This window comes from Vagococcus martis, assembly GCF_002026305.1.
In the GTDB taxonomy this organism is placed as follows: Bacteria; Bacillota; Bacilli; order Lactobacillales; family Vagococcaceae; genus Vagococcus; species Vagococcus martis.
The window spans coordinates 2,060,001-2,117,671 of record NZ_MVAB01000001.1; the positions used below are offsets into that span (position 1 = coordinate 2,060,001).

Consider the following 57,671-nt stretch of genomic DNA (forward strand, 5'->3'; position numbering starts at 1 on the left):
ACAAAAAACTATCGGTAACTTGTGTTACCAACAGTAGAAATTATAGAGCCAAAAGAATCTGCCTTTCCATCACCAAAAAAGATCTAGAAAACTAAATGCTTTCTAGATCTTAAATTCTAACGTATTAATCCTTACAAACAGTAGTTGACAAAAAGTCTTTATTTTTCGCGAATAACTTCTATTTTGTATCCATCTGGATCAATAATAAAGTAGTAAGAAGGTGGAACGTTAGGTAAATGTTTTAATTCAGTAACATTAAATCCTTCAGTTTTATGCTGAGCATGTAGTCCTTCTAAATCATCAGTTGAGATGGCAATATGTCCGTATCCATTTCCTAAATCATATGCTTCAGAGTCATAATTATAAGTTAATTCTAACTCATAAGCATCTCCTGGTAATGTTAAGTAAACTAATGTAAATTTGTTTTCTGGGAAGTCTCTTCTGCGAGATTCTTCAAAGTTAAATGCTTTTTTATAGAAATCTAAAGAAGCATCTAAATCTTTTACTCGTACACATGTATGAGCCATTTTCATAATATTCATCCATCCTTTTCTAGTAGATTATCTTAATACTAACATGTAAGATAGGTCTTTTCTAGTTTTTTGAACCGTTAAATATTATAGAAAGCTAGTGATACGGTGAGTTCGTATGGTGTAAAGTCCGTTTTTACACGAATATTATTCTCATCATCTTTATATACTTCTTTGTAGGTTCCACCTAAAATAGTAGGAATAACTTGAATATTTGTGTATTTATTGATTAAAATATCTGATTTATAGCTGTCCTCAATTGAAATAAAACCTAAATTAAAATCAGAGTCTTGATTTGTTTTATTCGGGATAAATATGCTCAGTCTATTAGTATGTGATTTTGGATCATAGAGCATCTTGGCATAAGTATTAGGAATAATGTTATCGTAAAGCTCATAAATTTTACGATAACGGTACTCATTGTAGTTATTGATTAAATCGTCTTCTGTTAGTCCAGCATATAAGCTAGAGAAGAATCGATCTTCTTTTAATTTTAAAATTGTTTCAAATAGTATTTGTTGCTTTTCTGGCTTTATTATTTCTGGAATAGTTGTGTGTAAATATTCTTTGTGTCTGATATTGGCAGAAGATGTATTAATAATCATAAAATCTGAATGCGTATCTTTTCTTTGCCTTAAAGAGGTAACATCATAATGTTTTTTCTTTTTACGTTTCTTTCTTTTTTTTCTTTTACTAGGAACAATGTAATAGTCATCTTCGTTATCATCATCATTGTCATTGATATAATCAGTAACTGATTGACGAAATATATTTGAAAAAAACTTTGTAATGTCATAATAAATATCTGGATTTAAGTAGATAATAAGAGTACACGCTAAGAGCATTGCTAGCGCTGAAATAAAAAGATAGGCAAACCAAAAGAAGCTAGGTGTATAGGTTATAAATAATGCAATAATCCAAATGACAATAATACTAAATCCAATTGTTTTCAAATGCTTCATATGCCTTAGATACCTTTCTATATACAAAGTGATAAACTAACATAATTATATTTAACCATAGTTTGATATTTAAAACAAACCTATCTGATAATTTTTTATAGTGTTTTTATCTGATGACTTATTAATAGAATATAGTATAATACATAGGTAAGTAAAAAAGGAAAGGAATTGGGGTAATGGAAGCATCCAATTTATTTGCCATTGTTGATATTGAAACAACTGGCACGAATCAACAAACAGATAAAATTATTCAATTTGCCTGTGTAATTATAGAGAATCAGCAAATTGTAAATCAACTGTCGATTGATATTAATCCACTACGCTCAATACCTAAGCATATAACGGAATTAACAGGTATTTCAAATAAAGATGTGGCAAATTCGCCATACTTTGAAGATGTTGCTTTTACGATTAAACAATTACTTGATGGCTGTGCATTTGTGGCACACAATGTCTTTTTCGATTTTAATTTTTTAAATAGTGAGCTAGTTCGTGCTGGAGTTTCACCACTTACTAGTCCTTGTATTGATACAGTGGAGTTGTTTCAAGTTTTATTTCCAACTTCTAATGGCTTTAGAGTGAGCGATATGGCGTCGGAAATGTCCATAGAACATACTAATCCTCATCAAGCATTAAGTGATGCTTATGTCACAGCACAAGGTTTTATTAAGATGCTTGATAAATTAAGGACATTGCCTTTAGTAACGAAGGAGACACTTCAATTGCTGTCAGTTAATTTAGGGGTTAATAATCAAGAAGTCTTTAGTATGATCTTAAATGAAGGCTACGAGACTAAACAGAATAACTTAGAAGGGGTCGTTGTAATAGATGGCATTGCTATTAAGAAAAAAGATAGAGCGTATCGCTATCAGGATAGAAAAGTAGGGAAGTCATTTTCAAGTGAACTTGGTATTTTAAGAAATACGCAACGAGAGATGGCTGAGGATATCCACCAGTTTTTGACTGAAGACAATGAAAGTAAAAACTTATTTATCGAAGCTGAAACTGGCACGGGAAAAACAATGGGTTACTTATATCCTTTAACGTTTGAAACGAAACCTGAACAAAAGCTTATCTCGACTTCCACGATTTTATTGCAAAATCAGATAGAACATCAGGATATTCCTTTATTAAATGATTTAGTTAAGACTTCAAAACAAGGTGTCGTGGTAAAAAGTACCTCTCATTATTTAAGTTTACATGCCTTTAGGCAGACATTGGATTTACCATTAGGACAAAAAAGTTATGCAATCTGTCAGATGGCTGTATTAGTTTGGCTGTTAGAGACAAATACAGGAGATTTGGATGAAGTAAATGTCATTAAGAACAATGTGTTTTACCAACAAGTTCAACATACTGGGCAAAAAGAATTAATTGAATCCTCTATCTTTTTTGAAGAAGACTTTTATCATTACTTAACAGATAGATGTCAATTTGCTGATTTTATTATCGTCAATCATTCGTTTTTATTTTCTGATAGTCAGAAGAAGGAACGCTTTTTGCCAGATTTAGAGACGGTGATCATAGACGAAGCACATCAACTCCCTAGTTTAATTGAAACAATATCAACTAAACAACTGTCGTTATCTTCCTTTGTATTTGAATTGAATCACTTGATTGAAGTCTCAATGCTTATGGGGGAGACACATGATAAACGTCTAAAAAATGCCTTGATGATGAGTGACATCTGCAAGGAGTTAAGGGAATCACTTGATTGGCTTGAAGAAAGCATGGTGACGTATTTTGATTTGTTTCATAAAAAAGAGGAGCAATTGATTGATGTACTGGCTTTTTTTAAGCAAGTTCCAGTTGTTAAACGATATATCCAGCAGATTAATGTGATGTTACGAGAGCTTAGTGAGTTATCGCAAAACTTAAAACTAGAGAAAAAGAAAGAGTTATCTCTAAATGAAAAAGAATTCTTTCATACAATGGAACATGTGATTGAGATGTATCAACTGTTTAAATCATTCTTTTATGATTATGATGAAGCATTAGTTAAATGGATTAGTACGAAAAAAAAGCATGTGATATTGTCTATGATTAATTTCTCGGATTTATCTATTGGTCAATATAATTGGTACACTCAAGCTAAAAAAATCATTTATACAAGTGGTAGTCTTCAATTAGATAATGACTCGAACTTTTTAGAGCGTAAACTTGGCTTAGAAGATGTGCAGAAGAAAACATTGCCATCAGTATTTGACTATAAAAATCAAGCCTGTTTGTTTTTATTAAATGATGTAAACTATCATTCGATTAAATCGACAAATGATTTCTCAAAACGCATTAGTCAGTCGGTTAAAAACTTATTTGAAACACATGAACAAACGATGCTCGTTTTATTTACATCTCATCAATTACTTGAAGCAGTACATAAGCAGTTAACAGATTATTTTAATCAACGAGATGTGTTAGTATTAGCTCAAGGGATATCAGGAACAAAAGAAAAAATACTAAAAAAGATTAATCAAGGAAATAAATGCATTATTTTAGGGGCAAATAGTTTTTGGGAAGGCATGGATTTTAGTCAGCGGTCGATTAATATTGTTGTGATGACGAAGTTGCCATTTGACCCACCAAATCGTCCAATTGTTCAAGCAAGGTATCAATACATTGAACAACAAGGAGGAAATCCGTTTTATGAGGATGCATTGCCTCAAGCAGGGATTAAACTAAGACAAGGAATTGGCAGATTGTTGCGCAGTCCACAAGATCGAGGGATTTTAGTTTTATTAGATAATCGTTTGGTCAATAGTCGTTACAGCGACATTCTCTGTTCTTATTTGCCGCAAGCATTATCAATTCATACGGTAACATTGCCAGAGTTATTGAAAGAAAGTAAACTATTTTTAGAAAAAGAGAGTTAGGCGTAAAAATGAGACATAGGAGATAGAAGCATGCGTGAAAACAGAGTCATAAAATATTTGACGATAACGTTAATTGCGATTATTGTCATTATAAGTGTAGTAATGTATCAGTCAACTGCAACATACCGTTCAACTAAGCGCCAAGCAGTAGAGATTGCCAAAAATTTAGGTCATATCAATAAAGTTGAGGAGTTTTATTGGTTTACTAGACAGGAAAATACATATAGCGTAATTGGTAAAGACGACAAGAACGAAGAAAAAATAGTCATGATTCCTGAAAATGGTAAAGAGGCTCTTGTTGTTTATGCTAATAAAGGGATTAACCAAGATGATGCTATCCAAGCGGTTCTTGATACCAAGGAGACAAAGAAAATTAAAAAAGCATCTTTAGGATTGTTTAAAGATGAACCTGTATGGGAAATTACGGCCGAAAGTAAAGATGACCATTTGGTTTATTACTTAGTTGATTTCTATTCTGGAAAGATTGAAGAAGGAGCATTAAAAATTTAAGGGGATGAAAAAATGGGGTTTTCAAAAAAAGTAAGCAGTCTAAAAGAATCAGCAACATTGCAAGCAGCAGCAAAAGCCAAAGCACTAAAAGACCAAGGTGTAAATGTTCTTAATTTAACGATTGGGGAACCGGATTTTTCAACACCCAAATCAATACAAAACGCAGCGATAAAATCAATCGATAATGGATCATCAAGTTTTTATACGCCAGCAACAGGTTTACCTGACTTAAAACAAGCTATCATAGATAGAACACGTGAAGATTATGGCATTACTTATCAGATGAATGAAGTATTTGTCGGGTCCGGTGCAAAGTTTGTTCTTTATGCGTTATTTCAAACGTTATTAGATCCAGGGGATGAAGTGATTATTCCTACACCATATTGGGTGAGTTATAGTGCCCAAGTGGAATTAGCAGATGGAACACCAGTATTTGTCGAGACAACACAGGATAACCATTACCGTTTGACAGTAGAAGAATTAGAACAAGCTAGAACACCCAAAACACAAGCAATCATTCTCAATTCACCATCAAACCCGACTGGATCGATTTATACAGCAGAAGAGTTGCAAAAAATCGGGGAGTGGGCAGTTTCAAATAACATTTATATAATTGCCGATGATATTTATGCGAAACTAGTTTATAATGGTAATGTATTTACATCAATTGTGAGTTTGTCTGATGAAATTAAGCAACAAACAATTGTCGTTAATGGTGTTTCTAAAGCTTATGCAATGACTGGCTGGCGAATAGGTTATGCGTTATGTGATAAAGAAATTGCAGCACAAGTGTCAAAAGTAATTTCACAATCAACAGGAAATCCTGCAGCTGTGAGTCAATATGCAGCAATTGAAGCATTAAGTGGAAGTCAAGCTATCGTGGAAGAAATGAGACAAACATTTGAAACACGATTAAATGACATTTTCCCATTAGTTCAAGAAATACCAGGGGTTCGTGTAGAAAAACCTCAAGGGGCTTTTTATCTATATTTAGATATCAAAGAAACACTCGATATGTGTGGGTATGATAATGTAACGAATTGGGTGAACGACTTACTTGAAGAAGCACATGTTGCAGTTGTCACTGGTGAAGCGTTTGGAACAAGTCATCATGTCAGAATTAGTTATGCAACAGACATGGATACATTAACTCAAGCCATTAGACAAATAAACGAATTCATTGATAGTAAACGAATTTAATAGAAAAATTAGTGGGGTGCCAAAGTGGAGACAATAAACATTATTGATTCAAAAAAACATGTTGGGGAAGTTGTTAAAATTGGTGCATGGGTTGCCAATAAACGCTCAAGCGGAAAAATAGCTTTCTTACAATTAAGAGATGGTTCAGCATACTTCCAAGGTGTTGTGGTAAAAAATGAAGTAGGCGAAGAAGTCTTTGAATTAGCAAAAAGTTTAAACCAAGAAACATCAGTTATCGTAACGGGTGAAATTAGAGAAGACACACGTTCAAAATTTGGGTATGAAATTGGTATCCAAGGTATTGAAGTAGTCGGAGAAAGTCATGATTACCCAATCACACCAAAAGAACACGGAACAGACTTTTTAATGGATCACCGTCATTTATGGTTACGTTCATCAAAGCAACATGCCATTATGCAAGTAAGAAATGAGTTAATTCGTGCAACATACGAATTTTTCAATGATCGTGGTTTTATCAAGATTGATCCACCAATCTTAACAAGTAGCGCGCCAGAAGGAACAACTGAATTGTTTGAAACAGACTATTTTGGTTCTCCAGCATACTTGTCACAAACAGGTCAATTATATCTTGAAGCAGCAGCAATGGCTTTTGGAAAAGTATTTTCTTTTGGGCCAACATTCCGTGCTGAAAAATCAAAAACTCGTCGTCATTTAACTGAGTTTTGGATGATGGAACCTGAAATGGCCTTTGTTGATCAAGAAGGAAGTTTAGAAATTCAAGAGCAATATGTGGCATTTATGATTGAAAAAGTATTAGAAAACTGTGACTATGCTTTAGACGTTTTAAAACGTGATAAAGACTTATTAAGAAAATACACAGAATTACCATTTCCACGTATTTCTTATGATGAAGCAGTGGAATTATTACAACAAAATGGATTTGAAGATATTACTTGGGGTGATGATTTTGGTTCACCACATGAAACATTTATCGCTAACCATTTTGAAAAACCAGTATTCATCTTGAACTATCCAAAATCAATGAGTCCATTCTACATGAAACCACATCCAACAAGAGATGATGTTGTGATTCGTGCCGACTTAATCGCTCCAGAAGGATATGGCGAAATTATTGGTGGTAGTGAACGTGCCATTGGTTATGAGTATTTATTATCTGAAATCGAAAAAGATGGTTTAGATCGTAAAGACTATGAATGGTATTTAGATTTACAAAAATATGGTGCTGTTCCTCATTCTGGCTTTGGTCTAGGATTAGAAAGAACTGTAACATGGGTATGTGGAATCGAACATGTTCGTGAAGCAAGTCCATTCCCACGTTTATTACACCGTATTTACCCATAAAACAAAACAAGCCTCCTTTTAAAGGGGCTTTTTTGTTTGACAACAGGTAAAAAAAGACATACGCTTACACTAACTAATTAGAAGAGGTGAGTAACATGAAACAGAAAATAGCAATTGAAGGCATGAACTGTGGTCATTGTTCTGCTCGTATTGAAAAAGGTTTGTCAGAAATAAATGGCGTGAGTAATGTGGATGTGTCATTAGAAAACAAAGAAGCTGACGTTGCATTTGACGAATCAAAAGTGGCAATTAATGACTTAGTTAATAGAATTGAAGACTTAGGTTTTACGGCTACTATCTAAATAAAAATTCGGCTGAATTATCAGTCGAATTTTTTTGGCTCTATGTCAAATCGTGTTGATGGACAATAATATTGATGAAAAAGTCTCAAAAATAAAATAGAATTAATTGAAGTGAGGGAAGAAATTCTCTCGCTTTTTTATTTAACCTGAAAAACTTGATTTTGAATCAAAAAGATACGTCGTTTGAATAGTAGAAAGTTTCGATAGCCATAGGCAACACGTTTAATCACTTTAATTTTATTGTTAATGCCTTCTAAGAAACCATTTGAATAGGAGTATTTAAAGGCATTCATAACTCCTTGGGAAAACTTACCAAATATCTTGAATTTATCTTTAAAATACTTTGGTAATTCAACAGGTATCTTTGAACATAACTCTAAAAATAAGACATAATCGTTGGTTCTATAAGCATACTTTAATTCTTGGATAAAATGATACGCTTTTTTTAATAGAGAACTATAAGAAAGTAACTCATCTACCAATTCGGTAGATGACATATTTCTCTTGAATAAAGGACGATAATAAAAGTGTTTATAGTTTAATTCAAAACTGTCCTTTAAAAGGAGTTTCCAATAACGCTTTAATCTTCGATACTGCTTTCCTTCCTCTTGATTGTGGCGTTTTAGTTGATTCATTTCTTTTATTCTTAAGGTGTTGAAAGATCGGTTAATATGTTGAATAATATGAAATCGATCTGTGACGATTTCGGCGTTTGGAAAGACTGTTTTTAATAGTTGACCGTAACTTGCATTCATGTCCATGACCAAAAATCTTACTTTTAAACGTGATTTTCTGGAATACTTCATAAAGTAAGAAACCAACTTATGTAATCTTTTATCAGGTAAGATATCGATTATTTTTTTAGATGTCGCATCAGCACAAATAAAGCTCATTCCAGCATGACAATCAGAAGTAGAGCTAAACTCATCTACACAAAGAGCCGTGGGCAAGAAGTTAAAATTCGGTTGCTGGTTATTGGTAAATGATACTAACACACGTTTAACAGTGTTTTCAGAGACACTGTGACATTCTGCAATTTCTTTACGTGATCGATTATCTTTTAAGTCAAAAGCAATTTGGTATTTAAGCTGTTTAGAAATTTGACAATAGTCATCTACTAGAGAAGTAGAAGCACTGAAAGTTGATCCACAGTTTCTACAAAGGTAACGCTCTCTGTGAAGTTTCAGATAAGTTGGACGACGTTCAACTTCAGGCAATTGACTAATGGTTTGATACGTTCCGTTTTTAACGGATTGATCAAATCCACATTTCTTACATTGCTTATCTTTATTCACTAATCTTCCTATAATCATATTAACTGAGCGGTTATTTCTCGCTTCGCGAGACAACCAATCCTCATTAAAAATAAGAGAATCATCTGTTAAATTGAGTAGTTTTCTTGTATTATTATCCATAGGGGTATTCTCCTTTGTAATGTTAGTTATAGACGACTTAATTTTACCAATAAGAATGCCCCTTTTTCTATGCCTAAAACAAAAAATCGCATTGATAGAATTTAATCTATCAACACGATTTAGTGTACAGCCGTTTTTTTGTATTAAACTAAATGAAAGAGATGTGCTATAGCAGTTGTTAACATCGTAATACCAACACCAATGATAGTTGGAATAATAAATGAAGCGAACGTCCATTTTTTACTTTTTGTTTCTTTATAAATTGTAAGAAGAGTAGTAGAACATGGCCAATGATAAAGAGTAAATAAAATGACATTCATAGCTGTTAACCAAGTCCAACCATTACTTAATAAAAGTTGTCTGAATTGATCTAGTGAGCTAAAGTCTGTAATAGTACCAGTTGCCATGTAACCCATAATCATAATCGGAATAACAATTTCATTAGCAGGTAGTCCCAAGATAAAGGCCATTAAAATAGTACCATCTAATCCCATAAGTCGAGCAAAAGGATCAATAAACCCTGTGACACTTTGTAAAATAGATTGATCTCCGATTGATACATTGGCTAATACCCAAATAATTAAACCAGCCGGTGCTGCAACAATAATAGCACGCCATAAAACAAATAATGTTCTGTCAAAAATTGAGCGAACAATAACTTGTCCCACTTGCGGTTTTCTATAAGGTGGTAATTCTAAAGTGAAAGAAGAGGGTATACCTTCTAAGATAGTTTTTGATAATAAACGTGAGACAAAAATAGTGGTAAACACACCAAGTAAAATAACTCCAGTTAAAAATGCTGCTGATTTGATTGAGCCAAGGAGTCCAACCGCTCCTCCTGTAAAGAAGACGGTGATAACGGTAATCAAAATAGGAAATCGACCGTTACATGGTACAAAATTATTTGTAATAATGGCAATAAGTCTTTCTCTAGGAGAATCAATGATTCTAGCCCCAACAACACCGGCAGCGTTACAACCGAATCCCATACACATGGTTAATGCTTGTTTTCCACATGCTCCGGCTTTTTGGAAATGCTTATCTAAGTTAAATGCAACACGAGGTAAGTAACCAAAGTCTTCTAATAATGTGAACAATGGAAAGAAAATAGCCATAGGTGGCAACATCACTGCAACAACAGTTGATAAAACTTTATACACGCCATTAATCAACACATCACGTATAATATGTGGGATACCCCAACTCGTTGTAATCACCATAAGCCAATTGCCAAATTTGTCAAAATTATCAGCTAGAAAATCTGAAGGACCATCCGCTCCTTCAATCGTAAACCAAAAGATAAGCATTAATAATAAAATCATAATAGGAATACCAGTGCTTTTTTGTGTGAGAAGCTTATCCAATTTTTGGTCTTTTAAATCGAAGTTTTTATCTTCAAATATCGTGACTTCTTTTGCAATGACACTTGCTCTATCAACAATCGCTAGTGTTTCAGTTTCTTTATCAGCATGAATTTGTTGCAAAGCTTCCATCATAAATGGATTTGATGTAATGTCACCATCAATGACTCCTTTTGTTTTTTCCATTAATGTATCAAGACCTTGTTTTTTTACAGCAGATGTTCCAACGACTGGTACACCAAGTAATTCTTGTAGTTTTTCTAAATTAATATGGATTTTTTTCTTTTTGGCTTCATCTAGTAAGTTGACACACACAATAACGTTTGGTGTCAGTTGCATGATTTGTAACACTAGATTTAGATTTCGCTCTAGACTTGTTGCATCACAGACAACGATAGTTGCTTGGGATTCATTTGATTGAATGAAATCTCGTGCGATTTCTTCTTCAGCTGAGTGAGCTGATAGGGAATAGGTACCAGGTAAATCGACCAAAATAAATCCTTGTCCCTCAAATTCAGTTCGTCCTTGAGCTAAATCAACGGTTTTTCCAGGCCAATTTCCAGTATGTTGTCTTAGTCCAGTTAGTTCGTTAAAAACTGAGCTTTTACCCACGTTAGGGTTTCCAGCTAATGTAATCACAACATCAGATTCTTTTTTGTGATCAATAACAAAGATTTCTTTTTCTTCAGTTGTCATCGCTATATACCTCCACATATTGTGCATCAGAATTTCTTAATGCAATAGTTGTTCCTCTCAAACGGTAAGCAATCGGATCACTTTTTGGACTGATTAGTGATTTTTTGACAGTTGTTCCAGGATAGAAACCTAAGTCATATAGTCGTTGTTTCATATCTGCATCTGGATGAGAGATGTGAGAAATAGTTGCTTGGTCATTAAGGTTTAAATTTAATAAAGTTTTCATAATCTCGCTTCCTTTTTTAGGTTTACCTAATTTAACTTTATTTTAAACCTAATTTATAGTTTAATCAACCCTTTCTGTTATGGTATAAAAATAACTACTTTTTTATTGATTGTGATATATGATAGAATGAGATATTACCTAAAAAAGGAGTGCAAAAAAGACATGACAAATTTTTATGATAAGTATTATGTTGATCGTCATCAAACAGACTCATTAAAATGGGATGGGGTTACAGAACGTTTTGGAAGTGAAGGACTACTTCCTTTGTGGGTAGCAGATATGGATTTTAAAATTCCTGAAGAGGTTCAAAATAAAATGATGGACAGAATCAATCATGGTGTGTTTGGTTATTCTGTCGTACCTAATTCATATTACCAAGCAGTGAAATCTTGGCAAAAAAACCAGCACAATGTTGAAGTTGAAAAAGATTGGTTACGTTTTACGACAGGTGTAGTCAATTCACTGCATTACTTAATTCAATGTTTTACAAAAGAACAAGAAGCTGTCATGATTTTTTCACCAGTATATTACCCGTTCTATGACGTGGTTAATGATAATAAACGCAAACTAGTGACATCTGATTTGGTGATTAATCAAGGTAGATATGAGATTAATTATGAAGAGATGGAAGAAAAAATAAAAAAAGAAAACGTCAAAGCGTTAATTTTTTGTTCGCCACATAATCCAGTTGGACGTGTGTGGACAGTTGAAGAATTAAATATTGTATCTGACATTTGTCAAAAATATGATGTCTTATTGATTTCAGATGAGATTCATCAAGATTTTATAGCAAAAGGTCATACGTTTACTAGTTATTTAGGGGTAGAGGGTGTTAATTTTGATAAATTGATTGTGGTGAATGCTGCATCAAAATCATTTAACTTAGCGAGTTTACTTCATTCGCATATTTTTATTCCATCAACTGATTTAAGAGCAAGATATGATGAATTTATCAAGACGATAATTAGTAATCCAACAAGTTTGATGGGAGTTATTGCTACACAAACAAGTTACGAGTACGGAAAACAGTGGTTAAATGAACTGAATAAGACAATCGATGGAAATTTTGAGTTGATGAAAACACGGTTAAATGAATTATTACCAGAAGCGACTGTTTATGAAAAACAAGGAACTTATTTAACTTGGATTGATTTGTCCGCGTATATTACACAAGACAAAATGAAAGAAGTTATGCAAGAAAAGGCTAAAATAGCGATAGATTACGGTGAATGGTTTGGTGAAAATACTGGAACATTTATTAGAATTAATCTTGCAACTCATCCAAAAAATATTGAATTAGCCGTGACGGGTTTAGAAAAAGCGCTAAAAAATTAGTAATTTTTAAAATTTATTTAAGGTTTCCCTAAAACACCAAGAATTATATTAGTCAATATGGTAGAATTAGTGTTATAAATCTGGTAAGTTTGGGAGATGCGTAATGGATAATAATTCAAGAAGACATAAAAAAGTAAAAAAGAAATCAAGTGGATTAAAAAAAACGGTAATTGCCTTATTGACAATTTTACTTGTGATTTTGGCAGGAACAGGCATTTTCTTAGCTAAAACTTATTTTGATGTAAAAGATGTTGCAAACAAAGTAAGTGCACCAGTCGAAGGACGACCTGATGATAAAAATATTCAAGAAGGTCAACCGTTTTCAGTATTACTTTTAGGAATAGATACAGGTGATTTTGGACGTAATGATGTGGGACGTTCTGATACAATGCTTGTGGCAACAGTTAATCCTAAAGAAAAGAAAACGACATTGATTAGTATTCCGCGTGATACAAGAACAGAGATTGTCGGACATGATACGGTTGAAAAAGTGGCTCATGCTTATGCGTATGGTCAAGCCAAAATGGCGATGGATACAGTAGACAATTTGTTAGATATGAAATTAAATCATTATGTCTGGATCAATATGATGGGATTTGAAGACTTGGTCAATGCAGTTGATGGAGTAGAGGTCACAAACAAATTTGAATTTAAGCAAGATGGTATGACATTTAAAAAAGGTCCAATCAAATTAAACGGTGAAGAAGCACTTGCCTATACTCGTATGCGATATGAAGATCCTAATGGTGATTATGGACGTCAAGCGCGTCAACAGCAAGTCATCGAAGCCATTGCCAATAAAGTATTAGGTTTTACAGGGGTTAAACGGTACAAAGATATTTTAAAAGCAATTGAAAATAATATGAAGACAGATTTAGAACCAGAAGAAATGTTTGATATAGCCATGAAGTATCGTGACAGTTTTAAAAATGTTCAGAGTGAAACACTTCAAGGGGAAGGCGTTATGATTGATGGCATTTCTTATCAAGAAATTCCTCAAACAGAATTAGTGCGTGTTCAAAACTTGATTAAATCACAACTTCAGTAAGTACAAGGGTAGTTCTAGTTCTTGTCATTTAATTATTATGAAGTAAATTGAAAATTTGACTTTTTGTCAAATTGTATCGATTAGTTAAATTTATAAGATGATGAGTATGAGAGTAATCTCAGATTTATCATCTTTTTTAGTTGTTTTATTTTTCAAATTAAGCTAGACAAAATATCATTGTCTACATAACTCAAAAATACTTCCAATGGTGTTTTATAGTTTAATGATTTTCTAGGAATATTATGTCTTTTAGATGCGATAGATTGGATAAAAGATTCCTTAACTTTGTTGAAGTCCATTTGTTTAGGCAATCCATCTTTACGTAATAACCCATTAGACCGTTCATTTAAGAATCGTTTTGAGGGTGTTCCTGAATCGTCAAAATAAATATCAATATCATTTAGATTGCTGATTGATTTCCAATTAGAAAATTCTTTACCACAATCGAATGTGATTGATTTAAATGGATGGCATGGAAACTTTTTAAACCAATTCTTTAAACTATTTTCGATATCTATTGCTCGTTTGCCTATTGGTTTTAACATAATAATCACTTTCTATAGTCTTTATTACGTTGGTAGATGGTTCTTTTAAAGGCTTTTTTGCCTCTTTTTTCTTTATAACCATTTCATTATCAGATAAAGAAATAGGACGTCTGCCACAATTTTTTTTATTATTTTTGTATCTTTTATAGTAATCTAGTGCAGATAGCCCCTCGTCAAAAGCTTTGTAAACATTATATATAGTCTATTTTACTCGTTTCAATTGTTTTATAACGTATGTTTATATGTTTTGAAAACCACCTGCTGTGCGGGTGGTTCTAAAGAGTTTTTAGCGTGGTATTAAAAAATCCTCCTAAAATGATAAGAAAGATTAGGTTTCCCGACCACAACATATCAATCATATAGGAGGTTCCTTATGAAAAAGGACAATCAAAGTTTATCACACACAACATGGAAATGTAAGTATCATATCATTTTTGCACCTAAATACAGACGACAAATTATTTATGGAAAATACAAACAGAGTATCGGAGAAATTCTAAGACTGCTATGTGAGAGAAAAGGCGTTGAAATAATTCGTTGATTTTTTAAAAGGAATTTCCAATTTGATTTCAGTTTATTAGCCTCTGATTTTTTCTTTTGGCGAATCAATACTTTCATTTCCCGTACCCTAAATTCATTAAAAGCAGTATTTAAATGCTTTATAACATGGAATCGATCGATGATGATATTGGCAGATGGAAAGACTTTTTTAGTCAATTGAAAACAGGCAGCGTTCATATCAGTGACTAGAAATTTTACTTTCTGTCGTTCTTCTAAGGGCGTACGATTAAAATAAACAGTGAGTTTGTTTAATTTCCGACTAGGTAGTATATAAACTAATTCTCCTGTTTTTCCATCGGCACAAATAAAGCTCATCTTGTCTTCTCTACTAGCATGTGATCTAAATTCATCTATCTTTAAAACTTCAGGAAACTACAGGGGGATAAGTTGGTGAGGGAGTTGTGTTTCAACGGACTTAAGTACCCTTAAAACAGTGGTTAACGAGACTTGACACATTTTAGCGATTAACGTCATAGACATTTTTTCAGTTAGAAGTTCTAATATCTTCAAGGTGATAAGCCTACTAATATGACAATTTTTTTCAACAATTGAGCATTGGGCAGTCCAATTGTGGTTACAATTTTTACAATGGAAATGTTGTTTCTTTAACTTTAAAATGATAGGTAGGTTTTGATAGGGTAATAGGAGAATAAGTCCTTTTGATAATTAAAGTATTCTTTCAGTTACTGTTAATATCTACTATACTAGTTAAATCTAAATTATCATTTATTATTCTCAGCATTTTTTTGATATGATTAATCTTGATATGTTATCTTTTAGATTATAGAGCCAAAATTTTTAGGGAATTGACTAGTCAATTCCCTTTTTTTCGGCTACAATAGATAAGAATAAAATTTAAAGGAGAATCGCATTATGGGAAAATTTCAAGTGATAGATCATCCGTTAATTCAACACAAATTAACAATTATCAGAGAGAAAAATTGTGGAACAAAGGTTTTTAGAGAAGTTGTTGATGAGATTGCTATGCTAATGGCTTACGAGGTATCTCGCGATATGCCTTTAGAAGATATTGAAATTGAAACACCAATGGGAACGTCAGTGCAAAAAACGTTAACAGGTAAGAAAGTAGCGATTATCCCAATATTAAGAGCTGGAATTGGTATGGTTGATGGTATGTTAGAATTAATACCAGCAGCAAAAGTTGGACACGTTGGTTTGTATCGTGATCATGACACACTAGAACCAGTTGAATATTTTGTAAAATTACCAGCAGATATTGCTGATAGACAATTATTTGTAGTTGATCCAATGTTAGCAACAGGTGGTTCAGCAATCATGGCAATCGACTTATTAAAACGTCGTGGTGCAACAAATATTAAATTTGTTTGTTTAGTAGCAGCTCCTGAAGGGGTAAAAGCTTTACAAGAAGCTCATCCTGATGTAGATATCTACACAGCAGGTTTAGATGAAAAATTAAATGACGAAGGTTACATCGTACCAGGGTTAGGTGATGCTGGTGACCGTTTATTTGGAACAAAATAATAAGATTTAAAAGAGATCAGACTACATATTCTGGTCTCTTTTTTGTGAAAAAAAATCTTTTTTCTATTGTCAATAGGACAAACCTATTAAAATAACTATTAGATTCCATAATATTCTATAACTTGTAATCGGTTGCAAATCATTATAAATTAAACTTATATTTTGCGCAAATATATACAAATGATTGTAATCAAAATAAACTCAAGGGAGAAGGTTATGGAAAATATTGTCATTGAGAAAAGGATTAAAAATCCTTTATTAAGTGGTGTTGTATCAGTTATATTTTTAATCGTATTTGCGTCAGCGGGATGGATTATTTGGTCTAACTTTTGGCAGTTGATTATTGGATTAGTAGGTGGAGAAGCAGTTAGCAGCTTACCAACAGAAATTCAGGGACATTTCTTTAAAGAATCTGTGGAAGGAACATTTTTTTGGATGGTTATTTCTACATGGGTTTGGTTTAGTTTGAACCTTGGTAATTATGGAAAATACTCACGAAATCTAAGTAACTTAAAAACAGGTATTAGATATACATTATTAGCATTTTTAGTAGGAATTATTGGATTTAGTTTATTTGTTACATTTTTAGGATTATGGTGGGAACCATTTAGTTGGCAAGTGTTGTTTAGACCCAGAAGTGAACAACAAGCACTTCTAGCTATTAAGGGATGGTCAGCAATCAATTTCTTTGCCTTATCAGTGATATTGACACAAATTCCTTTAGTTAGTTTATTTGGTAAATACCCATTTAGCCAATATAGTAAATCTAATTGGTCAATGTCGTTTGGAACACTATTTTTAGGATTATTCCTAGCTTTATTTAACTGGGTAGTTTTCATTGTGCCAAGTTTTTTCCAATTACAAGTTGATGGAGTTGCGATTACTCAAGTGCCATTTGGATCATGGTCAACAGCCATTGCTTGGTGTCAATTATTTATCTTCTTCTTTTTATTACCAGAAGAAGGAATGGAAGGATACCCTCAAAAACTGATTACAACTCGTCAACCATTTTCAGGATTGATTGGTTTAGCCATTGCAGTTGGTGGAGCTTTTATCATGTTACCTATTCTAAGCAATCTATTAACTCCAATTGCAACAGAAGTTGGTATTGACCCAGATTTAGCAGTAGCATCATTTGTACTGACAATTATTAATGTGTTGCTAACATGGCATCATCATTTTGATGATTACCCAAATAAAGAATTAGTACCTTCAACTTGGAAACGTATCTTAATTCAATTAGTTATCGTTATAGCAGTCGGGTCTGTACTTGGAATACTATGGCTTAAAACATTGCATTTATGGCCATTTGGTGGCAATCATTTAGGACTAGAACATCCAATGTTAGGCGTTTTAGGTGGACAATTTGTTTATATGATGCCAATGTTATTTATGAATACATTCTTTGATAAATGGCCGATGTCATTTTACAAGGAAAAATAATCAAAATAAAAACCGTCTTTATGGCGGTTTTTTTCTTTTGCTAAAAATTACTTGATTAGTCGTAGTAAAAATGATAGACTGTGTTTACTACGATAGATAAAGTAATTTATGAGGTGATTGAATGATTAGTAGTGACATCATCCGTGGGTATAACGATCCATTAATACTATCACTTTTAATAGATGAAGATTCTTATGGTTATGAGATTTCAAAAAAAATAAAAGAGCAAAGTAATCAAAAATATATCATAAAAGAAACCACCCTTTACTCTGCTTTTAATCGATTAAAAAAGAATGGCTACATCACCTCTTATCCAGGAAATGAAACATTTGGAAAAAAGCGAACGTATTACAAAATTACACCTGAAGGAAAGCAGTATTATTTAGAAAAAAAAGAAGAGTGGGCTTTAACAAAAGAAGTCATTGATAACTTTTTAGGAGGGGATTTATTATGAAAGTCATTGAAAATTATGTGGATGCGATGTTTGTAAATTTACCACGAACAGCTGAATTACAAACAATTAAAGAAGATATTTTATTGAATATGAAGGAAAAATACATAGAACTTATTGATGAAGGAAAACCAGAAAATGAAGCACTTGGAACTGTTATTGCTGAGTTTGGTACGATAGATGAATTGTTAGAGTCTTTGGAAATCTCTGTGGAAGAAAATGACGATAGAGGTAATCAAGAATTTTTTACACCTAATTTACCAGTGTTATCTGAGTCAGTAATCACAAAATATCTTGCAACGAAAAGATTATCAGGGATGTTGATTGGAAGTGGGATCATTTCATTAGGTATTGGTTTAAGTACTTTTTTCTTTCTAATTAATCGATTATCATCTTCTATACCTTTTTTTATTTTTGTATTAAGTATCACAGCAGCAGTGATTCTTTTTACTATAGGGGGAATGAAATTATCTGTCTTTAATAATTTGAAAAATGGTTTTATTTTAACGTCAGAAGATCGGTTGTTATTAGAAAATGCTAAAGAGGAGTATCATCGTTCATTTATATTATCAATCATTTTAGGAATTGGACTATCTATGCTATCTATTCTTTCAGTTATATTTAGCTCTTTCTCAGGATTTGGTGAAGCAATTGGATTAAGTTTATTATTCCTTTTTGGTGCAGTTGCTTGTTTCTTTTTTATCTATGCAGGAAATGTCCAAGGAAGTTATAATTTTTTATTAGATAATGGGTTAGAAGTACATGTGCCATATGAAGAATACAAACGTCAGAAGTTTTTCCAACGCTTTGAGTCTTTGTATTGGATGATTATTTTATTACTCTTTTTTGGATGGGGATTTTTCTTCGATGGATGGGTTATTTGTTGGATAGTGTTTCCAATAGGTGGTGTTTTGCAAGATACATTAAGTAAACGAGCATAAAAAAGAGGCTGACCCAAAAGTAACTTTTTAAATGAAAATAACTAAACTAACAAAATAGAAATCCCATGAAGTCAGTGTTTTAATAAGCTGATTTCATGGGATTTTTCTATGTTTAAGACTTTTGGGTCAGCCTCTTTTTTTGTTTAAAATTGTTTTGCTAATTCTTTTGTTTTTTCGATAATTCCTTGAAGAATCTCATCTGCTTTTTCTGGCTGATAATCAAGCCCTTCGATAATAATAGCATCTGTTTCTTCAACCCCTACAAAGTTGAAAATTTCTTTAACAAATTTTGATGAAGTATCGTCACCAGAATGAACGCCACCACTAGCTTGGATGTGTAACATTTTTTTACCTGGAGCTAAAGGCATTTTACCGTTTTCAGTGTATTTAAATGTTTTTCCAGCGACAACAATCGTATCAATCCATGCTTTTAGTTTCGTTGGGATATTTAAATTCCATAAAGGATTAGCAATGATAATTTTATCAGAGTTCAGAAATTGTTCAGTCAGTTCAGAAAATCGTTCGATTTTTTTTGCTTGAACCTCATTAATTTCTTTACCATCTTTTAAATTAGCCCAACCTGTTAAAATATCTTTATCGATTTCTGGAATATGATTTTCATACACATCTAATATTTCGACTGTGTCATTTGGATGACTTTCTTCATAAGATGTTAAGAAGGCATCAAGTACAGTAAGAGTACGTGATTCATCTTTTGTTAGTGGATGAGCTTTAATAACTAATACGTTTGACATAATTTTTCCTCTATTCATTTATATTTTACTTATTATTTATCAGTAATTATTAATATAAAGTATTTTGTGAAAAATAGCAAAGGTTTTTTAAAAGAGATATAAAAAAACGAGTGAACCTATTATTTAAAGTTATAGGAGACTTAAGAAAAAGTGATTTGAAACCGTTATCAATAACGAGTATTATTAATTTAAGTAAAAGGCTCACAAACTATTTGAGCAGAAAGAGGATAGATATGACATTAATTAATGAGTTATTAGGAATAAAGTATCCACTGATTCAAGGTGCTATGGCAAAAATATCGACATCAGAGCTAGTTAGTGCGGTTTCAGAAGCTGGTGGTTTAGGTGTTATAGCATCAGGTGGCATGACAACAGATCAAGTAAGAGATGAAATTCGCAAAACAAAGCAATTAACAGATAAACCTTTTGCTGTGAATGTAATGTTGATGATGGAAAATCGTGATGAGATTATTGATGTCGTTATCGAGGAAGGTGTTAAAATTATTACGTCAGGAGCAGGAACACCAAAACCTTATATGAAACGTTTAAAAGAAAATGGTGTGATTGTAATGCCAGTTGTTCCTAATGTCAAAATAGCATTAAAAATGCAAGAATTAGGAGCAGATGCAGTGATTGTTGAAGGGATGGAAGCAGGAGGACATATTGGTGAAGTTTGTACGATACCATTAGTATCAGCTGCAACTCAAGTTTTGAGTATTCCAGTCATTGCTGCAGGTGGATTATCAGATGGCCGTTCATTAGCCGCAGCATTAGCTTTAGGGGCAAAAGGGATACAGATGGGGACAGTTTACCTAGCTACTGAAGAATGTCCAGTGTCGACTCCTTATAAACAAGAAATTATGTATGGAAATGAAACGTCAACTGTCGTAACAGGACGTAATAATGGGGCACCTGTCAGAAATATTAGAAACGCGATGACAACTAAGTATTTGGAATTAGAACGACAAGATGTCTCAAGAGACGAGCTTGAAGAGTTGACGATTGGCTCATTGTATCGAGCGGTAAAAGAAGGAGACATGATTAATGGCTCAGTCATGGCTGGTCAAATTATCGGAACAATCAATGAAATAAAAACAGTTCAACAGTTACATGATGATATTATTCATCAATATAGAGAGTTGATATTGCCGAAAATTTAACAAAGACAGCGTAATATCGTTGTCTTTTTTTCTTGTTTTGAAGTATCCGTTTATTTAGTATGAGATGCTTTAAATAATAAATGCATATAATTATAAGCTTAATCGTATAGCTTGCAAGAATCGTTTTATATATGAGCCAGTGTTCTGTTTTTTTATTTATATTTTGTTATACTTTATAAGAAGGGGTGAGAAAATGATACCACTAACTATTTATTTGCAAAATGGTACAACTTCAGTATCCAACTTACTATTTAGATACTATAAAAAGATTGGAATGACAGATACTGAATTGGTTTTTTACTTACAATTATTACAGTATCAAGATTCAGGAGATTATTTTCCAGATATGGATATGATCACTAAACGTATGGATATGTCTTTAGATGGTGGATACCATATTATTCAAGAACTTATGACAAAAGGTATTTTATCTATTGAAACAAAGCGAAATAAGTTTGGTAAAACAGAAGATAAATATGACCTAACACGTGTTTACCAGAAAATTGAATTAGTTCTTGAACAAGAACAAGAGATAAAAATGGAACAATTAGAAGAAAATAAACGGGTTGAGTTATTTAATAAATTTGAACAGGAGTTTGGCCGTTCTTTATCACCAATTGAATTTGAAACGGTTCAACAGTGGTTAGATAATGATAATTATTCAATAGACTTAATTGAACTAGCTTTGCGTGAAGCTATTTTAAATCAAGCTTATAGTTTAAAATATATGGATAGAATATTACTTAATTGGGAGAGAAAGAATTTAACATCCAAACAAGCTATTCAAAGTGACCAAAAGCAACGGCTTAAAGAAATAGATGATAAAAATATAACTGACACGGAAGAAACATTGCCAAAAGTACCGATGTATAATTGGTTAAATCCTGGTGATAAATAGGAGAGCGTATGTTATCAAAGAAACGAACGATAGAAGCAATTAATTTAATGAAAGAGCTGTATCCTAATGCTAGAGGTGAGTTGAATTATGATACTCCGTTTCAATATTTAATTGCGGTCATATTGAGTGCACAAGCGACAGATATCTCGGTTAATAAGGCAACACCATTATTATTTGAAGCTTATCCAACTGCTGAAACATTAGCTCAAGCTTCATTAGAAGACGTGATGATGCGGATTAAGACAATAGGATTGTATAAAACAAAAGCAAAGAATATTATTAAAGCGTCTCAAATGCTAGTTGAAACCTTTAATGGCGAAGTACCAAAAACAAAAAAAGAACTAGAAAGCTTACCAGGTGTGGGAAGAAAAACAGCGAATGTTGTAGCAGGAGATTTGTTTAATGTTCCATCAATTGCTGTAGATACACACGTAGAACGAGTGAGTAAAAGGCTTAGAATATGTAAACAATCAGCTACTGTCACTGAAGTAGAGGACACACTTATGAAAAAAATACCAGAAGAACGATGGGTCGATACGCATCACACGATGATATTATTCGGACGGTATCATTGTACGGCTCGTAATCCTAAATGTGAGGGATGCTTATTGCTTGATTTGTGTGCTGAAGGTCAAAAAAATATCAATATAAAAAAGAAAAACAAGGAATGACGCATTGTCTTTCCTTGTTTGTTGGCTTAATCTTTTTTTATATCATTATTGCGAGGTTTGTTCTCTTGTGTTGAGGAGTTATTATTCCCTTGATTTGTTTGGTTATTACTGTTATTCCCTTGATTTGTTTGGTTATTACTGTTATTCCCTTGATTTGTTTGGTCGTTATTGTTATTCCCTTGATTTGTTTGGTTATTATTTGTGTCAGGTTTATTTTCTTCAACCGATGTTTCTTGGGAAGATTCTGTATGACTGTCTTCTTTTGTATCTTCTTTACTTTCAGAATGAGGAGTGACTGTTTGTTTTTCTGTTTCATAGTAATAATACGTTGTGTTATCCGATTGAGAACTATTGTATGAAGGTTGTGTTTGCTTAGTATGTCCTTTTATGTAGACTTCATTTCCAACACGAACGACATTAGATGGTTGTTTCCAATCAGTGGGCTCAATATTTTGGTAGAGATACATCATAAACGAACGGTAAATGTCCATTGCAAGTTGTTGATTGTACAATGTAATTGGTTGGAAATAGTCATCGTAACCTGTCCAAACAGCTAAAGAATACTTAGGAGTATACCCAACAAATGTGATATCAGGGCTTCCTTCTCCTTTAACTTTACCTAAAACATCATCATCATAATTACTAGTACCAGTTTTACCAGCTTGAACAATACCATCAATTTGAGCCTGATTTCCAGTTCCTCGATTAATTACATCTTTTAGCATATCTGTTACAATAAATGCGGTTGATTCCTTCATCGCTCGTTTTCCTTGTGATTCAAAACTTTCCTCTGTCCCGTCAGCATAAACGACTTTATTAACATAGCTTGGTTCATAATAGATTCCACCGTTAGCAAACGCTGCATATGCTGCGGCTAATTTTTCAGAAGAAGCTTCAAATCCAATGGCAGTTCCCTCATAGACATTATTATCTAAACCAAGTTTTGAAATAAACTCTTTTGATTTATCATCTCCGACCTCTTTTAGAGCTTTTAATGCAGGAATATTTCTAGAGTCAACTAACGACTCACGCATTGTCAAGTTCCCACGATAAGAGCGATCATAGTTGTAGACGGAAGTTCCATCGGCATACTTATATGGCATGTCTGCGTATATTTGTCCGGAACCATAGTTTAAGTCTTCTATGGTTGGGGCATATGCAACTAGCGGCTTAGCAGTTGATCCAATATTTCGTTTAGCTGTCACGGCTTTATTATCATTCATCGCACCGTCACCAACATTCCGACCACCAATTTGAGCACGTACATCACCGTTTTTTACGTCAATTAATGTTGCAGTTGCTTGGAATTTTTCATCTGGAAAAGCAATAGAAGAGTTTTCGCTATTAATAAGATTATATAAGTATGTTTGTGCTGCCAAATCCATGTTAGTATAGATATCTAAACCATCTGTATAAACATTTTTCTTCGTTTTCTTTTGTACTTCATCAATCACTTGTTTCACATAATTATCTGTGACAACTTGTGTAGTTGAGTCCTCTTTGAGTGGAATTAAGCCATCTTCAATTTTTGTATTTTTCGCTTCATCGTAATCTTTTTTTGAAATCACTTTGTCTTTATACATCTCACTAAGAACAAGATTTCTTCTTGTAGTGGCTAAATCAGGGTGAGTGTATGGATCATAATCAATTGGAGCTTGTGGCATACCAGCTAATAGAGCGTATTGAGCTAAAGATAGCTCACCTAGATTTTTACCAAAATAAGTTTCAGCAGCCGTCTGCATACCATATATGCCGTTTGCCATGTAAACACGATTTATATAATATGTGAGAATTTCATCCTTTGATTTTTTACGTTCAAGCTCAACTGATAACCAGGCTTCTTGAGCTTTACGTTTGATGGTTTGATCTTCTTTTTTAGTTGAGAAAAAAGACAATTTAATTAACTGCTGAGTTAAGGTACTACCACCTTGTCTACTTGTTCCCTTGATATTGGCAACAGCAGCTCCGGCGATACGTATCGGGTCAACACCAGCATGTTTTTCAAATCGTTTATCCTCAATTGAAATGATTGCTTGTTTTAGGGTTGGTGGTATTTGGTTAGGTTCAATGGTTTCACGTTTCTTTTCCCCAATTTCTAAAATCATTTCCCCATTTGAGGCATAAATTTTCGACGAGCGAGTATCCTCTAATTTTTTATAATCAAGTGTAGGAGCATCTTTTGCGTAATAAAAGAAAAGACCGGCTCCACCAATTACAGGTATAATGATTAGTGAGAGAATGACAGTTAAGGTAATTAACACCACTTTTTTTGTATTATGTTTTTTTTGCTTTGATGGTTTATTAGGGTGTTTTGTCCCAATCGAACTATTTTTCATAAATAGAATCTCCTTTTAATATATAATGATCAATAATTGTCAGGTATGGAATAATAGGAGCAATGCCTAATTCTAACTCATACCCAACCTTTTCTATCACATTCAATGGAATAGATTTGCGTTTGTTCTCTTTGTTTTCCCAGTATTCAATGACATGTTTAGCTGGCAGAAAAAAACACCTTTGTAACGTGGAAAACCATATTAACACAAAGACAATCCCCTGCTGGTTAAGACATTGTTTCATATGTTTTATTTGATGGTCATGAAAATTATGAAGTGGAAAAGACGTTTTATTCTTTGTTTCTTTCGCTTCAAAGTCTATGTAGTGACCATTATAAAGGCCATTATAATCAGTTGTAGAAGCTTCTCTAAAGTATGCTTCAGTTATAACAGCAGCACTCCTTTTTGGATAATTCACATGAACAATTTGGACAGGTGTTGGTTTCTTATGAACAATGGCCATTTCTTTAGATAGGTAATACTCGTTACTTTGGTTGATGTATTCTTCAAAAGACATCCCACGATTTGAAAAAGATGGTCGTTTTGTTTTAGCAACGAATTCTTTTTTAAAATGTTTAGATACACCATTAGGGTAATTAATAGTCAAAATACCACACTCCTTCTTTCATTATATCAAACCTTGAAATACAATGAAAAGAAAAAAAGAATAAACTTAAGGTAATGTATAGGAAATTACTAAAAATTTTAATTTTTTCATTAAAAGTGTTGTGTTACATTAGAAAACTGATTATAGTATAATATGAAGTGTGGCGTATTTTCTAAGGATTTTATCAGATTGATGTGACATATAGTATTTAAAAGATAACATGTTTAAAAATGAAATTTATAATGAGGTGTAATAATTGACTAAATTAAATTTATCAGCAAGAGATATTTTACAAAAAGAATTTAAATCAAAAGTACGTGGCTATGATCCGGTCGAAGTAGATGAGTTTTTAGATACCATTATCAAAGATTATGAAACATATAATCAAGAATTATTAGCTTTAAGAGAAGAAAATCATCGATTAGTTAATAAAGTGGACCAATTAACTCAAAGTCAAGCGACTCTTTCTCGTATGAAACAAGAAGTACCTAATCCAACTTCTGTAACTAACTTTGATATATTAAAACGCTTATCAAATTTAGAAAAAGAAGTCTTTGGTAAAAAATTAGAAGAATCATCGGGCTCTGTAAAAATAGATGTGAGTGAACAAGCTCGTGCATCATTGTCTTCAGCAGCTGAAAAAGTATTAAATAATGATGATTTGGGAGCAACTCGTCGTTTTTAATTAAATAAATAATTTGTAATTTTCGGATAATCGCAGTTTACGTTAAGTAAGGTGAGGAAAGTCCATGCTCGCACAAACTGAGATGTTTGTAGTGTTCGTGCTTAATGAAACCATAAATTAAGGTACTTCTTTTTAAGAGGTAACGGCAGGAAAAATAGCTAAGGCTTTTGCTATGCTAGAGTATCCTTGAAAGTGCCACAGTGACGAAGTGATTTTAGAAATAAAATCAGTGGAACGGGTAAACCCCTCGAGCGAGCAACCCAAACAATGGTAGGGGCACCTGTCTCAAGGAAATGAACTTAGGGATGGGACAGAAAAAATTTCTGTAGACAGATGATTATCGTTGATTAGTGTTACCTGGCAGTAATCAATACAGAACATGGCTTATAGAAAATTACAACATCAGGTTGCCTTCCAGTTTGATGGAAGGCTTTTTTTCTAAAATAAAGTTAATTGGGGTTACAAACATGACAGAATATAAATTAATAGCAACAGCAGCTAGTGGTATTGAAGCACTTGTTGGACGAGAACTAAGAGATATGGGAATTGAATGTGAAGTAGAAAATGGTAAAGCCATTTTTTATGGAGACATTGAAACTATTGGACGAGCTAATTTATGGCTTAGAACAGCAGATAGAATCAAAATAGTGGTTGGTGAATTTGAAGCAAAAACGTTTGAATCATTGTTTGATCAAGTAAAATCTTTGCCTTGGGAAGACTTTTTGCCAATGGATGCTAATTTCCCAGTATCAGGAAAATCAATTAAATCAACGTTATTTAGTGTGTCAGATTGCCAAGCTTTGACGAAAAAAGCAATTGTTAATCGTTTGAGTGAATACTATTCAAGATATGGTCGCTTACCAGAAACAGGCGCACAATTTCCAATTGAAGTGGCACTGTTAAAAGATAAAGTAACGTTAACAATTGATACAACAGGACCAAGTTTATTTAAGAGAGGGTACCGTTTGGAAAAAGGTGGTGCACCTTTAAAAGAAAATATGGCAGCAGCTATTATTTCTTTAACAACGTGGCGTAAAGATAGACCTTTCTATGATCCAGTTTGTGGGTCTGGAACCTTTTGTATTGAAGCTGCGTTGATTGGTCGAAACATGGCACCAGGATTTAATCGTGAGTTTTTATTTGAATCATGGCCTTGGGTTAATGACTCAGTGATGGAAACATTACGAGCTGAAGCTGACGCTCAAGTTGATTATGAAACAGAGTTAGATATTTTGGGAACAGATATTGACCCTAAGATGATTGAAATTGCAAAGAAAAATGCAGAAGAAATTGGTTTAGGAGAAGATATTACATTTAAACAAATGCAATTAAGTGACTTTACGACGGAGAAAGAGTACGGTGTGATTGTCGCTAACCCACCATATGGTGAACGTTTAGGTGAAGAAGATGCGGTAAGAGAATTATATAAACAAATGGGGGATGTTTATCGCCCGCTGAAGACTTGGAGTAAATATATTTTAACAAGTGATTTACAATTTGAAAGTTTCTACGGTGCAAAAGCGACGAAGAAACGTAAATTGTATAACGGGGCACTTAGAACAGATTTATTCCAATACTGGGGAACTCGTCCACCAAGAAAGCCAAAAAATGAAGGAGCAAACTAATATGAGTCAAGAACAAGAATTTTTAGCTTATTTGAAAGAGATTGCTTTATTAAATGAAGCAGTTGGTCTAGCTGAATGGGATAGTCAAACAGGTATGCCAGAAAAAGGTGCGTCTTATCGTGCTGAAATGTCTAGTTATTTAGCAGGTATGGCTTTTGATAAATCAACAAATGAGACAATGAGAAAATACATGGAGTATTTTTCAGACCATCCAGAAGAATTATCGGATTTTGGGAAACAAGTATTTGAAAAAACAAAAGAGAACTATGATTTAAACAATAATATTCCAGCTGATCGTTTTCAAGAGTTTTCTCGCTTGTTATCAAACGCTCATAGTGTATGGGTGACAGCTCGTGAGAAACAAGATTTCTCAATTTTCGAGCCCATTTTAACCGACATTGTAGCCATGACGAAAGAATTTATTCCATTGTGGCGTAAAAATGAAGTCACAGACTACGATGTTTTACTAAATCAATACGAACCTGGTATTACAGTTGAAGTATTAGATAATGTCTTTGACCAAGTAAAAGAAGGTATTATGTCGATTCGCAAAGAATTAGAAGAAAAAGGGACAGCACCTAACACGGATTTTATTAACCGTACAGTGCCAAAAGAAATTCAAAAAGAGTTTGTGACACAAGTTGTGGAACAATTAGGTTATGATTTTTCTAGAGGTCGTTTAGATGATACTGTTCATCCCTTTATGTTAAACCTGAACCGTAATGATGCACGTATTACAACACGTTGGGATGACAATGACTTTATTATGGCAACTTTAGGTGTTATCCATGAAGCAGGTCATGGGATGTATGAACAAAATGTTGATGCCAAATTTGACTACACACCACTTGCAGGTGGCACATCTATGGGAATTCATGAGTCACAGTCATTGTTTAATGAAATTATTGTTGGAGGAAGCCAAGCTTTTTGGTACAAACAATTTGATTTATTAAAACAATTAACAGGTGATACATTTGCTGATATTTCAACAGAAGATTTTTACAAAGGATTGAAATTAACGCAACCAAGTTTAGTTAGAATTGAGTCAGATTCACTCACTTATCCACTTCATATTATTATTCGTTATGAAATTGAAAAAATGCTTTTCAATGGCGAATTAGAAGTGAAAGATTTGCCAAAAGTTTGGAATGATAAATACGAAGAGTATTTAGGTATTCGTCCTGAAAATGATACTGAAGGTGTGTTACAAGATGTTCATTGGTCAGGTGGTAGTTTTGGTTACTTCCCATCATATGCTCTAGGTTACATGTATGCAGCTCAACTGTATCATGCAATGAATCAAGATATTAATGTGGAAGAAGTTTTAGCAAGTGATGATTATTCATCAATTAGAGAGTGGTTAACTGAACGTATCCATCAATATGGTAGTTCTAAAAAACCAAACGAATTAATCGTTGGTGCAACAGGTGAAGAATTAAATCCTCAATATTTAATTGATTACATGCGTGATTTATATTTTAATGTATATGATGTAAAAGCTTAAATTTTTAAAAGTTACAGATGATTCTGTAACTTTTTTTGTTGAGAAAGTATAGGCCAAAGGGTACAATAGGGCAATATTGAATAGATAATTAGAGGAGAAAAAAGAGATGGAAGGTCAAAAAAGAGGATTGAAACGGTTTAATACGGTTCAATTTATTACCTTAATGTTTTTAATCATTATTTTTATTGGATCATTTTTATTATTCTTACCGATTAGTCATCAGTCAGGTCAACATTTAAGTTATATTGATGCCTTATTTGTTGCTACTTCATCAGTATGTGTCACAGGGCTAACCCCTATAAATATCTCGCACGTCTTAAGTCCATTTGGGCATGTGATTATGATGATTTTAATTGAGATTGGTGGACTTGGTTTTATGTCCATAGCCTTAATTGTGGCAATGATGTTTCGAAAAAGAGTGTCACTTCAGTCACGTCTTGTCATTAAAGAGATGCTTAACTTGAATAATCAAGGTGGGGTCGTAAAGCTACTTAAATTTGTGGTACGATTTTCGGTGAGTGTGCAAGCTCTAGGTGCGTTGCTTTTGAGTTTTCAATTAATTCCCCAATACGGATTATGGAAAGGATTATTTTATAGTGTGTTCCATTCAATTTCAGCTTTTTGTAATGCCGGTTTTGATTTATTTGGTGATAGTCTTTTTAGTTATCAACAAAACCCATACATGTTACTTGTGATTTCTGGCTTAATCATCGCTGGGGGATTTGGTTTTATTGTATGGTATGATTTGATTCATTTAAAAGAGCATAAACGATTATCACTCCATACGAAGATAGCTTTAACTGTGACACTTAGTTTGTTAATTGGAGGCACTATTTTATTTGCTTTTACGGATAAATTTTATGACATGTCTTTCTTTAAACAAGTTACAAATACATTTTTCTTAAGCGTCACACCACGTACGGCAGGATTTGCTTCCATTGATTATGGTGCAATGAGTTATGCTGGACTAATATTAACCATCGTTTTAATGTTTATTGGTGGAACATCTGGCTCTACAGCTGGTGGCATTAAAACGACAACGTTAGGCGTATTATTAATTCAGTTATTTAGTACATTAAGAGGTCGAGATGAAGCAGAGTGGCAAGAGCGTTCAATTCCTCGTAACATTGTCATGAAATCTTTTGTACTATTCTTTTTTGCGAGTTTATTGTGTTTGTTAAGTGCATTGATTTTATCAATGACTGAGTACAGCCCAGCACATTCTGGTATTGAATACGTGTTATTTGAAGTCGTGTCAGCTTTTGCAACAGTTGGATTAACGATGGGGTTAACCCCTCATTTGACTATATTTGGAAAATTGCTTATTATGTGTTTAATGTTTATTGGTCGTGTTGGTTTATATACAGTCATGTATGCTTTGTTGAGAAAAGAGTTGAATGATATGGGCAATAAGTTTAATTATCCAAAAGAAACAGTGTTAATTGGTTAGAAAATCTGGTATTTTTTTAATGAAATTATTTTTGAAAATTTTCAAATTTTAATTTAAATTTTGATGTGTTATGTATTATAATGAGCATATTAAAAATAAAGGAGAATGTGACATGCTAGATGAAAAAACATTGACTATGGTAAAAACACATCCTGGATTTATTGCAGCGATGGATCAGGGTGATTTAAGTACGCCAGGTGCCTTAAGACAGTATGGTGTGCCAGATGAAACATATCAAACATCTGAAGAGATGCATAACATCATTCATGATATGCGTACGCGTATGATTATTAGTGATGAGTTTTCATCAAAATATGTATTAGGTGTTATTTTATACAAAGATGCGTTAGAGAGAGCCATTTTTTCAGAGCCTATGCCAAACTATCTTTGGAATAAAAAAGGAATGTTACCTTTTCTAAAAATTGATCAAGGATTAGCTCCGTTAGTTGATGGTGTGCAACAAATGGCAGAGTTAACAGAATTTGATACATTGGTGGAAAAAGCAAAAGATTTTCCATTTATCGGATTTAAGTTTCGCTCATTAGTTTGTGCGGCAAATGAAGAAGGCATTAAACAACTAGTGAAACAACAATTTGATTTAGCAAAAAAGGTGTATTCGCTAGGGTATTTACCAATGTTAGAGCCTGATATTGATTTGCATATTATTGACAAAAAACAAGCTGAAATCTATTTAAAAGAAGCCTTAATAAAAGAATTAAATAATTTAGATACTGATATGAAAATTATGCTAAAATTAACGTTACCATCAGAACCAGACTTTTATCATGATTTACTTGATTTTCCACAAGTCGTAAGAATGTTGGCATCTTCAAGTGGTTTAAGACAAACTGAAGCAGATAAAAAATTAAGTGAAAACCATGATATGATAGCAAGTTTTTCGCGAGCATTAACAGAAGGATTAAGTTATCAAGAAAGTGACATGGAGTTTGATTTTCATTTAAGACAAACATTACATGCAATTTTTGATGCATCAAATACATAACCTAGTGGCCATCTGAAAAACAGATGGTCTTTTTATTGAAAAGTCGAAATTAGGAGAATTGGTATGAAAACATTAGTTGTTATTGTGCATCCAAATTCACATGAATCTGGTGTGCAATCATTTTTAAAAGAGAGTTGCACCTCTCTGACAGATGTCACGATTTACGATATTCAAGAAGAGCTATCTTCTTTTGATTTGAAAAAAACACAAGAATTACTAACATCACATCAACGAATTATTTTTCAATTTCCGATGTATTGGTATGCAGCTCCTGATATGCTATATAAATGGCTAGAAAAAGTATTGACCAAATCATTGTACCAATCTGGATTGAAAGGAAAAGAACTAGGTATTGTGATGAGTATGGGACAAAAATTATCAGCATTTCAAGCAGGTGGTACAGAGCACTTTACTATTTCAGAACTGTTAAGACCGTTTCAAGCATTGGCTTATAAATGTCATATGACTTATTTACCACCATTTCCTATTTCATTATTCCCATATCTAAAAGAAGAAGACAAGCATCGTTTACTCATTAGCTACCAACAGTATTTAACAAAAGAAAATGATCACCGTTTTGTGACAAGTGAGAAATGGGCGATTAATCGTTTGAAAGAATTATCTGATAAAGGATTAATCAATGACTTAGACAATAGACTGTCATTTATCCAAGACACATTGGAGAATAATCGTATGGAGCTTGATAGTTTACTAACAACGCTTGAAGAAATGAGGATGGACTAATTGGAAGAAAAAGAGTGGATATTATCCGAACTGTCATTATTACAAACAAAAGAACAGTCATATGAAGTTCAAGCATTTTTAAGTGAATTAGAGTTTATTTTAAAGGAGCAATACAAACGAATTGAACAAGCTGAAGGAGAGATTGATGGCTTACTTTGGAGCCCCAAAGAGTGGTAGTTATTTATCTTTTAGTAGAAATTTGTTATAGTAAAGAAAAATAGATTTGATAGGAGATCCAATGAAGCATGCAAACTATTTAATATTACTTTTTCTTTTAGTTGGCTTAAGTGGTTGTGGCGAAAAGAAGACACAAACACAAGAAACAACAGAAAGTACAACTGGAATGGTTGTAAAAGATAAAAAAGGGAAGCGTAGTACGGTTGTTAATAACATGTTGGTAGGTCACTCAAAAATTAGTTTTAATAATGAAAAATATGACATATTGTCTGAAGGAAAGTTTACGCAAGAATCTCTTTGGGGAACGTTTCAACAAGAAAATAATCAAAAAACATATATCCAAATAGATGCTTTTGACAATACACAAAAGATGTATGGTGAGATTGAGGGGTATGTATTAGATGGCGTGAAATGGGATGAGGCAGAACCAGTTCAGTATCTAGGTGTGATGGAAGAAGCACTTCAACATTCTAAAGATAAAAAAGTGTTGATGTATAAGGCTAGAACAGGTGATGTGATTTTTTCAGTAACAATGTTTGGCAAAGAGAAACTAACCAATAAAGATATTTTAAACCTAAAAGAGATTGCGAAAAGTATTAAAGTAGAATATGTCGCAGATCAAATGATTTCCGCAGGCGGTGAATAACTTCATCGCTTTTTTATATTTTTTTGAAAAAAATTCAAATTTAATCTTATTAAATAAAACGTAAGTTTGGTAAACTGTATAGTGTAGTATATAAAATGACTTTTTAGGAGGAAATAGGCATGGATACATTAGTAAATTTTCGAGATTTAGGAAATATTGTAACCTTAGATAATAAAAAAGTGGTGCCACACCAATTTTTAAGAAGTGGTGAAGTTGTTAATATTTCAGAAAAAGATAAAGAAACATTAAGTAAAATTTATGGTTTAAAAAAAATTGTTGATTTTAGAGGAGATACTGAGGTTAGTCAAAGTCCAGATGATACATTGGCTGGTGTAGTATACGAACACATTGATATTTTGGGCGAGTCAGCCAATCAAGGTGCCAGTTTAGAAGAATTATTGAGTCCTAAATACGATCCTAAAAAAGCCATGATGACAATTTATGAAGAATTAGTTTTATCAGAAAATGCACAAAAAGGGTATTCAAAATTTTTAAGTGATTTCATTAATCAGCCAAATGAAACAACTCTTTTCCACTGCTTTGCTGGGAAAGATCGAACAGGATTTGGTGCAGCGCTGATTTTATATAGTTTAAACGTATCTAGAGAAGCGATTGAAGAAGATTATTTAAAAACGAATGAATCTCGTAAAGTAGCTAATCAAGCTATTTTAGCAGAAATGAAAGAAAAAGGAGCAAGTGAAAAACAAATGTCGAATATGCTTATCATGTTGAATGTTGATAAAGCTTACCTAGATTATGCGTTTGAATTGATTGAAACACACTATAACAGTGTTGAAAATTATTTTACGACTGTTTTAAACTTACCAGAAACATTTTCAGAAGACATGAAAAAACTATACACTATCTAAAAGGAAATCAATTTTGATTTCCTTTTTCTATTGCTAAAAGAGAGTGTTTAATGGATAAACCAAATTCAGATGAACCAAAGTAACCTGTTAGTTTTCCGGACTGACTAATCACACGATGGCATGGAATAATAATGGGAATGGGATTTTTTTACATGCTTGGCCGATAGCTTGATAAGCACGAGGATGATTTGTTTTTTCAGCAATATTTTTATATGAATAGGTTACACCATATGGAATATCACGTAGAGCAAGCCAAACATCTTGTTGGAAAGGCGTCCCTTTTTGTAAGTCAATCGGAACACTAAATTGTGTGATTTGTTTTGAGAGAAATTGCGTGATTTCTTGTATGCATTGTTCAATAATAGGATTATCTGAATGGTTGTAAATTTGTTCGGACGTATGTTCTAAAAAACGGATGTTTGTGACGCCATTCTGACTGGCTTTAATATCTAATACAAAATGACCAACTTTATATGCCATTTTATCTCACTCCTTTGTTTATCATAATACCCAATTTTAGTGAGATATGATAGTATAAAAGGTATGAGAAGGGACGTTAATCATGAAAGAAATCATTCACTTATTGCATACAAACGATATACATTCACACTTAGAAAGATGGCCTAAAATCAGACGATGGCTAAACGACACAAAACGACTTTACACAGAAGAAAAAGAAACGGTTTTTACTTTTGATGTTGGCGATTTTTTAGACCGTGTCCACCCTTTAACTGAAGCAACAGATGGCTTAGCTAATGTTGAGTTAATGAATCAAGTTCATTATGATGCGGTGACGATTGGAAATAATGAAGGCATTACGAATAGTAAACACGTTTTAAATGACTTATACAAAGAGGCAAACTTTCCAGTTGTGTTAAGTAATCTAAAGGATTTAGATACCCATGATTATCCAGTTTGGGCGCAGCCTTATATTATTACAACGACTAAAGAACAGACAAAAATTGGTGTGTTTGGCTTAACAGCACCTATGGAATTAAGTTATTACCCATTCGGTTGGGAAGTGATTGACCCATACACTTCGGCTCAAGAAGTGGTTGAAGAATTAAGAGGAAAAGTTGATGTGATAGTATTGTTATCCCATTTAGGCATTATAGATGACAAAAAAATGGCCCAACGTTATCCTGATATTGATGTTATCTTAGGCTCTCATACGCATCATTTATTACCTGAAGGGCTAATGGAGAACGGTGTCCTATTATGTGCGGCGGGACGTTTTGGTGAGCATGTAGGAGATGTCACGTTAGAATTAACAGATAGTACCATCACAAAAAAATCTGCTAAAACCACTAGTTCAGATAGTTTATGGGCTGATAGTCATGATAAACAAGAAAGTGAAGAATTTTATCGTTATGGGAATTTTTTATTAGAAGAAAAGTCGGTGGCTAATTTAGATAATGTGTTAGACAAGGAAACGACTCTAATAACTGCCACATTAGAAGCAATGAAAGAAGCCAGTGGATGTGATGTGGCAATGGTAAATTCAGGATTATTTTTAACGGACATTGGCCCTGGATTAGTGAATGAGAAACAGCTCCATACAAGCTTGCCACATCCGATGAATTTGATTAAGGTCACCTTAAAGGGTAAAGAGATGATTCGACTAGCCAGAGAAGTGGTCAAAAATCGAGATTTTTTAAGAAGATTTCCAATTATTGGGATGAAATTTAGAGGGAAATACTTTGGTGAAGTATGGTATGATGGCTTTAATTGTGATGAAATAACAAACGAAGGTTTTTGGTTAAATGAACCAATTGAAGATGAAGCAGAATATAGTTTTGTAACGGTTGACCATATAGCATTCGTACCATTTTTCCCGACAATTGAGATTGCAGGGAAAATTGAAATACTTGGACCAAGTTTTTTAAGAAATCACTTGGCGACTTATTTAAGTAAATTAAACACTAAAAGATAGAGGTAAACAGTATGTCGAGAAAAAATAAACAAGTAGTAGAAGAAGTTGAAAACATCGACACTCAACCAGAGGAAGTTGATGAAGTTCTTTTGGAAATGTTAGCAAATTATAATCCAGAGTCTTTTCCATTAGCAAATGGGACTTACCGATTAGTAAAAGATTATCGTGAGGGGTTTGATTACGAAGCGTTAATCAAACGATACAATGATGTGTTGGCAAAATATGACTATATCGTGGGTGATTGGGGATACGATCAGTTACGTTTACGTGGTTTTTTTAAAGATGATTTTAAAAGTGCCCCGCTTGATGCAAAAATCAACACATTAAATGATTATTTATATGAGTTTTGTAATTTTGGATGTGCTTATTTTGTGATTGAACAAATTGGTGAATTTAAACGAAAAGGTCGTTCATCAACATTTAAGTCATCAAAAAATAAAAATCAAGCACACATTAATGAGAAAAAATATGATAATAGAAATAATAAAAAGCCTAAGTATAAGGGTAATAATAAGCAACAACAAAAGAATAATCAATCAACTAACAAGAAAACCAATAAACCAACACAAAATAATACCAATGCGACAAAAGAGCGTCACTTTAAAATAAAGAAAAAAGAAGGTTAGGGGAAAAAGAATGACTTATAAAGGGTATTTGATAGATTTAGATGGCACTATTTATTTAGGAAACCAACCAATCGATGCAGGAAAACGATTTGTTGACCGATTAAAAGAAAAGAATATTCCTTTTTTATTCGTAACCAATAATACGACTAAAACACCTGAAGCAGTAAAAAATAGATTACATGATTCATTTGATATTGATGTATCTGAAGAGACGATTTACACTGCCAGTTTAGCAACAGTTGACTATATGAAAGACAAAGGTCTTGGAAATAGAGTTTATGTTATTGGTGAAGAAGGAGTTAAAGAAGCGATTTTTTCATCAGGTTTTATTTTAGATGAAGAGAATGCTGACTATGTTGTAGTGGCTCTAGACACAGATTTAACATATGAAAAATTAGCGGTTGCGACTTTAGCCATTCAAAAAGGGGCGCATTTTATTGGTACAAATCCTGATAAAAATATCCCGACAGATAGAGGGTTAATGCCTGGAGCTGGAAGTTTAATTGCGTCTATTGAGATGTCTACCCAAACAAGTGCCACTTATATTGGAAAACCAGAAGCTGTTATGATGGAAAAAGCGTTGGATAGATTGAAACTTAGTAAAAATGATGTCATGATGGTTGGCGATAATTACGAGACAGATATTCGAGCAGGTATTGATAATGATATTGATACGTTGTTAGTTTTAACTGGATTTACTAAAAAAGAAGATGTCCCAACGTTACCTATTGCTCCGACACAGGTGATTAACTCTTTAGATGAGTGGCAGGTATAACATGTGGTAAAAGCAAAAGAGTATTTAAAAAGGATTGTATTAATTTTATTTTTATTGAGTCTAGCCATTACGTTAACGATTAATGCAAGATGGTTGTATCAATTTGATATCAATTATTTAGGCATTACACAATACACGGATTATAACAAACAAACTATTTTGTCTAATTATGACGACTTGATGCGATACTTGAATTTTTTCTGGGTAAAAACTCTATCGATGAAAGATTTCCCAACATCAGGCGAAGGTGCATTTCACTTTGCCGAAGTGAAGCAACTATTTCAGTTAAACTATGCCGTGTTTTTTATCACACTCATTCCAAGTGTGATGTACCTATATCGTTTATTTAAAACAAAAATGGTTTGGACATTGTCACGTATGATACAAGGTATTTTGATGGGACTAGCAGCATTAGTTTTTTTATGATTGTGGCGTTTGACCAATTTTTTGTGTTGTTCCACGAAGTTTTTTTTAATAACGATGCGTGGATTTTTTATCCAGAAACGGATCCAATTATTTTAGTCTTACCACAAGAATATTTTTTCCATTGCTTTGCACTATTCTTTATCTTGTTTATCCTATTTTTAGCTATTTTATTAATTAGAGGAAACAGAGAGTTAAAAAAAGATCTATAATCGCCGATTGTAAAATTAAGCTAGACAACTAAAAAATCATTTGTAATACACTCAAATTGTATTTCCAACCAAAGAAAACAAGGAGAGTAATCACAAATGACCTATACACATCTTACTACAGACGAGCTAGTTTTGATAGAATCTTATTACCGCCAAAATAAAAAAGGAACATACGTTGTGAAACAATTGAAACGAGAAAAACAGACTATATATAATGTTTACAAAGCTTTTGATTAGGGACTATCTGCACTAGATTACTACAAAAGATACAAAAATAATAAAAAGAATTGTGGCAGACGAGTAATAGATATCGAAAATAGTTTAAATAATTGGTTTAAAAAGTTTCCATGCCATCTATTTAAATCAATCACATTCGATTGTGGTAAAGAATTTTCTAATTGGAAATCAATCAGCAATCTAAATGATATTGATATTTATTTTGCCGATCCAGGAACACCATCACAACGAGGCTTAAATGAACACTCTAATGGGTTATTACGTAAACATGAATTTCCTAAACGAATGGATTTCAAAGAAGTTGAGGAATCTTTTATCCAATCTATTGCATCTGAGAGAAATAATATCCTAGAAAATCATTAAACTATAAACTCCATTGGAAGTATTTTTGAGTTATGTAGACAACGATATTTTGTCTAGCTTAATTTGACAAATGAAATTAATTGAAAATAAGCTGCATTCATATCTGTTACTAAAAAGTTAACTTTTTCCCGTTCCTCCAACGGAGAGCGATTGAAGTAAGGGATAATTTTATCTAATTTCCTACTAAGTAAAATGTCCACTAATTCACCTGTTTTTCCATCAGCACATATGAAGCTCATTTTATCTTCATAACTAGCGTGAGATCTAAATTCATATACCATTAAAACTTCTGGAAAGGACCGTGGTTTAAGTTGTTGTGAGAGTTGTGATTAAACTGACTTAAGAACTCTTAAAACTGTCGTTAAAGAAACGTGGCATTGTTTAGCTATAAATGTCATAGAGACTTTCTCAGTTAATAATTCTAAAATCTTCAAAGTAATAAATTTACTGATATGACAGTTTTTTTCAACAGTAGAACACTGTGCCGTCCAATTGTGCGAACAGCTTTTACAATGGAATTGTTGTTTCTTCAGTTTTAAAATAGTGGGCATATTTTGATAAGAATCTAACTGAATAGTTACTTCCTTTTTTCCATTTCTAACAACGACACTTTTCCCTGCATTATCAACAATAGTTGAACCACAGTTCCTACAAGCCGAAGGCATGGGAGAATAGACTCCAAAGATAACTAAAGTGTTTTTTCCTTTAATTTTATATTCCTCCGTATTTGTTAAATCTAAATATTCATCTGTAATTCGTAAAATTTTTTTGATATGATTATTCATAACATGTCGTCCTTTAAAGGCTCTTTGTCAACTACTGTTGGTAAGGATTAATACGTTAGAATTTAAGATCTAGAAAGCATTTAGTTTTCTAGATCTTTTTTGGTGATGTAAAGGCAGATTCTTTTAAACAAATTGATAGTCGTAGCTTAAAATTATAAAAACTTCTCATGCCATAGGCATTACGCTTAATGACTTTAATGTGGTTATTCATACATTCTAATGGACCGTTTGAATAAGATGTTTCAAAGGTGTTTTTTATTTCTTCTCGATATTTTTTAAATGTTTTGAAAACAGGAATAAACTCTTTAAATCCTGTTGGTTGATTAATTAATTCCAAAAATAAAGAATAATCCTTTGTTTGAATCGCTCTTAAAATGTGTTGATAGGTGTTGTAAGCCTCTGTCAATTTAGAATCATAGGTAAAGTAAGCGTTCAAGTAATTCTTTTTCAGAAAGATACGCTTTAAAGGATGGACGCCAATGCTGTTGGATATAATCTAATTTGTCATAGCTTTTTTGAAGTAATTTCCAATACTTTTTAATTCGTCTATAGATAACCCCGTTATCTTTACATTTTAATTGAGTCATTATTTTAATCCGTATCTTTTGAAATGCCCTGCCGAGATGTTGAACGAGATGAAATTTATCTAAAACGACTTTAGCGTTCGGGAACACTCGTTTAGTTAAAGTAATGTAAGGTTGATAGATATCTGAAACGACATATTTTACTTGTTTTCTATTAGCTAGAGAGAAGCCATTAAAATAATTCTCAATTTTTGGTAATCTTCGATCAGGTAGAATATCAATTAATTCATTTGTTTCACTGTTCATCATAATAAAACTCATTGAACCAGCTACTTTTTTAACAGATTTAAATTCATCAAAACATAGTACAGACGGAAGTTCATAACTATACTTCTTAATCGGTTCATACCACTCTTTTAATACGCGAGAGACAGTTGAAGTTGAAACGCTCGTTTGTTTTGCGATATCACTCATGGCGTGTTTAGAGGTTAACTGTTTCGCAATGAGACGTTTTAAATTATTAGAAATACAGTTGTTTCTAGAAACAAAAGGGGTATCTAAAACAAAAGTCGTATCACATTTTTTACAAAAGAAACGACGTTTCTTTAATCTAATATAAGTGACATATTCAGAAACACTAGGCATTTTAATTAGGCTAGTTGTATATCCCCATTTAATAATATTAGAGTGATTACTTTGACAATGCGGACAGCATGTAGGAGATTCTTCTAAAAAACCATGGAATATCCGAGAGAAAACGCCTTTTATTTTTTCAGTAGATAAACAATTTTCATTAAAAATAATATTTAGGTCTAGTATATTTAAGATATCTTTGATAGTCTGTGAATATGACATGTGGTATCCTCCTTAGTTTGTTTTTTTGCAATTTCATTCTAACGGATATCACATGTTTCTGTGTACAAAAAAACTGTCGGTAACTTGTGTTACCAACAGTAGAAATTATAGAGCCCCTTTAAATTATGGCTGTACACTAAATCGTGTTGATAGATTAAATTCTATCAATACGATTTTTTGTTTTAGGCATAGAAAAAGGGGCATTATTATTGGTAAAATTAAGTCGTCTATAACTAACATTACAAAGGAGAATACCCCTATGGATAATAATACAAGAAAACTACTCAATTTAACAGATGATTCTCTTATTTTTAATGAGGATTGGTTGTCTCGCGAATCGAGAAACAACCAATCAGTTAACATGATTACAGGAAGATTAGTGAATAAAGATAAGCAATGCAAGAAATGTGGATTTGATCAATCCGTTAAAAACGGAACGTATCAAACCATTAGTCAATTGCCTGAAGTTGAACGTCGCCCAACTTATCTAAAACTTCACAGAGAACGTTACCGTTGTAGAAACTGTGGCTCAACTTTCAGTGCTTCTAATTCTCTAGTAGATGACTATTGTCAAATTTCTAAACAGCTTAAATACCAAATTGCTTTTGCCTTAAAAGAGAATCGATCACGTAAAGAAATCGCAGAATGCCACAGTGTCTCTGAAAATACTGTTAAACGTGTGTTAGTATCATTTACCAATAATCAGCAACCGAATTTTAACTTCTTGCCCACGGCTCTTTGTGTAGATTAGTTTAGCTCTACTTCTGATTGTCATGCTAGAATGAGCTTTATTTGTGCTGATGCGACATCTAAAAAAATAATCGATATCTTACCTGATAAAAGATTACATAAGTTGGTTTCTTACTTTATGAAGTATTCCAGAAAATCACGTTTAAAAGTAAGGTTTTTGGTCATGGACATGAATGCAATTTACGGTCAACTATTAAAAACAGTCTTTCCAAACGCCGAAATCGTCACAGATCGATTTCATATCATTCAACATATTAACCGCTCTTTCAACACCTTAAGAATAAAAGAAATGAATCAACTAAAACGCCACAATCAAGAGGAAGGAAAGCAGTATCGAAGATTAAAGCGTTATTGGAAATTCCTTTTAAAGGGGCTCTATAATTTCTACTGTTGGTAACACAAGTTACCGATAGTTTTTTGTACACAAAAACATGTGATATCCGTTAGAATGAAATTGCGAAAAAACAAACTAAGGAGGATACCACATGTCATATTCACAGACTATCAAAGATATCTTAAATATACTAGACCTAAATATTATTTTTAATGAAAATTGTTTATCTACTGAAAAAATAAAAGGTCTAAATTGCAATATTAAGTTAGCCACCTAGGTAAAAACATCTAATTTTTTGTGTTATTCTATTAAAATCCATCCTTACCAACATGTTTTGATTTTAAGCTTTTGAATTTCTTCTAAAAATAATGTAGCTGGTTGTCTATAATTTAAGATTTTACGTGGTAAAAGATTAATTTTTTCAGTAGCCAGTTGAATGAATTGTTTTGAGTAGTTGCAGATTGGAGTTCCTTTCGGAATAAATTGTCTTAATAAACCATTATGTCTTTCATTTGTACCTCGTTCCCAAGAAGAATAAGGATGAGCAAAATAGACATCCGTTATTTGTTGGAGAGTATCATGAAGCGAGCTAAATTCACTACCATTATCAGCAGTAATTGATTGAAACATCTTGCTAAAATTAACTTGTCCGAACTCAGATTTTAATCGATTAACAGTATAACAAACAGACTCTTCTGTATGATCATCTAAAACAACAGTGATCATGTAACGCGTTTTTCTTTCAACAAGAGTAAGTATAGCATTATCATCTTTAGATTTTGAACCAATAACGCTATCTATTTCCCAATGACCAAAGTTTTTTCTATCATCAACTGTACTTGGTCGTTCATCAATCGATTTTCCTAGTTCTTTTTTATGCTTACGACTTCTTTTCTTTTTAGGTGAGAGTCTGATCTTCATCTTGAGATGATGGTTTCTAATAGGTAAAAAGCCACTATCAATATAATTATAAAGTGTCTTAGTAGAGACAGTAGGTGTATTCCAAGTCCTCATGGACTTGGTAAAACCAACAATTGCATCTGGTGACCAATTAAAATCAATAATCTGTTTACAGGCATAATTAATAAAGTCAACAGCACTGGCTAGCTTAGAATTAGCACCACAACGCTTTCTATTTTCTATATATTTAGCTTGTCCTGTCTCAGCAAAATAGAGTTGTCTAGGCTTTTTATTTTCTTTGATTTGCGTTGTTGTACCACGTTTTAGCTCATTGTTTATTGTTTGATGGTGTCGACCTAATCGTTTACCGATTGCTCTATTAGAATCACCTCTATTATGCCAAACTTCAATAAGTTGTCTTTCTTCAAAGGAAAGATGTTTATAAGTCAATTTTTGTGTGGTATTCTGAATTTGCGCCATGATAAAAATTCCTTTCGTTGTTGGGTAGATACTTCAATGATACATGAATTTTTACCATGGTGTTTTTTTATTATTTTAGGGTGGCTAACTTGATTCTACAATTAACCGAAAAAATAAAAGGCGTTTTCTCTCGGATATTCCATGGTTTTTTAGAAGAATCTCCTACATGCTGTCCGCATTGTCAAAGTAATCACTCTAATATTATTAAATGGGGATATACAACTAGCCTAATTAAAATGCTTAGTGTTTCTGAATATGTCACTTATATTAGATTAAAGAAACGTCGTTTCTTTTGTAAAAAATGTGATACGACTTTTGTTTTAGATACCCCTTTTGTTTCTAGAAACAACTGTATTTCTAATAATTTAAAACGTCTCATTGCGAAACAGTTAACCTCTAAACACGCCATGAGTGATATTGCAAAACAAACGAGCGTTTCAATTTCAACTGTCTCTCGCGTATTAAAAGAGTGGTATGAACCGATTAAGAAGTATAGTTATGAACTTCCGTCTGTACTATGTTTTGATGAATTTAAATCTGTTAAAAAAGTAGCTGGTTCAATGAGTTTTATTATGATGAACGGTGAAACAAATGAATTAATTGATATTCTACCTGATCGAAGATTACCAAAAATTGAGAATTATTTTAATGGCTTCTCTCTAGCTAATAGAAAACAAGTAAAATATGTCGTTTCAGATATCTATCAACCTTACATTACTTTAACTAAACGAGTGTTCCCTAACGCTAAAGTCGTTTTAGATAAATTTCATCTCGTTCAACATCTCGGCAGGGCATTTCAAAAGATACGGATTAAAATAATGACTCAATTAAAATGTAAAGATAACGGGGTTATCTATAGACGAATTAAAAAGTATTGGAAATTACTTCAAAAAAGCTATGACAAATTAGATTATATCCAACAGCATTGGCGTCCATCCTTTAAAGCGTATCTTTCTGAAAAAGAATTACTTGAACGCTTACTTACCTATGATTCTAAATTGACAGAGGCTTACAACACCTATCAACAAATTTTAAGAGCGATTCAAACAAAGGATTATTCTTTATTTTTGGAATTAATTAATCAAGCAACAGGATTTAAAGAGTTTATTCCTGTTTTCAAAACATTAAAAAAATATCGAGAAGAAATAAAAAACACCTTTGAAACATCTTATTCAAACGGTCCATTAGAATGTATGAATAACCACATTAAAGTCATTAAGCGTAATGCCTATGGCATGAGAAGTTTTTATAATTTTAAGCTACGACTATCAATTTGTTTAAAAGAATCTGCCTTTACATCACCAAAAAAGATCTAGAGAACTAAATTCTTTCTAGATCTTAAATTCTAACGTATTAATCCTTACCAATAGTAGTTGACAAAGAGCCAATTTTATTCATCCTCATCATTGACGTAGAGCCCAAAAAATCGCATTGATAGAATTTAAGGCTGTACACTAAATCGTGTTGATAGATTAAATTCTATCAATGCGATTTTTTATTTTAGGCATAGAAAAAGGGGCATTCTTATTGGTAAAATTAAGTCGACTATAACTAACATTACAAAGGAGAATACCCCTATGGATAATAATACAAGAAAACTACTCAATTTAACAGATGATTCTCTTATTTTTAATGAGGATTGGTTGTCTCGCGAAGCGAGAAACAACCGCTCAGTTAACATGATTACAGGAAGATTAGTGAATAAAGATAAGCAATGCAAGAAATGTGGATGTTATCAATCCGTTAAAAATGGAACGTATCAAACCATTAGTCAATTGCCTGAAGTTGAACGTCGCCCAACTTATCTAAAACTTCACAGAGAACGTTACCTTTGTAGAAACTGTGGATCAACTTTCAGTGCTTCTACTTCTCTAGTAGATGACTATTGTCAAATTTCTAAACAGCTTAAATACCAAATTGCCTTTGACTTAAAAGAGAATCAATCACGTAAAAAAATCGCAGAATACCACAGTGTCTCTGAAAATACTGTTAAACGTGTGTTAGTATCATTTACGAATAATCAGCAACCTAATTTTAACTTCTTGCCCACAGCTCTTTGTGTAGATGAGTTTAGCTCTACTTCTGATTGTCATGCTGGAATGAGCTTTATTTGTGCTGATGCGGCATCTAAAAAAATAATCGATATCTTACCTGATAAAAGATTGCATAAGTTGGTTTCTTACTTTATGAAGTATTCCAGAAAATCACGTCTAAAAGTAAGATTTTTGGTCATGGACATGAATGCAAGTTACGGTCAACTATTAAAAACAGTCTTTCCAAACGCCGAAATCGTTACAGATCGATTTCATATCATTCAACATATTAACCGCTCTTTCAACACCTTAAGAATAAAAGAAATGAAACAGCTAAAACGCCACAATCAAGAGGAAGGAAAGCAGTATCGAAGATTAAAGCGTTATTGGAAACTCCTTTTAAAGGACAGTTCTGAATTAAACTATAAACACTTTTATTATCGTCCTTTATTCAAGAGAAATATGTCATCTACCGAATTGGTAGATGAGTTACTTTCTTATAGTTCTCTATTAAAAAAAGCGTATCATTTTATGCAAGAATTGAAGTATGCTTATAGAACCAACGATTATGTTTTATTTTTAGAGTTATGTTCAAAGATACCTGTTGAATTACCAAAGTATTTTAAAGATAAATTCAAGATATTTGGTAAGTTCTCCCAAGGAGTCATGAATGCCTTTAAATACTCCTATTCAAATGGTTTCTTAGAAGGCATTAATAATAAAATTAAAGTGATTAAACGTGTGGCCTATGGCTATCGAAACTTTCTACTATTCAAACGACGTATCTTTTTGATTCAAAATCAAGTTTTTCAGGTTAAATAAAAAAGCGAGAGAATTTCTTCCCTCACTTCAATTAATTCTATTTCATTTTTGAGACTTTTTCATCAATATTATTGTCCATCAACACGATTTGACATAGAGCCGAATTTAATCTATCAACACGATTTAGTGTACAGCCGATTTTTTTAGTTATCGTTAAGTACCCATTCGTTAATGGCATATGCTACACCATCGTCATCGTTTGTTTTGGTGATTTTATCTGCAATATTTTTTACACTCTCTAGAGCATTTCCCATTGCAACCCCAATACCAGCATATTCAATCATAGATAGGTCATTTTCATTGTCTCCAATGGCCATGACTTCTTCTTGTTTGATATTTAGGTATTGAGCTAATTCTTTAACAGATTCACCCTTAGTTGCTTTAGGGTCAAGTATTTCTAAGTAGTAAGGAGCACTTTTGACGATTGAAAAACGGTCATAATACTCTTGAGGAATTTTTTTAATCGCTGCGTCAAGAACATCTTCATGATCAATCATCATAGCTTTTACAAGTTTGATATCTTTTGTCATGTCATTTACCGGTTTATATTGTAGCGGAATACCAGTAATCATTGCTTCATTAATAGTATATGGACTAATGTCAGTGTTAGCTGTATACATAGTATCGGCATCTTGAGTATGGAAATGCACACCGAGTTTTCTAGATAAAAGCTCCACATCTTGATAGTCTTCTAATGATAATGAATGACGTAAAATGACTTCTTTTGTTCCGGCATTTTGAATCATGCCGCCATTGTAAGTAATAATAAAACTATGGTCATTTTCAAGACCTAATTCTTTTACTAAATCAATAACCCCAATTGAAGGACGTCCTGTTGTTAAGACAATATCGATTCCTAAATCAGATGCTTTTTTGATTGTTTCTTTCACTTTTGGTGTTAACTTTCTTTCTGAATTGACCAATGTTCCGTCAATATCTATAGTTACCATTTTAATACCCAAATATTACACGTCCTTTTTGATTATTTCTCCATTTTTAATGGAGCTGCTGAATAAATTAATAGAGTCTTCAAATAAAGTATAATTGTCTAACGAATTGGATGCAAGCATTTCATTAGGAAAATAAAAACGTTGATCACCTTTGGATTCACCAGCAATTGCTCTAACAAGTTCACTCGCACTAGCTAATTCAATCAATTCCCCATCTGGATAGATAAGTTCAATCTGTGTTTTATTCTGCGACTTTTCTGGTTTATAAAAATCATAAGGTAAATCAAAACTCGAGTTAATCGCTGTGTAATATCTTTCGTCAAAGCCAACTTTTTCTACTAGTTCTTGTAACTCAGGTAATAGAATAAAAGTTTCCTTTGAAAATGTTGCTGACTTGAATGGTACACGGTTTAAGAATCGTTTTGATAAATCATTTAAAATGGCATCATCTGATTGACTCCAAAGATGGAAGGCTGTTGTTAACACACCATCATCTAAAGCTAAATAATCCTCTAGGTTAAATTCATGTGACAGAAAAGGAACGAGCAGAGGTGATGCTTTGACAAAGTAATGTTTATTGTCTTGATACAAATCTTGCGCTCGTTGTAGTAAACGATCTAATACCATTTCCATACCACGAGAAACAGGATGAAAGTAAATTTGCATATACATTTGGTATCGACTAACGATATAGTCTTCAACCGCATGCATTCCGCTAACTTTAAAAACAATTCCACTTTTATGCGGTCTGATGACACGTAATATACGAGTTAAATCAAAGGTGCCATATTCTGTACCAGTGAAATAAGCATCTCTTAGTAAGTAATCCATTCTATCAGCATCTATTTGACTTGAAATGAGCTGGACGACTTGCTTATTTGGATAAGTTTTTGCGATGACACTTGCTACTTTTTCTGGAAAATCATCAGATACTTGGCGTAATATTTTGTTGATTTCAGTGTCACTAGATGTGATGATATCAACAGTAAGTTGTTCATGATTTGTTTTAAAGATTGATTCAAATGTGTGGGAGTAAGGCCCGTGTCCTACATCATGTAAAAGGGCTGCACATAACGTGATGAGTCTTTCAGAGTCATCCCAGCCATTTTCACCAAATTCTGCCACATCGTAATTTCTTTTAAAGTAATTACAGATACGACGAGTAATTTCATACACACCAAGTGAATGCCCAAAGCGAGAATGTTCGGCTGTATGGAAAGTTAAAGAAGTCGTTCCAAGTTGTTTGATTCGTCTCAAACGTTGAAATTCTTTTGCATTGATTAATTCTAATATGATGGGGTGTTCCACTTTTATATCATGATGAATAGGGTCTCTAAATACTTTTTCAATCAATTAATTAGTCTCCTTTAAAATAGTCGTGATGCCTTCGTTGCGTTGCTCCATGCGTTTAAACCCTTTATCGTAAGCTTCTTTTAATTCAACAGAGTCTAAAAACATTTCAAATTGTTGTTGTGCCGTTTCATCAAAAACAAATATTTGACTGATTGCTTCTATTATAAGTGATTTTACTCGTTCGACAGATAGCTCTTCTAAAAGTAAGTCGGATAAATTTTTCATTGAGTCAGGATTTACTGGTGGGAAAGGCTCTTTTCCGAAATCTTCTTTTAGTCCTGATAGATAGAATTCTTTCACTAATTCCCCACGTTTTTCTTGATTGCCATTGATACTGATATAAATCATGATACCCAATCCTTTTTTTATACGACGTTGGGCAATACCAGCAAATTTCTTTTGATTAATACTTAAATCAAATTCACCTGGACAATATGAGTCAGTTACTTCAAAAGATTCTACAGTAGCATCCCATGAAGATAGGGCATTTGCAATAATGTCTTTCATCGTTTCATACCCATGATTAATACTTGTTTGATTAGTAAACTCTTGTGGTAGAATAATCGAAAAATTTAATATTCCTTCATCAGCTACCACAGCTAGACCACCAGAATTTCTGACAACTGGATGATAGTCGTTTTTTCTCACAGATTGTATCGCATCATATAGATGTGTTGCCCTGGTATCTTGCATACCTAAGATTAATTCGTTTGTCATGGTCCAAAAATGAATAATAGGAATTTGGTGTTTTCCTGAATAATCAGCCAATATATCAGTCAATATAAATGGATCATATTTTTTTTCGTTTGTTAATTGAGGTTGTTTAAATAAAACAACAGGTGATTTTGAAGACATAATGTACAACTCCTTTATATACTTCCTTCATTATACCGATTCTCTTGTGAAACGAAAAGGATTTAAGAATAATCACTAAAGTTTGACAAACTACGTGAAAAAGACCAAAATAAATAAAAAAGCAAAGAGGTGGCATGTGTGTCTCAACGAGAAAAAACACCAGTTAATATTTTAGTAAAAACAGAAGTAACCCAAGAAGGTGAATTGAAAGAATTTTTAATCGACGTCAATGGTCACATGGTTGTGATAAATGATGTCCTTTATTTACGATATGAGGAACTATTGGAAGGCATTGACAAACCAGTGCCAGTCACAATCAAGGTGTTACCAGATGGTGATGTGACATTGATTAGGTCTGGAGAAGTGAAAATGAAATTGAACTTTTCTTTTGAAGAAAGAAGAGAAACTACTTATTCAACACCATATGGCATGATGAGTATTTCTACTCTCACTAATCACTTACATATCAGTTTAAAAGATAATCCAACTTCAGGTGATATTGCGATTGATTATGATTTGTTTGCGGGGGAAGAAAAATTAGGAACGTATCATTTAGTTATAAATTTTACCGCTTAATGATATTTTACAAAAATTTTCAATTGCAAAGAAACACTAGTTATTGTATGATAAAGAGTAGACTGTGAAAGGACGTGTGTCAGTTGGAAATTAAAGCTTTTGAGGGCGTAAATAAAGATGAATTATCGATGATTGAAGTTGCACATGCAATTTTAAATCAACGTGGAGACATCATTGATTTTAGTGATTTAGTAAATGAAATCCAAAACTACTTAGAAAAAGCAGATAGTGAAATTCGTGACATTTTGCCGCAATTTTATACAGACTTAAACATTGACGGAAGTTTCATTTCTTTAGGAGATAATCGTTGGGGCTTACGTAGTTGGTATCCAATCGATTCAATTGACGAAGAAGTTTCTGGTGTGGATGAAGATGAAGAAGAAACACCACGTCGTAAAAAACGTAAAAAAGTTAATGCATTTATCGGAATGGACGATGATGCGATTGATTATAACGATGATGATCCAGAAGACTTAGACTTAGTTGATCATGATGAAGATGATGATGAGTTGTATGAAGATGAAGAAGATGAAACAAAAGAAATCAAAGAATACACCACTGATTTATCAGAAATCGGTGCTGACAATGACGTTGATGACGACGTGCCAGAAGGTGTGGAAGAAGATTTAACTATCGTTGAAGAAGATGATTTGTACGAAGACGACGATGAAGACGAAGAAGAATTATAGTAGAAAGAGTATCGTTTGATGCTCTTTTTTGCTTATATATGAAAGAAGAGGAGAATAGTCATGATACATGAAGTAGTGGATGCGATTATTTTTGTACTAAATGCTTTTTCAGTGATCATTCTATTAGTCGGCGTAGCCAAAGCAATTATTGACTTTATTAAAAATGAAGTTGGTGGTGGCACTCGAGAAGAAATTTCAGTTAGAAACAACGGCATAAAACGTTATCTGGGCTCATATATTTTATTAAGTTTAGAAGTGCTTATAGCATCAGATATAATTGAAACCATTCTAAATCCATCGACACAAGATATTGTCATTCTTGGAGGGATAGTTGTGATACGCACAGCTATATCATATTTTTTAGGGAAAGAAATTGAACAAACACATAAGGAGAAAGGGTAAATTAACCCTTTCTTTTTTTGTCGAGCATAAGACTTGAGTTTTAAAATGAAAACCTATACAATTCTAACTATACCAAAATAAAAAAAATTCAAAGGAGAATTGCTATGACAATTGTTAATGACATATACAAAGAATATGAGTTGTTTATTAATGGTGAATGGACAAAAGGTGTTAAGGGTGAGACAATTGACAGTTTTTCACCAGTAAACGGTGAAAAAATTGGAACATTCGTGGATGCAGTGGATGCAGATGTTGATGCAGCAGTAGTAGCTGCTCAACAAGCATTGCCAGCTTGGCGTGATTGGTCACTTGTGGATAGAAGTAATCTATTATTAAAAATTGCAGATGTCATTGATGAGAATATGGAGCATTTAGCCTATGTAGAGTCTATTGATAACGGCAAACCAATTCGTGAGACTAAAACGGTTGATGTGCCACTTAGTGCAGATCATTTTAGATACTTTGCAGGTGTTATTCGTAGTGAGGAAGGATCAGCACAAGCGTTAGATAAAGATACCTTAACACTTATCTTAAGAGAACCAATTGGTGTAGTGGGACAAATTATTCCATGGAATTTTCCAATTCTTATGGCAGCATGGAAATTAGCTCCAGCATTAGCTGCAGGTAATACAATTGTCATCCATCCATCATCTTCAACATCATTAAGTTTACTAGAATTAACTAGATTGATTGGTCCCATGTTACCAAAAGGTGTGTTAAATGTGATAACAGGTAAAGGATCTAAGTCAGGAGATTACATGTTACGACATGAAGGATTTAACAAGTTAGCCTTTACCGGATCAACAGAAGTTGGGTATAAAGTTGCTCGAGCTGCAGCAGATAAATTAATTCCAGCAACACTAGAGCTAGGTGGAAAATCAGCAAATATTTTCTTTGATGATATGCCATTTGAAAAGGCAGTTGAAGGAGCACAACTTGGTATTTTATTTAACCAAGGGCAAGTATGTTGTGCAGGCTCTAGAATTTTTGTTCAAGAGGGAATCTATGACAAATTTGTTTCTGAATTGAAAGAAAAATTTGAAGCTGTCGTGGTTGGAGATGCTTTGGATGAAAATGTCCAAATGGGAGCTCAAGTAAATGAAGGTCAAGTTAATAAAATTTTAGAAGCAGTAGAATTAGGTCGTAAAGAAGGTGCCACGATTTTAACAGGTGGAAAACGTCTTGATGGTGATTTAGGTAAAGGATGTTATGTGGCACCAACATTATTAACTGACGTAACAAATGACATGGAAGTCGCACAAGAAGAAATATTTGGCCCTGTGGCTGTTGTGATCAAGTTTAAAACAATTGATGACGTGATTCAAATGGCAAATGATTCTGAATACGGTTTAGGTGGTGGTGTTTGGACTAAAAATATTAACACAGCTCTTAAAGTGAGTCGTGGTATGGAGACAGGTCGTGTTTGGGTCAATACATATAATCAAATTCCTGCCGGAGCACCATTTGGTGGCTATAAAAAATCTGGTATTGGTCGTGAGACGCATAAAGCTATCCTTGATGCGTATAGTCAATTTAAAAATATTTACATTGACACAAAAGAAGCTGGATTCAATCTTTATTAAAAAAGGACTTTAATAAAATTTTCTGAAAATAACGTCAAAGATTGTGATTTGACTAGCAAAAAAAAGTAAAGAGTGTTAAAATAATGATGTTAGTTAAGTATCACCTATATCAAATAGAGTGATAACAAATAGGAGGAATTTAATTATGGCATTAGTATCAGCAACAGAAATGTTAAAAAAAGCTAAAGAGGGTAAATACGCAGTCGGTGCATTCAATACAAACAACTTAGAATGGACTAAAGCTATCTTACAAGGTGCACAAGAATCTAATTCTCCAGTAATGATTCAAACTTCTATGGGAGCTGCAAAATATATGGGTGGCTACCAAGTATGTTACGATTTAGTTAAAGACTTAATTGACTCAATGGGAATTACAGTTCCAGTAGCATTACACTTAGACCATGGTGAATATGAAGATGCATTAAAATGTATCGAAATTGGTTACACATCTGTAATGTTTGATGGTTCTCACTTACCATTTGAAGAAAACTTAGAAAAAGCAAAAGATGTTGTTGCTAAAGCTCACGCTAAAGGTGTTTCAGTAGAGTGTGAAGTTGGATCAATCGGTGGAGAAGAAGATGGCGTTATTGGTTCTGGTGAATTAGCAGACCCAGCTGAATGTAAAGCAATGTCTGAAACAGGTATTGATTTCTTAGCTGCAGGTATTGGTAACATCCATGGTTCTTATCCAGAAAACTGGGCAGGTTTAAGCTTTGATCGTTTAGCTGAAATTGCTGAAGTTATCGACGGAAAACCAATGGTATTACATGGTGGATCTGGTATTCCATTAGATCAAATCCAAAAAGCAATCTCTTTAGGCGTGTCAAAAATCAACGTTAATACTGAATGTCAAGAAGTATTTGCAGCTGCAACACGTAAATACATTGAAGAAGGTAAAGACTTAGAAGGTAAAGGCTTTGACCCTCGTAAATTATTAGCTCCAGGTACTACTGCAGTAACTGAGTTAGTTAAAGAACGTATCCAATGGTTTGGATCAAACGGTAAAGCATAGTTATAACATAATGATTTTGAAGGAGTGTCTGATTCTATCAGTCACTCTTTTTTGTTTATAAATCTATCAAGTGCTTTTTTTCGTTTATATAGTATGATAGAATACATTTATATATGAATATGGAAACTTATTTAGCTGCTTATTTTAAGCGGCTTTTTTAAAGACTAAAGTGAGGTCAATAATACAAAATGAAAAAATTAGTTATAAATGGTGGAAAAAAATTAAAGGGAACAGTCACAATTAGTGGAGCTAAAAATAGTGCTGTTGCATTAATTCCAGCTGCAATTTTAGCTGACTCACCTGTTATTTTAGAAGGTGTTCCTGATATTAAAGATGTGCATTCATTAAAAGAAATATTAGAACTTATGGGAGTCGAGGTGACATTTGAAAATCACACGATGACAATTGATCCAACTAAAATGGTATCAATTCCGATGCCAAGTGGAAAAATCAATAGCTTGCGAGCATCTTATTATTTTATGGGGGCTTTGCTTGGAAAATTTGGTGAAGGTGTTGTTGGTCTTCCAGGTGGTTGTTATTTAGGACCAAGGCCTATTGATTTACATATCAAAGGATTTGAGTCGCTTGGAGCAACTGTAACAAGTGAACATGGAGCAACTTATTTAAAATCACCAAATGGCTTAGAAGGCACACGTATTTATATGGATATGGTGTCGATTGGTGCAACCATTAATGTGATGTTAGCTGCAGTAAAAGCAAAAGGACGCACTGTGATTGAAAATGCTGCTAGAGAACCTGAAATTATTGATGTGGCAACTCTGCTTAATAATATGGGTGCAAAAATTCGTGGAGCTGGGACAAATGAAATTCGTATTGATGGCGTGGATGAACTAAAAGGATGTCGTCATTCAATTATTCCAGACCGAATTGAAGCCGGAACATACTTAGCGATGGCAGCGGCATGTGGTGACGGTGTTGTCGTACAAAATGTTATTTATGAGCATTTAGAGAGTTTTATTTCCAAATTAGATGAAATGGACGTACCGATGACGATTCGCGAAGATAGTATTGAAGTCCATCCAACCAAACAGTTAAAACCAATTAACGTAACCACTGTACCATATCCAGGATTTGCCACAGATTTACAACAACCAATAACACCTCTATTACTAAAAGCCAATGGAAAAAGTATCGTGACAGATACCATATATGAGCAACGAGTAAATCACATTCCTGAATTAGTTCGAATGGGTGCTGATGCTAGTGTGGAAGGTAAAATGATTGTCTTGAATGGACAAGAAGAGTTAGAGCTTGTTGGGGCAGATGTTACGGCGAGTGATTTACGAGCTGGAGCTTGTTTAGTAACTGCTGGACTGATGGCAAGTGGGACAACACGTATATCTAATGTTGATAATATTTTAAGAGGGTATGATAACATTATTGAAAAATTAACAAATCTAGGTGCTGATATTCGGATGGAAGAAGGCACAGATAAAGAGGGATAATATGCGCGATTATTTAACGATGGGTGAGTTAGAACATAAGACCCTAAAAGAAATTTATGCTTATGCAAAAGATTTTAAAATACCTTATTATAGTCAAATGAATAAAAAAGAATTATCTTTAGCAGTTATTCGTGCACAAGCTGAAAAACAAGGTTTTTTTATGGTGGAAGGTGTCTTAGATATTGTATCGAATGATGGTTATGGCTTTTTAAGGCCGATTAACTATACGCCTAGTAAAGAAGATATCTACATCTCATCTTCGCAAATTAGACGGTTTGGTTTACGTAATGGGGACAAAGTATCAGGAAAAGCAAGACCACCAAAAGAGTCGGAACGTTATTATGGATTAATGCACGTTGAAACAGTTAATGGAAGAAACCCAGAAGATGCAAAACAACGTCCACATTTTCCTGCATTAACAGCTCTTTATCCGGATAGTCAAATTGTTTTAGAAACCACTAAAACAGATCTTTCTACACGAATGATGGACTTATTCGCACCGGTTGGCTTTGGCCAGCGAGGTCTAATTGTTGCACCACCAAAAGCAGGGAAAACAAGTGTCATTAAGGAAATTGCTAACGGTATTTCTAAAAATTATCCAGATGTTGAATTGATTGTGTTATTAATAGACGAACGACCTGAAGAAGTAACGGACATTGAAAGAAGTGTTGATGGAGAAGTAGTTTCTTCTACTTTTGATCAAATGCCTGAAAATCATACACGTGTCGTTGAGTTAGTCCTTGACAGAGCATTAAGGTTAGTTGAGGATAAACGTGATGTTGTGATTTTAATGGATAGTATTACGCGTTTGGCAAGAGCATACAACTTAGTTATACCACCAAGTGGACGCACACTCAGTGGGGGGATTGATCCTGCAGCATTTTATAAACCAAAACGTTTCTTTGGAGCTGCACGAAATATTGAAGAAGGCGGCAGCTTAACTATTCTGGCGACCGCTTTAGTTGATACAGGAAGTCGAATGGATGATGTTATCTATGAAGAATTCAAAGGAACAGGTAATATGGAGCTCCATTTATCTAGGGAATTATCTGAAAGACGAGTGTTCCCAGCGATTGATATCAAACGTTCTGGCACAAGACGTGAAGAATTGTTAATGTCACCTGAACATTTAGAAGAGATATGGAAATTACGCCGTCATATGAAAGGTGATTCAATTAATACAACCAATCAGCTATTGAACTTTTTAAAGAAAACAAAAAATAATACGACATTTTTTGAGTCATTTAGAGATGTTTCTTTTTTAAAAAAATAAATTGCTAAAATAGTTTGAACATGTTAATATAGTATCGTTGTAATAATAACTCTGTTTCAGCAAATGAATCAGGGCAAAGGAGAGAGAAATATGAAACAAGGAATTCATCCAGAATATCATCCAGTAGTATTTATGGACTCACAAACAGGGTTCAAATTCTTATCTGGATCAACTAAAACATCTGAAGAAACTATTGAATGGGAAGATGGAAATACATACCCAGTCATCCGTGTGGAAATTACTTCAGATTCACATCCATTCTATACAGGACGTCAAAAATTTACACAAGCAGACGGACGTGTGGATCGTTTCAACAAAAAATATGGTCTCAAAGACGAAAACGCTGCAGAATAATCTCAGTGTCAAAAAAGGGTTCTGGTATCTTATCAGGACTCTTTTTTTTGTGAAAGGAATGGGAGTATGGAAAATCAACGATTTAGAATTCTTATTTGGATTGAACACAATAATCATGTATTAGTTGCAACCACTAAAACAGGTGAAAAACAGTTATTAGAAGTGACGCCAAATGATGCTGAAACGACTCTTGAAGCCATTGAACGTTACGGGGAAGAAATTCTTGATTTACATTTTGATGTAGTGAATTTTGTTGATTTGATCGAACAAACGACACATGAGCATTTTAATCAAACTGAAACGTTATTTCTATATAGAGCTTCCTTGAAAAAAGATGAGATTTTACCAAAATTGACACATAGCCAGATTATTTATTGGTTACCGATTAATAAGGCAGAAGAAATTGTATCATCTCAACTGATATCTAAAATGACAAAAATATAGAATGACTACATATGATTTATAAATTTATGGTAAAATATAGGTTAATTATAAGGAGAGATAGAGATGGACGAATTACAACAAATTATTATAAAAAACTTACAAGTAGCCCCTCAGATTAAGGCAAAAGAAGAAATCGTGAAACGTGTGCAATTTTTAAAAGACTACATGTTAGCACATCCGTTTTTAAAAACATATGTTTTAGGCATTAGCGGCGGACAAGACTCCACTTTAGCCGGTAAACTTGCACAACTAGCAATCAGTGAATTACGCGAAGAAACGGGTGATACTGATTATAAATTTATTGCCGTTC

General features: G+C 33.2%; 58 protein-coding genes, 1 other RNA gene and 6 pseudogenes (1 of these 65 only partly in view). 46 read left to right on the forward strand and 19 right to left on the reverse strand.

All coding sequences use genetic code 11. From position 1 onward, the window contains the following. Nucleotides 1–158 precede the first annotated feature (158 nt). Both gloA and BW731_RS10025 read right to left on the reverse strand, forming a co-directional pair. Nucleotides 159–533 carry a lactoylglutathione lyase gene (gene gloA / locus BW731_RS10020; protein ID WP_079347831.1) on the reverse strand — a complete coding sequence of 125 codons (375 nt, stop codon included), beginning with the start codon at nt 531–533 and terminating at the stop codon, nt 159–161. Between the two features lie 77 nt (nt 534–610). Next, nucleotides 611–1,492, reverse strand: coding sequence for a hypothetical protein (locus BW731_RS10025; protein WP_071456617.1), 882 nt, complete (start codon nt 1,490–1,492; stop codon nt 611–613). Nucleotides 1,493–1,668: 176 nt separating this feature from the next. Between BW731_RS10025 and BW731_RS10030 the strand changes: the two genes are divergently transcribed. The 5 genes from BW731_RS10030 (at nt 1,669) to BW731_RS10050 (ending at nt 7,697) form a co-directional block, all read left to right on the forward strand. After that, nucleotides 1,669–4,362, forward strand: coding sequence for a helicase C-terminal domain-containing protein (locus BW731_RS10030; RefSeq protein WP_079347833.1), 2,694 nt, complete (start codon nt 1,669–1,671; stop codon nt 4,360–4,362). Between the two features lie 30 nt (nt 4,363–4,392). Then, nucleotides 4,393–4,872, forward strand: coding sequence for a cell wall elongation regulator TseB-like domain-containing protein (locus BW731_RS10035; RefSeq protein ID WP_079347835.1), 480 nt, complete (start codon nt 4,393–4,395; stop codon nt 4,870–4,872). Nucleotides 4,873–4,884: 12 nt separating this feature from the next. Beyond that, on the forward strand, nt 4,885–6,072 hold the full coding sequence (locus BW731_RS10040) for a pyridoxal phosphate-dependent aminotransferase (RefSeq protein ID WP_079347837.1): 1,188 nt from the start codon (nt 4,885–4,887) through the stop codon (nt 6,070–6,072). Between the two features lie 24 nt (nt 6,073–6,096). Continuing rightward, nucleotides 6,097–7,395 carry an asparagine--tRNA ligase gene (gene asnS, locus BW731_RS10045; protein WP_079347839.1) on the forward strand — a complete coding sequence of 433 codons (1,299 nt, stop codon included), beginning with the start codon at nt 6,097–6,099 and terminating at the stop codon, nt 7,393–7,395. A gap of 95 nt (nt 7,396–7,490) precedes the next feature. After that, nucleotides 7,491–7,697: a heavy-metal-associated domain-containing protein gene (locus BW731_RS10050; protein WP_079347841.1), complete on the forward strand. Its 207-nt coding sequence runs from the start codon at nt 7,491–7,493 to the stop codon at nt 7,695–7,697. Between the two features lie 137 nt (nt 7,698–7,834). Here BW731_RS10050 and BW731_RS10055 read toward each other — a convergent pair whose 3' ends face one another. The 3 genes from BW731_RS10055 to BW731_RS10065 form a co-directional block, all read right to left on the reverse strand. Next, nucleotides 7,835–9,112: an ISL3 family transposase gene (locus BW731_RS10055; RefSeq protein ID WP_079347843.1), complete on the reverse strand. Its 1,278-nt coding sequence runs from the start codon at nt 9,110–9,112 to the stop codon at nt 7,835–7,837. Between the two features lie 143 nt (nt 9,113–9,255). Further along, nucleotides 9,256–11,169, reverse strand: a complete 1,914-nt coding sequence (feoB, locus tag BW731_RS10060) for a ferrous iron transport protein B (RefSeq protein WP_198931936.1) — start codon at nt 11,167–11,169, stop codon at nt 9,256–9,258. After that, nucleotides 11,159–11,395 carry a FeoA family protein gene (locus BW731_RS10065; RefSeq protein ID WP_079347847.1) on the reverse strand — a complete coding sequence of 79 codons (237 nt, stop codon included), beginning with the start codon at nt 11,393–11,395 and terminating at the stop codon, nt 11,159–11,161. The genes feoB and BW731_RS10065 overlap by 11 nt, the downstream gene beginning before the upstream one ends. A 162-nt stretch (nt 11,396–11,557) precedes the next feature. Here BW731_RS10065 and BW731_RS10070 point away from each other — a divergent pair, with 162 nt between their 5' ends. Both BW731_RS10070 and BW731_RS10075 read left to right on the forward strand, forming a co-directional pair. Next, nucleotides 11,558–12,730 (forward strand): MalY/PatB family protein, encoded by a 1,173-nt coding sequence (locus tag BW731_RS10070; protein WP_158080204.1) that lies wholly within the window; start codon nt 11,558–11,560, stop codon nt 12,728–12,730. Between the two features lie 103 nt (nt 12,731–12,833). Next, nucleotides 12,834–13,778: an LCP family glycopolymer transferase gene (locus BW731_RS10075; protein WP_079347851.1), complete on the forward strand. Its 945-nt coding sequence runs from the start codon at nt 12,834–12,836 to the stop codon at nt 13,776–13,778. A gap of 152 nt (nt 13,779–13,930) precedes the next feature. Here the strand turns inward: BW731_RS10075 and BW731_RS10080 are convergent. After that, nucleotides 13,931–14,525 (reverse strand): annotated as a pseudogene (locus BW731_RS10080) (IS30 family transposase); the annotation flags it as partial. A 171-nt stretch (nt 14,526–14,696) separates the two neighbouring features. On the opposite strand from BW731_RS10080, the pseudogene BW731_RS10085 reads away from it, so the two are divergent. Further along, nucleotides 14,697–14,858 (forward strand): annotated as a pseudogene (locus BW731_RS10085) (transposase); the annotation flags it as partial. Here the strand turns inward: BW731_RS10085 and BW731_RS13095 are convergent. Next, nucleotides 14,786–15,199: a transposase gene (locus tag BW731_RS13095; RefSeq protein WP_079347853.1), complete on the reverse strand. Its 414-nt coding sequence runs from the start codon at nt 15,197–15,199 to the stop codon at nt 14,786–14,788. The pseudogene BW731_RS10085 and the gene BW731_RS13095 sit on opposite strands and share 73 nt — an antisense overlap. A 558-nt stretch (nt 15,200–15,757) precedes the next feature. On the opposite strand from BW731_RS13095, the gene upp reads away from it, so the two are divergent. The 4 genes from upp to BW731_RS10115 all read left to right on the forward strand — a co-directional run bounded on the left by upp (nt 15,758) and on the right by BW731_RS10115 (nt 19,222). Next, the gene (upp, locus tag BW731_RS10100) at nt 15,758–16,387 is read left to right on the forward strand and encodes a uracil phosphoribosyltransferase (RefSeq protein ID WP_071457218.1); all 630 of its coding nucleotides are present in this window, start codon (nt 15,758–15,760) and stop codon (nt 16,385–16,387) included. A 216-nt stretch (nt 16,388–16,603) separates the two neighbouring features. Beyond that, nucleotides 16,604–17,830, forward strand: a complete 1,227-nt coding sequence (locus BW731_RS10105) for a hypothetical protein (RefSeq protein ID WP_079347857.1) — start codon at nt 16,604–16,606, stop codon at nt 17,828–17,830. Nucleotides 17,831–17,951: 121 nt separating this feature from the next. Next, on the forward strand, nt 17,952–18,284 hold the full coding sequence (locus BW731_RS10110) for a PadR family transcriptional regulator (protein ID WP_079347859.1): 333 nt from the start codon (nt 17,952–17,954) through the stop codon (nt 18,282–18,284). Then, nucleotides 18,281–19,222 (forward strand): permease prefix domain 1-containing protein, encoded by a 942-nt coding sequence (locus tag BW731_RS10115; protein WP_079347861.1) that lies wholly within the window; start codon nt 18,281–18,283, stop codon nt 19,220–19,222. Before BW731_RS10110 ends, BW731_RS10115 begins: the two co-directional genes overlap by 4 nt. Before the next feature lie 143 nt (nt 19,223–19,365). Here the strand turns inward: BW731_RS10115 and BW731_RS10120 are convergent, their stop codons facing one another. Beyond that, on the reverse strand, nt 19,366–19,977 hold the full coding sequence (locus BW731_RS10120) for an FMN-dependent NADH-azoreductase (RefSeq protein ID WP_079347863.1): 612 nt from the start codon (nt 19,975–19,977) through the stop codon (nt 19,366–19,368). A 233-nt stretch (nt 19,978–20,210) separates the two neighbouring features. Here BW731_RS10120 and BW731_RS10125 point away from each other — a divergent pair, with 233 nt between their 5' ends. The 3 genes from BW731_RS10125 to nth all read left to right on the forward strand — a co-directional run bounded on the left by BW731_RS10125 (nt 20,211) and on the right by nth (nt 22,706). Next, nucleotides 20,211–21,137 carry a nitronate monooxygenase gene (locus BW731_RS10125; protein ID WP_079347865.1) on the forward strand — a complete coding sequence of 309 codons (927 nt, stop codon included), beginning with the start codon at nt 20,211–20,213 and terminating at the stop codon, nt 21,135–21,137. A gap of 193 nt (nt 21,138–21,330) precedes the next feature. Continuing rightward, the gene (locus BW731_RS10130) at nt 21,331–22,035 is read left to right on the forward strand and encodes a DnaD domain protein (RefSeq protein ID WP_079347867.1); all 705 of its coding nucleotides are present in this window, start codon (nt 21,331–21,333) and stop codon (nt 22,033–22,035) included. A gap of 8 nt (nt 22,036–22,043) precedes the next feature. Beyond that, nucleotides 22,044–22,706, forward strand: coding sequence for an endonuclease III (gene nth / locus BW731_RS10135; protein ID WP_079347869.1), 663 nt, complete (start codon nt 22,044–22,046; stop codon nt 22,704–22,706). Nucleotides 22,707–22,732: 26 nt separating this feature from the next. Here the strand turns inward: nth and BW731_RS10140 are convergent, their stop codons facing one another. Both BW731_RS10140 and recU read right to left on the reverse strand, forming a co-directional pair. Continuing rightward, a complete protein-coding gene (locus BW731_RS10140) occupies nt 22,733–25,042 on the reverse strand; it encodes a PBP1A family penicillin-binding protein (RefSeq protein WP_079347871.1) in 2,310 nt (769 codons plus the stop codon). After that, nucleotides 25,032–25,649 (reverse strand): Holliday junction resolvase RecU, encoded by a 618-nt coding sequence (recU, locus tag BW731_RS10145; protein ID WP_079347873.1) that lies wholly within the window; start codon nt 25,647–25,649, stop codon nt 25,032–25,034. The genes BW731_RS10140 and recU overlap by 11 nt, the downstream gene beginning before the upstream one ends. Before the next feature lie 256 nt (nt 25,650–25,905). On the opposite strand from recU, the gene gpsB reads away from it, so the two are divergent. The 10 genes from gpsB (at nt 25,906) to BW731_RS10190 (ending at nt 34,352) form a co-directional block, all read left to right on the forward strand. Next, entirely contained in the window at nt 25,906–26,334 is a 429-nt protein-coding gene (gene gpsB / locus BW731_RS10150; protein ID WP_079347875.1) for a cell division regulator GpsB, read from the forward strand. Between the two features lie 18 nt (nt 26,335–26,352). Next, an RNA gene (rnpB, locus tag BW731_RS10155) (RNase P RNA component class B) lies at nt 26,353–26,726 on the forward strand. Between the two features lie 75 nt (nt 26,727–26,801). Beyond that, a complete protein-coding gene (locus BW731_RS10160) occupies nt 26,802–27,959 on the forward strand; it encodes a THUMP domain-containing class I SAM-dependent RNA methyltransferase (protein ID WP_079348627.1) in 1,158 nt (385 codons plus the stop codon). 1 nt (nt 27,960) lies between these two features. Next, nucleotides 27,961–29,463: a carboxypeptidase M32 gene (locus BW731_RS10165; RefSeq protein ID WP_079347877.1), complete on the forward strand. Its 1,503-nt coding sequence runs from the start codon at nt 27,961–27,963 to the stop codon at nt 29,461–29,463. A gap of 106 nt (nt 29,464–29,569) precedes the next feature. Next, a complete protein-coding gene (locus tag BW731_RS10170) occupies nt 29,570–30,913 on the forward strand; it encodes a TrkH family potassium uptake protein (RefSeq protein WP_079347879.1) in 1,344 nt (447 codons plus the stop codon). Between the two features lie 112 nt (nt 30,914–31,025). After that, nucleotides 31,026–31,916, forward strand: coding sequence for a class I fructose-bisphosphate aldolase (locus tag BW731_RS10175; protein ID WP_079347881.1), 891 nt, complete (start codon nt 31,026–31,028; stop codon nt 31,914–31,916). Nucleotides 31,917–31,979: 63 nt separating this feature from the next. Then, nucleotides 31,980–32,660, forward strand: a complete 681-nt coding sequence (locus tag BW731_RS10180) for an NAD(P)H-dependent oxidoreductase (protein ID WP_079347883.1) — start codon at nt 31,980–31,982, stop codon at nt 32,658–32,660. Further along, nucleotides 32,661–32,837 (forward strand): hypothetical protein, encoded by a 177-nt coding sequence (locus BW731_RS12735; RefSeq protein WP_198931937.1) that lies wholly within the window; start codon nt 32,661–32,663, stop codon nt 32,835–32,837. Between the two features lie 61 nt (nt 32,838–32,898). After that, entirely contained in the window at nt 32,899–33,483 is a 585-nt protein-coding gene (locus BW731_RS10185) for a hypothetical protein (protein ID WP_079347885.1), read from the forward strand. 119 nt (nt 33,484–33,602) lie between these two features. Then, nucleotides 33,603–34,352 (forward strand): tyrosine-protein phosphatase, encoded by a 750-nt coding sequence (locus BW731_RS10190; protein WP_079347887.1) that lies wholly within the window; start codon nt 33,603–33,605, stop codon nt 34,350–34,352. Nucleotides 34,353–34,359: 7 nt separating this feature from the next. On the opposite strand, the pseudogene BW731_RS10195 reads toward BW731_RS10190, so the two are convergent. Further along, nucleotides 34,360–34,832 (reverse strand): annotated as a pseudogene (locus BW731_RS10195) (methylated-DNA--[protein]-cysteine S-methyltransferase). Nucleotides 34,833–34,914: 82 nt separating this feature from the next. Here BW731_RS10195 and BW731_RS10200 point away from each other — a divergent pair. The 6 genes and pseudogenes from BW731_RS10200 to BW731_RS10220 form a co-directional block, all read left to right on the forward strand. Continuing rightward, nucleotides 34,915–36,285: a bifunctional metallophosphatase/5'-nucleotidase gene (locus BW731_RS10200; RefSeq protein ID WP_079347889.1), complete on the forward strand. Its 1,371-nt coding sequence runs from the start codon at nt 34,915–34,917 to the stop codon at nt 36,283–36,285. Between the two features lie 11 nt (nt 36,286–36,296). Next, on the forward strand, nt 36,297–36,911 hold the full coding sequence (locus BW731_RS10205; RefSeq protein WP_079347891.1) for a YutD family protein: 615 nt from the start codon (nt 36,297–36,299) through the stop codon (nt 36,909–36,911). Between the two features lie 10 nt (nt 36,912–36,921). Then, nucleotides 36,922–37,686 carry a TIGR01457 family HAD-type hydrolase gene (locus BW731_RS10210; RefSeq protein WP_079347893.1) on the forward strand — a complete coding sequence of 255 codons (765 nt, stop codon included), beginning with the start codon at nt 36,922–36,924 and terminating at the stop codon, nt 37,684–37,686. A 3-nt stretch (nt 37,687–37,689) separates the two neighbouring features. After that, nucleotides 37,690–38,321 (forward strand): annotated as a pseudogene (locus BW731_RS10215) (TIGR01906 family membrane protein). A 96-nt stretch (nt 38,322–38,417) separates the two neighbouring features. Further along, nucleotides 38,418–38,558: a hypothetical protein gene (locus BW731_RS13125; protein ID WP_456300656.1), complete on the forward strand. Its 141-nt coding sequence runs from the start codon at nt 38,418–38,420 to the stop codon at nt 38,556–38,558. Between the two features lie 54 nt (nt 38,559–38,612). Then, nucleotides 38,613–38,988: pseudogene (locus tag BW731_RS10220) on the forward strand (IS30 family transposase); the annotation flags it as partial. Here the strand turns inward: BW731_RS10220 and BW731_RS10225 are convergent. The 4 genes from BW731_RS10225 to BW731_RS12550 all read right to left on the reverse strand — a co-directional run bounded on the left by BW731_RS10225 (nt 38,975) and on the right by BW731_RS12550 (nt 41,085). Next, the gene (locus BW731_RS10225) at nt 38,975–39,202 is read right to left on the reverse strand and encodes a transposase (protein WP_079347895.1); all 228 of its coding nucleotides are present in this window, start codon (nt 39,200–39,202) and stop codon (nt 38,975–38,977) included. The pseudogene BW731_RS10220 and the gene BW731_RS10225 sit on opposite strands and share 14 nt — an antisense overlap. 48 nt (nt 39,203–39,250) lie before the next feature. Continuing rightward, entirely contained in the window at nt 39,251–39,706 is a 456-nt protein-coding gene (locus tag BW731_RS10230) for a transposase family protein (protein WP_079347897.1), read from the reverse strand. Between the two features lie 88 nt (nt 39,707–39,794). Next, entirely contained in the window at nt 39,795–40,142 is a 348-nt protein-coding gene (locus BW731_RS12875) for a transposase (protein WP_158080206.1), read from the reverse strand. Then, the gene (locus BW731_RS12550; RefSeq protein WP_143592781.1) at nt 40,120–41,085 is read right to left on the reverse strand and encodes an ISL3 family transposase; all 966 of its coding nucleotides are present in this window, start codon (nt 41,083–41,085) and stop codon (nt 40,120–40,122) included. The genes BW731_RS12875 and BW731_RS12550 overlap by 23 nt, the downstream gene beginning before the upstream one ends. Nucleotides 41,086–41,344: 259 nt before the next feature. Between BW731_RS12550 and BW731_RS10245 the strand changes: the two genes are divergently transcribed. From BW731_RS10245 to BW731_RS13000, 3 genes and pseudogenes are all read left to right on the forward strand, one after another. Then, nucleotides 41,345–41,836, forward strand: coding sequence for a helix-turn-helix domain-containing protein (locus BW731_RS10245; protein WP_158080207.1), 492 nt, complete (start codon nt 41,345–41,347; stop codon nt 41,834–41,836). Then, nucleotides 41,837–42,205 (forward strand): annotated as a pseudogene (locus tag BW731_RS10250) (transposase); the annotation flags it as partial. 115 nt (nt 42,206–42,320) lie between these two features. Beyond that, the gene (locus BW731_RS13000) at nt 42,321–42,446 is read left to right on the forward strand and encodes a hypothetical protein (RefSeq protein WP_269844059.1); all 126 of its coding nucleotides are present in this window, start codon (nt 42,321–42,323) and stop codon (nt 42,444–42,446) included. Nucleotides 42,447–42,490: 44 nt separating this feature from the next. Here BW731_RS13000 and BW731_RS10255 read toward each other — a convergent pair whose 3' ends face one another. Further along, entirely contained in the window at nt 42,491–43,549 is a 1,059-nt protein-coding gene (locus BW731_RS10255; protein WP_079345281.1) for an IS30 family transposase, read from the reverse strand. Nucleotides 43,550–43,638: 89 nt separating this feature from the next. On the opposite strand from BW731_RS10255, the gene BW731_RS10260 reads away from it, so the two are divergent. Next, complete coding sequence (locus tag BW731_RS10260) at nt 43,639–44,865, forward strand: ISL3 family transposase (protein WP_158080208.1); 1,227 nt, start codon at nt 43,639–43,641, stop codon at nt 44,863–44,865. A 261-nt stretch (nt 44,866–45,126) separates the two neighbouring features. Next, complete coding sequence (locus BW731_RS10265; RefSeq protein ID WP_079346503.1) at nt 45,127–46,404, forward strand: ISL3 family transposase; 1,278 nt, start codon at nt 45,127–45,129, stop codon at nt 46,402–46,404. Between the two features lie 143 nt (nt 46,405–46,547). Here BW731_RS10265 and yidA read toward each other — a convergent pair whose 3' ends face one another. Genes yidA through BW731_RS10280 form a run of 3 tightly spaced genes read right to left on the reverse strand, consistent with a single transcriptional unit; the run spans nt 46,548 to nt 49,562 of the window. Beyond that, nucleotides 46,548–47,366: a sugar-phosphatase gene (yidA, locus tag BW731_RS10270; RefSeq protein ID WP_079347905.1), complete on the reverse strand. Its 819-nt coding sequence runs from the start codon at nt 47,364–47,366 to the stop codon at nt 46,548–46,550. Nucleotides 47,367–47,369: 3 nt separating this feature from the next. Continuing rightward, nucleotides 47,370–48,707, reverse strand: a complete 1,338-nt coding sequence (locus BW731_RS10275) for an HD domain-containing protein (RefSeq protein ID WP_079347907.1) — start codon at nt 48,705–48,707, stop codon at nt 47,370–47,372. Then, complete coding sequence (locus BW731_RS10280) at nt 48,708–49,562, reverse strand: lipoate--protein ligase family protein (RefSeq protein ID WP_079347909.1); 855 nt, start codon at nt 49,560–49,562, stop codon at nt 48,708–48,710. 138 nt (nt 49,563–49,700) lie between these two features. Here BW731_RS10280 and BW731_RS10285 point away from each other — a divergent pair, with 138 nt between their 5' ends. From BW731_RS10285 to nadE, 10 genes are all read left to right on the forward strand, one after another. Next, nucleotides 49,701–50,138 carry a DUF1934 domain-containing protein gene (locus BW731_RS10285; RefSeq protein WP_079347911.1) on the forward strand — a complete coding sequence of 146 codons (438 nt, stop codon included), beginning with the start codon at nt 49,701–49,703 and terminating at the stop codon, nt 50,136–50,138. 83 nt (nt 50,139–50,221) lie between these two features. After that, entirely contained in the window at nt 50,222–50,827 is a 606-nt protein-coding gene (rpoE, locus tag BW731_RS10290) for a DNA-directed RNA polymerase subunit delta (RefSeq protein ID WP_079347913.1), read from the forward strand. Nucleotides 50,828–50,887: 60 nt separating this feature from the next. Continuing rightward, nucleotides 50,888–51,229 carry a DUF1622 domain-containing protein gene (locus BW731_RS10295; RefSeq protein WP_079347915.1) on the forward strand — a complete coding sequence of 114 codons (342 nt, stop codon included), beginning with the start codon at nt 50,888–50,890 and terminating at the stop codon, nt 51,227–51,229. A gap of 104 nt (nt 51,230–51,333) precedes the next feature. After that, nucleotides 51,334–52,812 carry an aldehyde dehydrogenase family protein gene (locus BW731_RS10300; protein WP_079347917.1) on the forward strand — a complete coding sequence of 493 codons (1,479 nt, stop codon included), beginning with the start codon at nt 51,334–51,336 and terminating at the stop codon, nt 52,810–52,812. Nucleotides 52,813–52,957: 145 nt separating this feature from the next. Then, the gene (locus BW731_RS10305; protein ID WP_079347919.1) at nt 52,958–53,824 is read left to right on the forward strand and encodes a class II fructose-bisphosphate aldolase; all 867 of its coding nucleotides are present in this window, start codon (nt 52,958–52,960) and stop codon (nt 53,822–53,824) included. Nucleotides 53,825–54,012: 188 nt separating this feature from the next. Continuing rightward, nucleotides 54,013–55,290, forward strand: coding sequence for a UDP-N-acetylglucosamine 1-carboxyvinyltransferase (locus tag BW731_RS10310; RefSeq protein ID WP_079347921.1), 1,278 nt, complete (start codon nt 54,013–54,015; stop codon nt 55,288–55,290). A gap of 1 nt (nt 55,291) precedes the next feature. After that, the gene (rho, locus tag BW731_RS10315) at nt 55,292–56,563 is read left to right on the forward strand and encodes a transcription termination factor Rho (protein ID WP_079347923.1); all 1,272 of its coding nucleotides are present in this window, start codon (nt 55,292–55,294) and stop codon (nt 56,561–56,563) included. 90 nt (nt 56,564–56,653) lie between these two features. Further along, the gene (locus BW731_RS10320) at nt 56,654–56,917 is read left to right on the forward strand and encodes a type B 50S ribosomal protein L31 (protein WP_079347925.1); all 264 of its coding nucleotides are present in this window, start codon (nt 56,654–56,656) and stop codon (nt 56,915–56,917) included. A 66-nt stretch (nt 56,918–56,983) separates the two neighbouring features. Beyond that, on the forward strand, nt 56,984–57,361 hold the full coding sequence (locus BW731_RS10325; protein ID WP_079347927.1) for a hypothetical protein: 378 nt from the start codon (nt 56,984–56,986) through the stop codon (nt 57,359–57,361). A gap of 63 nt (nt 57,362–57,424) precedes the next feature. Continuing rightward, a protein-coding gene (gene nadE, locus BW731_RS10330) for an ammonia-dependent NAD(+) synthetase (protein ID WP_079347929.1) crosses the window boundary here: on the forward strand, nt 57,425–57,671 show its 5' portion. 587 nt of this gene lie beyond the right edge of the window; 247 of the gene's 834 nt are visible here — the first part of the coding sequence; it begins with the start codon at nt 57,425–57,427; its stop codon lies off the right edge, out of view.

Coding starts and splice junctions, on each gene's coding strand:
- gloA (WP_079347831.1), bottom strand. CDS start 533: ATGAAAATGGCTCATACATGTGTACGAGTAAAAGATTTAGATGCTTCT.
- BW731_RS10025 (WP_071456617.1), bottom strand. CDS start 1,492: ATGAAGCATTTGAAAACAATTGGATTTAGTATTATTGTCATTTGGATT.
- BW731_RS10030 (WP_079347833.1), top strand. CDS start 1,669: ATGGAAGCATCCAATTTATTTGCCATTGTTGATATTGAAACAACTGGC.
- BW731_RS10035 (WP_079347835.1), top strand. CDS start 4,393: ATGCGTGAAAACAGAGTCATAAAATATTTGACGATAACGTTAATTGCG.
- BW731_RS10040 (WP_079347837.1), top strand. CDS start 4,885: ATGGGGTTTTCAAAAAAAGTAAGCAGTCTAAAAGAATCAGCAACATTG.
- BW731_RS10050 (WP_079347841.1), top strand. CDS start 7,491: ATGAAACAGAAAATAGCAATTGAAGGCATGAACTGTGGTCATTGTTCT.
- BW731_RS10055 (WP_079347843.1), bottom strand. CDS start 9,112: ATGGATAATAATACAAGAAAACTACTCAATTTAACAGATGATTCTCTT.
- feoB (WP_198931936.1), bottom strand. CDS start 11,169: ATGACAACTGAAGAAAAAGAAATCTTTGTTATTGATCACAAAAAAGAA.
- BW731_RS10065 (WP_079347847.1), bottom strand. CDS start 11,395: ATGAAAACTTTATTAAATTTAAACCTTAATGACCAAGCAACTATTTCT.
- BW731_RS10070 (WP_158080204.1), top strand. CDS start 11,558: ATGACAAATTTTTATGATAAGTATTATGTTGATCGTCATCAAACAGAC.
- BW731_RS10075 (WP_079347851.1), top strand. CDS start 12,834: ATGGATAATAATTCAAGAAGACATAAAAAAGTAAAAAAGAAATCAAGT.
- BW731_RS13095 (WP_079347853.1), bottom strand. CDS start 15,199: ATGAGCTTTATTTGTGCCGATGGAAAAACAGGAGAATTAGTTTATATA.
- upp (WP_071457218.1), top strand. CDS start 15,758: ATGGGAAAATTTCAAGTGATAGATCATCCGTTAATTCAACACAAATTA.
- BW731_RS10105 (WP_079347857.1), top strand. CDS start 16,604: ATGGAAAATATTGTCATTGAGAAAAGGATTAAAAATCCTTTATTAAGT.
- BW731_RS10110 (WP_079347859.1), top strand. CDS start 17,952: ATGATTAGTAGTGACATCATCCGTGGGTATAACGATCCATTAATACTA.
- BW731_RS10115 (WP_079347861.1), top strand. CDS start 18,281: ATGAAAGTCATTGAAAATTATGTGGATGCGATGTTTGTAAATTTACCA.
- BW731_RS10120 (WP_079347863.1), bottom strand. CDS start 19,977: ATGTCAAACGTATTAGTTATTAAAGCTCATCCACTAACAAAAGATGAA.
- BW731_RS10125 (WP_079347865.1), top strand. CDS start 20,211: ATGACATTAATTAATGAGTTATTAGGAATAAAGTATCCACTGATTCAA.
- BW731_RS10130 (WP_079347867.1), top strand. CDS start 21,331: ATGATACCACTAACTATTTATTTGCAAAATGGTACAACTTCAGTATCC.
- nth (WP_079347869.1), top strand. CDS start 22,044: ATGTTATCAAAGAAACGAACGATAGAAGCAATTAATTTAATGAAAGAG.
- BW731_RS10140 (WP_079347871.1), bottom strand. CDS start 25,042: ATGAAAAATAGTTCGATTGGGACAAAACACCCTAATAAACCATCAAAG.
- BW731_RS10160 (WP_079348627.1), top strand. CDS start 26,802: ATGACAGAATATAAATTAATAGCAACAGCAGCTAGTGGTATTGAAGCA.
- BW731_RS10165 (WP_079347877.1), top strand. CDS start 27,961: ATGAGTCAAGAACAAGAATTTTTAGCTTATTTGAAAGAGATTGCTTTA.
- BW731_RS10170 (WP_079347879.1), top strand. CDS start 29,570: ATGGAAGGTCAAAAAAGAGGATTGAAACGGTTTAATACGGTTCAATTT.
- BW731_RS10175 (WP_079347881.1), top strand. CDS start 31,026: ATGCTAGATGAAAAAACATTGACTATGGTAAAAACACATCCTGGATTT.
- BW731_RS10180 (WP_079347883.1), top strand. CDS start 31,980: ATGAAAACATTAGTTGTTATTGTGCATCCAAATTCACATGAATCTGGT.
- BW731_RS10185 (WP_079347885.1), top strand. CDS start 32,899: ATGAAGCATGCAAACTATTTAATATTACTTTTTCTTTTAGTTGGCTTA.
- BW731_RS10190 (WP_079347887.1), top strand. CDS start 33,603: ATGGATACATTAGTAAATTTTCGAGATTTAGGAAATATTGTAACCTTA.
- BW731_RS10200 (WP_079347889.1), top strand. CDS start 34,915: ATGAAAGAAATCATTCACTTATTGCATACAAACGATATACATTCACAC.
- BW731_RS10205 (WP_079347891.1), top strand. CDS start 36,297: ATGTCGAGAAAAAATAAACAAGTAGTAGAAGAAGTTGAAAACATCGAC.
- BW731_RS10210 (WP_079347893.1), top strand. CDS start 36,922: ATGACTTATAAAGGGTATTTGATAGATTTAGATGGCACTATTTATTTA.
- BW731_RS13125 (WP_456300656.1), top strand. CDS start 38,418: ATGACCTATACACATCTTACTACAGACGAGCTAGTTTTGATAGAATCT.
- BW731_RS10225 (WP_079347895.1), bottom strand. CDS start 39,202: ATGGTATATGAATTTAGATCTCACGCTAGTTATGAAGATAAAATGAGC.
- BW731_RS10230 (WP_079347897.1), bottom strand. CDS start 39,706: ATGAATAATCATATCAAAAAAATTTTACGAATTACAGATGAATATTTA.
- BW731_RS12550 (WP_143592781.1), bottom strand. CDS start 41,085: ATGTCATATTCACAGACTATCAAAGATATCTTAAATATACTAGACCTA.
- BW731_RS10245 (WP_158080207.1), top strand. CDS start 41,345: ATGGATAATAATACAAGAAAACTACTCAATTTAACAGATGATTCTCTT.
- BW731_RS13000 (WP_269844059.1), top strand. CDS start 42,321: ATGTCATATTCACAGACTATCAAAGATATCTTAAATATACTAGACCTA.
- BW731_RS10255 (WP_079345281.1), bottom strand. CDS start 43,549: ATGGCGCAAATTCAGAATACCACACAAAAATTGACTTATAAACATCTT.
- BW731_RS10265 (WP_079346503.1), top strand. CDS start 45,127: ATGGATAATAATACAAGAAAACTACTCAATTTAACAGATGATTCTCTT.
- BW731_RS10280 (WP_079347909.1), bottom strand. CDS start 49,562: ATGTCTTCAAAATCACCTGTTGTTTTATTTAAACAACCTCAATTAACA.
- BW731_RS10295 (WP_079347915.1), top strand. CDS start 50,888: ATGATACATGAAGTAGTGGATGCGATTATTTTTGTACTAAATGCTTTT.
- BW731_RS10300 (WP_079347917.1), top strand. CDS start 51,334: ATGACAATTGTTAATGACATATACAAAGAATATGAGTTGTTTATTAAT.
- BW731_RS10305 (WP_079347919.1), top strand. CDS start 52,958: ATGGCATTAGTATCAGCAACAGAAATGTTAAAAAAAGCTAAAGAGGGT.
- BW731_RS10310 (WP_079347921.1), top strand. CDS start 54,013: ATGAAAAAATTAGTTATAAATGGTGGAAAAAAATTAAAGGGAACAGTC.
- rho (WP_079347923.1), top strand. CDS start 55,292: ATGCGCGATTATTTAACGATGGGTGAGTTAGAACATAAGACCCTAAAA.
- BW731_RS10320 (WP_079347925.1), top strand. CDS start 56,654: ATGAAACAAGGAATTCATCCAGAATATCATCCAGTAGTATTTATGGAC.
- BW731_RS10325 (WP_079347927.1), top strand. CDS start 56,984: ATGGAAAATCAACGATTTAGAATTCTTATTTGGATTGAACACAATAAT.